The sequence below is a fragment of the Sphingomonas sp. PWP1-2 genome (genome assembly GCF_049898305.1).
Classification (GTDB): domain Bacteria; phylum Pseudomonadota; class Alphaproteobacteria; order Sphingomonadales; family Sphingomonadaceae; genus Sphingomonas; species Sphingomonas glacialis.
In genome coordinates, this window is the sequence record NZ_JAFCXM010000004.1 from 110,773 (window position 1) to 168,071 (window position 57,299).

Sequence of the window (57,299 nt, forward strand, 5' to 3'; positions counted from 1 at the left end):
TTGCCGCGGCACCGCTCGACAGTCGCGCGCATTTCTTCCGTCGGGGCGCGGTCGAGGGGTATAGCCTGCCGACGCGCGGCGGCTGGATCGTCGTGTCGCAGGACGACACCGACCCCGAGGTCATCACCGACGATATCGTGCGCACCTTCCTCAAGCGCTTCGCCTTGCTGACGCTGCCGATCGCCGCGCTGGTGCCGTTGATCGGCGTGCTGCTCGCGCGGCGGCTGACGCTGCGGATGCGCGCGGTGTCGGCGATCGCGGCGACGATCGGCCCGCAATCGTTCGACACGCGCTTGCCGCGCGGGGTGCTTCCCACCGAGGCCGAGCCGCTCGCCGAGGCGACCAATGCCGCGCTCGACCGGCTGGTCGCAGCGCTCCACATCCAGAGCGCGTTCGCCGCCGATGTGTCGCATGAACTGCGCACCCCGCTCGCCGCGATCCGGCTGCGCGCCGACGCGGTCGCCGATGCGGGGGTGCGTGCCGACCTGATGGCGTCGGTCGATCGCGCGGCGCGCGTCATCGGGCAATTGCTCGCGCTCGCCGAGCTCGAGCAGCCGCACGTCGTCGAGGCCGAGGCGTTCGATCTGGTCGCGCTCGCCACGCAGGTGGTCGCCGATCGGGCACCGGGCATCGTTACCGGCGGCCGGTCGATCGCGTTCGAGACCACGACCGATGTCGCTCCGGTCCACGGCTATCCCGATGCGATCATCCTCGCGCTCGAGAACCTGGTCGACAATGCCGCGAAATACACGCCCGTCGGCACGGCGATCATCGCCCGGGCGGGCCCCGGCGCACGGTTGAGCGTGACCGATGACGGCATCGGCGTACCAGCGGCGCAGCTTGCACGGCTAAAGGACCGCCTCTGGCGCGGCGCCGATCGCGGCATCGAAGGATCGGGCATCGGCCTGTCGCTGGTCGAGCGGATCGCACGCGCGCACGGCGGCACGCTGACGATCACGCCCGGCCCCGCGGGGCGCGGCCTGGTGTTCGAGATCGTGCTGCGCGACCCAGCCACGCCGCACTGACCAGCCTCAGAGCAACGGCGCCGTTACCGCGTCCAGCGTGCGAAGATCGCGGTCGGCAGCAACAGCCCGCGCGCTTCCTCGCGCACCGCCATCTCGCCGACTTCGACCGTCCCGCCGAGATCGGACAGCGCCTGGCGCACTACCTCGCCGATCGCCAATGCCGACATCCGCACGGCATAAACGGTGAGGACGAGGAACTTGCTGTCCTTGTCGAGCAAGCGGCGGCAATCGGCGATCAGGCCGGGCAGGCCTTCCTCGAGCTTCCACACTTCGCCATCGGGGCCACGTCCGAACTTGGGCGGATCGAGGAAGATCCCGTCATAGCGTTTCTCGCGCCGCACTTCGCGCGCGGCGAACTTGGCGGCGTCGTCGACCATCCAGCGGATCGGCCGATCCGACATGTCCGACAGGAAAGCGTTGGCCTTGCCGGCATCGACCGATTTCTTCGAGGCATCGACATGCGTCATCGCTGCGCCCTTGGCGGCAAGCGCGAGCGTCCCGACCCCGGTATAGCCGAACAGGTTGAGCACTTGATCGCCCTCGGCGACCTTGCCGCGCATCCATTCCCATTGCGGCGCCATGTCGGGGAAGAACGCCAAGTGGCGAAACGGCGTGTTCTGCGCGGTGAACAGCACTTCGTTCCAGCGGACATGCCAGCCGCCGCGCGGCACGTCGCGCGAGAGATGCCAGCGGCCGCCGCCATCCTCGTCCGACGCGCCGATGAAGTCGCCATCGGCTTCCCAGCTGTCCGACGCGGGCGCCCACATCGCCTGCGGTTCGGGGCGGATGAAGCGGAAGCGGCCGTAGCGCTCGAGCTTGCGGCCGTGGCCGGAGTCGACGAGGCCGTAATCCTGCCAGGGTTCGGCGATGAGCGTGAGCAAAGGGCCCATTACCGTGCGCTCGCCCGCTCGGCGATATACGCCGTCACCGCCTCGAACGTGCCCGGCAGCGAGGCGTAGCGTTCCTCGCGCTCGAACAGGTCACCCATTCGCGCCGGCAGGACCGGGCGTTGCCCGGTCGCGCGCTCGACCGCGTCGCGGAACTTGGCGGGGTGCGCGGTCGCCAGCGTCACGATCGGCACATCGGCGGGCAGATCGGCACGGCGCGCGGCAGCAAGGCCGATCGCGGTGTGCGGGTCGATCACTTGGCCGCTCGCCTCGCACGCCCAGCGCATCGCCAGCGCCATGTCGTCGAGATCGATCCGGTCGCTTGCAAACAGTGCGGCCGCGCCTTCGCGCTGCGCGTTCGTCAGGCGCATCGCCTTCGACGTCTCGAACCCGCGCATCTGATCGGCGAGTGCATGACCGTCGCGCCCGCCGAGATCGAACAACAACCGCTCGAAATTGCTCGAAACCTGGATGTCCATCGACGGGCTCGGCGTCGGCACGACGGTGCCTTGCGAATAGTCGCCCGCGCTCAGCGCACGGTGGAGAATGTCGTTGACGTTGGTCGCGACGATCAGCTTGGCGACCGGCAGCCCCATCTTGGCGGCGACATAGCCTGCGAACACATCACCGAAATTGCCCGTCGGCACCGAGAAAGCGACCGCGCGCTCGGGCGCGCCGAGCCGGACGGCGGCGTAGAAATAATAGACGATCTGCGCCATCAACCGCGCCCAGTTGATCGAATTGACCGCCGACAGCGCGAACTTGCCCGAGAAGGCAGGATCGTTGAACATCGCCTTCACCAGCGCCTGTGCGTCGTCGAAGCTCGCATCCTCGAGCGCGATGTTGTGGATGTTGGGCGCGATCACTGTCGTCATCTGACGGCGCTGAACGTCCGACACGCGGCCCTTGGGGTGGAGCATGAAGACATCGACCCCGGCGCGCCCCGCAAGCGCGTCGATCGCCGCCGATCCCGTATCGCCCGAGGTCGCGCCGACCACGGTGACCTGCTGCGTCGATCCGGTGAGGAAGCGTTCGAACAGCAGGCCCAGGAGCTGCAGCGCGACGTCCTTGAAGGCGAGCGTCGGGCCGTGGAAGAGCTCGAGCAGCCAGTTGCGTTCGTCGAGTTGCGCGAGCGGCACCACCGCGGCGTGCGCGAAGCGGCCATAGGCCTGGGTGCACAGCGTACGCAGATCGTCTTCGCTCAGCGTGCCCTCGACGAAGGGCAGCATGACCGCGACCGCGGTTTCGACATAGGACAGCCCCTGCATCGCGGCGATCTGCGCGGCCGAGAAGCTCGGCCAGCTTTCGGGCAGATAGAGTCCGCCATCCTTGGCAAGGCCCGCGAGCGTTACGTCGCGAAAGTCGAGGGTCGGCGCGGAGCCGCGCGTGCTGATATAGCGCATGGCGGTAGCGGTTAGCGGGGTGGAGCCGACTCGGCAACCGTTCGCCGCCGCAAGGCCACGGCATAGATAATTGCGGCAAGGCTCGCGAACACGAACCATTGTACCGCATAGGCAAGGTGATTGTTGGGCACCGCGTCGAGATCGGGGCCGGGATTGGGGTCGAGCCCAGCCGCCGGCGGATCGGCGACAAGCATCAGAACTTTGGGCGCGCCTTCCCCGACCATCCCGGCGATCAGCGCCGCATGGTCGGGCGCGTAGGTCAGATATCCGGTGACGGGCCCGCCCTTCCAGACGGGCTTGGCGTGCGGATCGGTGCCGAATCCGAGCTGGACCGTGAAGCCCGGTCCTTCGGCACCCGTACGACACCTTGCGATCTGGCGCCAGCCGGTGCCGCCGCGCGCATTGCGGCCACCTTCGATCGCAAAGCTGATCGGCTGCAGGCACAGCGCGCTCGCCCGGCGGAAAAGGAGCTTTGCGTCGGTCGGGTCGCGCGGGAATGCCATCGGCGGCAACGTCACGTTGCGCGCATAGCGTGCGAGCAGCGCGGCCTTCTCGCTGCGGCGCTCGAGCTGCCAGATGCCGAGTCCGATCATCGCGACGATCGCGATGCCGACGATCAGTGTCGGGATCAGCGGGACACGTTTCACGGCAGCGTCTCGGGCGGCGCGATCCGCCCCTCGTGCGCGGCGGTGCGATATTCGGAACCGAGCAACGCGGCTTTCGCGATCCGCAGCGATCCGACCACACTGACGACGGTGATCGGCAGCCAGATCAGCATCTGCAGCCAGATCGGCGGGCCGTATGCCAGCTGGATCGTGATCGCGAGCCCGACGACGATCGCGCCGAGCACCAGCGTCAGGATCGCCGCTGGCCCGTCACCGACATTGAACGTGGTGAAATCGAGCCCGCAGACTTTGCAGCGATCGCTGAAGTCGAGCACACCCTTGAACAGCCCGGGCGCGCCGCAGCGCGGGCACAGGCCCTTCAGCGCTGCGGCAACGGGCGTCGGCGCCACGGCCTTCGCCCGCTGCTCGGTCACAGGCTCACCCTGCGTGGACCGGTGCGCCCCAGCCACCCCAGACATAGATCGAGACGAACAGGAACAGCCACACGACGTCGACGAAGTGCCAGTACCAGGCCGCCGCTTCGAAGCCGAAATGCTGCTTGGGGGTGAAATCGCCGCGGTAGACGCGGATCTGGCAGACGATCAGGAAGACCGTGCCGATCATCACGTGGAAGCCGTGGAAGCCAGTCGCCATGAAGAACGACGCACCATAATTGAGCCCCTTGAAGGGGAACGGCGCGTCGGCATATTCGTACGCCTGGATGCAGCTGAAGATCAGCCCGAGCACGATCGTGCACCACAGCCCCTTCTTGAGGCCGTCGCGGTCGCCGTGGATCAGCGCATGGTGTGCCCAGGTGATCGTCGTGCCGCTGGTCAGCAGGATCAGCGTGTTGAGCAGCGGGAAGCGGAAGGCATTGATGACCTCGAGCCCCTTCGGAGGCCAGGTGCCCGCCGTGTCGGTGACGACACTGACGGTCTTGGCGACCGAATCGTACGCGATGTGCGCGGGGAAGAGCGAGAAGTCGAAGAACGCCCAGAACCAGCCGACGAAGAACATCACTTCGGAGGCGATGAACAGGATCATGCCATAGCGTAGGTGGAGCTGGACGACCGGGGTATGGTCGCCGGCATGCGCCTCGACGATGACCTGGCGCCACCAGCCGTACATAACCGCGAGCACGCCGGCCAACCCGGCGTAGAACACCAGACCACCGCCAGCGGACGAATGCATCCACATGATCCCGCCAGCTGCCATCACGAGCGCAGCCATCGATCCGGCGAACGGCCAAATGCTCGGTGGTAGAATATGGTAATCGTGGTTCTTCGCACCGGCCATGGGTTTTCCCTCTGCTCTGGTCTCTATCTCGTCCCGTGACCCTGCTCTAGCCTTTGGCCTTCGCGGAATCCACCGGGTAAAACGTGTAGCTCAACGTGATCGTCTGGACGTCGCTTGCGTCGGGATCCTGCAGGATCTTGGGGTCGACGAAGAAGATCACCGGCATCCTTGCGGTCTCGCCGGGCTTCAAGGTCTGCTGTGTGAAGCAGAAGCACTGGATCTTGGTGAAATATTTGCCCGCCTGCGACGGCGTCACGTTGAACGTCGCGGTGCCCGTGATCGGCTTGTCCGACGTGTTGGTCGCGGTGAAGAACGCCATGTCGCGCGCGCCGATATCGACCGTCTCGGACGGGTTCTCGGGCGCGAACTTCCACGGCATGTGCGGCGCGACATTGGTGTCGAAATCGATGCGGATCTGCTGGTTGACCGCACCGGGCGCGCGCAACGCGCGCTGCGTCGTGCCGTTGAGCCCCGTCGCCTGGCAGAACATCCGGTAGAGCGGGATGCTCGCCCAGCCGAGCCCGGTCATGAAGCAAATGCCCAGAACGGCAAAGAGCGCGGTACGAAGCTTGCCGTCGAGCACCATCAGTGCGGCATCCCCGCCTTGATCTTGGCGATGGTGATTGCGAACACCAGGACGACGAACGCACCGAGAATCACGCCCAGCACCGCTGCGCGCGTGCGCTGGCGCTTGCGGACGAGGTCGGCGTGCGGGATCGACAGGTCGGGGCGCGGGTCGGGGTTCATGTGGTCAGCCGATCGATTGCGAGGGTCGCGAAGATCGCGAGGATATAGCCGATCGAATAGACGAACAGAAAGCGTTCGGCCTTCATCTCGGCCGGCGTCGCCGCGCGCTGGACGACGACCCAGGCGGTGAGCCCGACAAAGATCGCCGACGTCACCGCCGCGATGATCCCGTAGGTCGCGCCAGCCAGGCCGAGCGCCCAGGGCGACACGGCCGCGGCGGCCATCAGCACGGCGTAGAACAGCATCTGCCAGCGCGTCGTGCGCGCGCTCGCCACGACGGGGAGCATCGGCACGCCGCCCTTGGCGTAATCATCACGGATCAGCAGCGCGAGCGCCCAGCTGTGCGGCGGAGTCCACAGGAAGATGATCGCGAACATCAGCAGCGGGAGCGTCGAAATGCTGCCGGTCGCCGCGACCCAGCCGATCAGCGGCGGGAATGCCCCCGCGGCACCGCCGATGACGATGTTCTGCGGCGTGCGGCGCTTGAGGCCGACGGTGTAAACGAGCACGTAGAACAGGATCGATGCGGCGAGCAGCGTCGCGGCGAGCAGCCCGATCGCCATCCCCATCAACAGCACCGAGAAGACCCCGAGCCCGACGCCGAACTGCAGCGCGGTCTCGCGCTCCATCTTGCCCGCCGGGAGCGGACGCTTGGCGGTGCGCTTCATCAGCGCGTCGATGTCGGACTCGTACCATTGGTTGAGCGCCCCCGCCGAGCCTGCGGCCAGCGCGATGCACAGGATCGCGGTGAAGCCGAGCACGAACGGAAGCTGCACCGGCGCCGCGAGCATCCCGCAAAGCGCGGTAAACACCACCGACCGCATGACGCGCGGCTTGGTCAGCGCGAAGAAATCGCGCCAGTCGGCGGGGAGCGTCGCGGTGGGGGTAAGCGTGGTTACGGTCATTTCATTTCTACCCCCCTCCCGCGTGCGGGAGGGGCTGGGGGTGGGCTCACGCTCCAAAACGGGCGCTGAGTCGCGGGGTGAGCGCGCGCCCACCTCTACCCCTCTCGCAAGCAAGAGGGGAGAAAAAGATCGACCCTCGCCGCACGGGCGGCGAGGGTCGCAAGCTCAGTCGATCCGCGGCAGCGTCTCGAACTGGTGATATGGCGGCGGGCTCGACAGCGTCCATTCGAGCGTCGTGGCACCCTCGCCCCAGGGGCTGTCGCCAGCGGGCTTACCCTTGGCGAGCGACCAGATGACGTTGACGAAGAACACCAGCATCGATGCCGCCATGATCTTGTAGCCGAGCGTCGCGACCCAGTTCCAATGCGCCAGCGCATCGGTGTAGTCGGGCACGCGGCGCTGCATGTTCTGCAGGCCGAGGAAGTGCATCGGGAAGAACAGCACGTTCACGCCGGCAAAGAACACATAATAGTGAATCTGGCCGAGCGTCTCGTTGTACATCTTCCCCGACATTTTCGGGAACCAGTAATAGAAGCCGCAGAACAGCGAGAACACCGCACCAAGCGACAGCACGTAGTGGAAATGCGCCACGACGTAGTAGCTGTCCTGCATGTAATCGTCGATGCCGCCATTGGCGAGCACGACGCCGGTGACGCCGCCGACGGTGAACATGAAGATGAAACCGATCGCCCACAGCATCGGCGTCTTGAAGCTGAGCGAACCGCCCCACATCGTCGCGATCCACGAGAAGATCTTGATGCCGGTCGGCACCGCGATCACCATCGTCGCTGCGGTGAAGTACATCTTGGTGTTCACGCTGAGGCCCGTCGTGAACATGTGGTGCGCCCACACGACGAAGCCGACCACGCCGATCGCGACCATCGCGTAGGCCATGCCGAGATAGCCGAACACAGGCTTCTTCGAGAAGGTAGAGATCACCTGGCTGACGATGCCGAAGCCCGGCAGGATCATGATGTAGACTTCGGGGTGGCCGAAGAACCAGAACAGATGCTGGTACAGGATCGGATCACCGCCGCCGGCCGGATCGAAGAAGGTCGTGCCGAAGTTGCGGTCGGTCAGCAGCATCGTGATCGCGGCCGCGAGCACCGGCAGCGCCAGCAGCAGCAGGAAGGCGGTGACGAGCACCGACCACACGAACAGCGGCATCTTGTGCAGCGTCATGCCCGGCGCGCGCATGTTGAAGATGGTGGTGATGAAGTTGATCGCGCCGAGGATCGACGAGGCGCCCGCGAGATGAAGCGACAGGATCGCCATGTCGGTCGACGGTCCCGGCTCGCCATAGGTCGAGAGCGGCGCGTACAGCGTCCAGCCGTTGCCGGCACCACCGAAGAAGGGCGAAGCGAGCAGCAGCGTGAACGAGGGGATCAGCAGCCAGAACGAGATGTTGTTCATCCGCGGGAAGGCCATGTCGGGCGCGCCGATCATGATCGGGACGAACCAGTTGCCGAAACCGCCGATCATCGCGGGCATCACCATGAAGAACACCATGATCAGACCGTGCGCGGTGATCAGCACGTTCCACAGATGGAGCGAGTGATCGAGCCCCTGCTCGCCACCGGGCAGGAAGCTTGCCCAATAGCCGAGATACTGGATGCCCGGCTCGGCGAGTTCGGCGCGCATCAGCCCCGAGATGGCGCCGCCGATGATTCCCGCGGTGATCGCGAAGATCAGGTACAGCGTCCCGATGTCCTTGTGGTTGGTCGACATGAACCAGCGCGCGAAGAACGACATCTGGTGATCGTCATGCGCGTGCGCATCCGAATGCGGGTGCGCGTCGAACGCGTGTCCGGTGAGAGCGGAGTCGGTCATGGCTTATTGTCCAACTGTGCCGGCGCCGGCGGCATTGGCCGTCGCGCTCGTGTTTCTGACAGGTCCGGTAGCTGCGCCGTCGGCGACCGGCCCGGTGACGTTCGCGGTCACGTCGACCGCGGGCGTGGCGGTGGCGGGCTCGGCGGTGGCGGGCGCTGCTGCCGCACCCGGCATCGTGCCGCCCTTGGCCTTGACCCACTGCGCATAGACCGCGGGGGTCACCGCCTCGACCGTGATCGGCATATAGCCGTGGCGCGCGCCGCAGAGCTCGGAGCAGACGCCGAAATAGACGCCGGGCTTGTCGATCGTGAAGCTCGTCTCGTTGAGGCGGCCCGGAACGGCGTCGAGCTTGATCCAGAACGCCGGGATTTCCCAGCTGTGGATCACGTCGTTCGAGGTCGTGATCAGACGGATCGGAACGCCGACCGGGAGCACGACGCGATTGTCGGTTGCGAGCAGTCGCGGACCGTCGATCGCGGTCCGTGCGCGCTCGCCCTTGCCGGTCTCGCCCGCTTCCTTGAGCATGTTCGCGGTAATCTCGAACCCGCCATTGTCGGGGTATTGATACGACCAATACCATTGGTTGCCGATTGCCTTGAGCGTCACCGCGGTCTTCGGCGCGGGCTTGTACTGCGCCTGCAGCAGCCCGATTGAGGGGAGCGCGAGGCCGAGCAGGATCAGCACCGGGACACCGGTCCACAGCACTTCGAGGATCGTGTTGTGCGACGTCTTCGACGCGACCGGGTTGTTGGCGCGGCGATAGCGGATGACGACCCAGACGAGCAGCAGCAGCACGAAGATCGTGATGATCGTGATCGTCGGCACGAGCAGCCAATTGTGGAACCACAGCGCCTGCTTGCCGTTCGGCGTGACCTGCGGCTGGATCGTGATCAGCCCGTCGACCGGCTGGCCGAGATTGGGGTCGATCGCCATCGCGGGTGCGCCGTCGACCGCGAGCATCGGATCGTTCGAGACTGCGGGGGCAGCGACTGCGGCGGGGGCGGCTTGCACCGTGGCGGGCGAAGCGGCGACCGGCGCGGCTTCGACGGGTTTGGCGACAGGCGCGATCGGGGCGGGTTGCGGCGCGGCGTCGGCCGCTCCGATGCTCGAGATCGCGAGGCTCGCCGCCAGCACGATCGATTTGATCCCGATCCTACGCATCGTCTGCTTCTACCCTCTGCAGCGCCGCTTTTACGGCATTATCAAGGCGGGGATACGCCTTTATCGCTTGGCGTATAGCAGGCTATGCCCTCGCCTCAACCCGCGCCGACGCCTTTTTTGGCACAATCGTTGCGCGACGCGGCGCGCGACCCTAATCAAGCGGCTCTTCCTGCAGGACGGACCACTAATGACCGACGCCGATGTTATTGCCGAATTCCGCGCCGCCGAGGCCTTGTTGGAGGGGCACTTCATCCTGTCGTCGGGGCTGCGCTCGCCACGCTATCTGCAATGCGCGCGCGTGCTGATGGACCCGGCGCGCGGCGCGCGGCTGGCCGAAGCGCTCGTCGCGCGCTTGCCAGCCGAGCTGCGCGCGAGCATCGCCGCGGTGATCTCGCCTGCCATGGGCGGCGTGATCGCCGGGCATGAAATGGGCCGTGCGCTCGGCGTGCCGGCGATGTTCCTCGAACGGCCCGAAGGCGTGTTCGAACTGCGCCGCGGCTTCCGGATCGAACCAGGCACCAAGGTTTTGATGATGGAGGACGTCGTCACCACCGGCCTGTCGTCGCGCGAGGCGATCGCGGCGATCGCGCGCGTCGGCGGCGAGACGGTCGCGGCGGCGGCGCTGGTCGATCGCTCGAGCGGGACCGCCGATTTGGGCGTGCCGTTCTTCCCGCTGATCCGGCTCGACGTGCCGACCTATGCGGCGGACGCCTTGCCGCCCGAACTCGCGGCGATCCCCGCGATCAAGCCCGGGAGTCGCGCAGCATGAACCGCGAACTGCGCCTCGGCGTCAACATCGACCATGTCGCAACGGTGCGCAATGCACGCGGCGCGGGCTATCCCGATCCGGTGCGCGCCGCGCTGCTCGCCGCCGAAGCGGGTGCTGACGGCATCACCGCGCATCTGCGCGAGGATCGCCGCCACATCACCGACGACGATATCGCCCGCCTATCCGAGCAATTGACGATCCCGCTCAACCTCGAAATGGCGGCGACCGAGGAAATGCTCGCGATCGCGCTGCGCCACACGCCGCATGCCGCCTGCATCGTCCCCGAAAAGCGCGAGGAAGTGACGACCGAAGGCGGGCTCGATGCTGCCGGGCGCTACGATCGCCTCGCGCCGCTGGTCGGCGCGTTGCGCGATGCCGGGATCCGCGTGTCGCTGTTCATCGAACCCGATGCGCGCCAGATCGATGCCGTGATCCGGCTCGGCGCGCCGGTGATTGAACTGCATACCGGCCGCTACTGCGATCTCACGGGCGAAGCGCAGACCGCCGAGTTGCGCCGCCTGGCCGATGCAGCGGCGCTGGCGGCGAAGAACGGCATCGAGGTCCATGCCGGGCACGGGCTGACCTATGCCAATGTCGCGCCGATCGCGGCGATCCCGCAGGTGCGCGAGCTGAACATCGGGCATTTCCTGGTCGGCGAGGCGCTGTTCGTCGGGCTCGACCACGCCGTCCGCCAGATGCGCGCGGCGATGGACGCGGCGCGGTGACAGGCGCGCGACCTGCTCCCCTCCCGCTTGCGGGAGGGGCTGGGCGAGGGCCGGTTCCTACGAGCGCGGCGCTGGAGGCACGCCCCTCCCCTAACCCTTCCCGCAAGCGGGAGGGGAATCTGCGATGATCATCGGCATCGGTTCGGACCTCTGTAACATAGAGCGGATCCAGGCGTCGCTCGACCGCTTCGGCGCGCGCTTCGAAAACCGCGTGTTCACCCCGCTCGAACAGGCCAAGGCCGCGCGCCGCCCCTTCACCAAGGCGGGCACGCTCGCCAAGCGCTTTGCGGCCAAGGAAGCTTTTTCAAAAGCGGTCGGTACCGGATTCAAGGCTGGCGTGTTCATGCGGGATATCGGCGTCGTCAATGCGCCCTCGGGTGCGCCGACATTGGCGCTCACCGGCGGCGCAAAGGCGAGGCTTGACGCCATCACCCCCGACGGCCACGTCGCGAAACTACATTTGACGATGACCGACGATCACCCCTGGGCGCAGGCCTTCGTGATCATCGAAGCGGTCATGAAGGATAGCGTATGAGTGAGGATGTGGCCCTGCGCACGCAAGAGACGACCGAGCCCGTCCCCCACGAGCCCGCAACGCAGCCCAAAAAGGGGCGGACCGACTGGGCGGGCGAAGTGCGCGGCATCTTCTGGCTGATCCTCGCGGTGGTCGGCTTCCACACCTTCATCGCCAAGCCGTTCTATATCCCTTCGGAATCGATGCTGCCGGGGCTGCTCGTCGGCGATCAGCTGGTCGTCAGCAAGTTCCCTTACGGCTGGTCGTTCGTCTCGCCGACCTTCCATCTGCTGCCCTTCATCAAGGGCCGCCTGCTCGGCCATCTGCCCGAGCGCGGCGACGTCGTCATCGTCACGCCGCCGGGCACCGAGACCGATTATATCAAGCGGCTGATCGGCCTGCCCGGCGATCGCCTCGAAGTGCGCGACGGCACCGTGATCCTCAACGGCGTGCCCGTGAAGCGCGGCCCGCTGCATTATGTCGACATCCCCAATTACGGCGGCGTCCAGCTTCCCGCGCCCGAACGCGCGACGTGCGATCTCGGCGACGACGCGCTGCGCACCGCCCCCGATGGCAAGACCGTCTGCCACGTCCCCGTCATCACCGAGACGCTCCCCAACGGGCGGCATTACGACACGGTCGAGCTCGGGCCGTCGATCGGCGATAACTATAAGGAAGTCACGATCCCGGCGGGTCACGTCTTCCTGATGGGCGACAATCGCGATCGCAGCGCCGACAGTCGCTTCTCACTGGCAGAACAGGGCCTGGGCGGTCCGGTCCCGTGGGAATATCTCGGCGGTCGCGCCGAGTTCATCACCTTTTCCAAGACAGGCTTGGGAAGCTGGAACCCGCTGACCTGGGGACAATCGTTCCGCGGTGGCCGCGCCGGCACCTCGCTGCATGCGGAGCGTTCCCAGTGAGCGAAGACACGGCCCAAGCCAAGATCGTGACCGAACCGGCCCCCAACGAACTGCGCGATCCCTTCGTCCGACAGGAGTTGAAGCGCGCGACCGTGTGGCTCGGGCTGGCGGGCGCGATCGCGCTCGTCGTGTTGCTGATCCAGCCATTGCTGATCATCTTCGGCGGCCTCGTTTTCGCCTCGATGCTTGATGGCGGGGTGCGCCTACTCGGCCGCGTGCTGCCGATCGGCCGCGCCTATCGGCTCGCGATCGTCGTGGTGCTGACCGTGCTGTTCATCGCGATCGTCTTTTATCTGACCGGCGCCGGCATCACCCAGCAGTTCGAGCAATTGCGCGCGACGTTGATGACCCAGGCGACCAAGCTGATCACCTGGGCCTCGCAAAAGGGGATCATGCCAGGCAAGGCCGATCTCAACGGCATCATGCAGCAGGCGCTCGGGTCGTTCGGCAAGCTTACCTCGTATCTCGGCATTGCGTTCGGCGCGCTGGCAAGTCTCGTCATGGTGCTGGTGATCGGCCTGTTCATCGCGATGGAGCCACGGCTCTACGAGGGCGGGCTGCAGTGGATGGTGCCGAGCGACCAGCGCAAGCGCTTCTCGGGCACGATCGAGGAGATGGCCAAGACGATGCGCCGGCTGCTCGCCGGGCGCTTGTTCGGCATGGCGATCGAAGGCGTTATGACGGGGATCGCGCTCGCGATCGCGGGCGTGCCTATGGCCTTGGTGCTCGGCATCATCACCGGCATCCTCGCCTTCATTCCCAATATCGGCGCAATCACCAGCGGGATCATCATGATCTCGGTCGGCTTCAGTGCGGGGATGAATACGGGGCTCGCCGCGATCGGCATCTATATCTTCATCCAGGGGCTCGACGGCTATGTCATCATCCCGATGGTCGCCAAACGAACGGTCGATCTGCCGCCGGCGCTGACGCTGTCGATGCAGATACTTGCCGGCACGTTGTTCGGCATCATCGGGCTGACGCTCGCCGACCCGATGACCGCGATGATCAAGGTCGCGCTCGAGCGGAGCTCGGAGGCGGAGGGGGACGCCGAGGCATGATCCTCTACGATTATTGGCGCTCCTCGGCGGCGTCTCGTGTTCGGATCGCGCTCAACCTCAAGCAGGTGGCGTATGAGAGCATCGCCGTCGATCTGACGCAGGGTGCGCAGCGCGCGCCCGAGTTTCTGGCGCGCAACCCGCAAGGCCTCGTCCCCGCACTCGCCATCGACGGCGCGATCCTGACGCAGAGCCTCGCGATCATCGACTATCTCGACACGGCCTATCCGGCGCCGGCGCTGCTGCCCGCCGATCCGGTCGCGCGCGCGCATGTGCAGGCGCAAGCGCTGGTGATCGCCGCCGACATCCACCCGATCGACAATCTGCGCGTGCTCAACCAGCTCACCGCGCAGTTCGGCGCCGATCAGGCCGCGCGCGAGACGTGGTACCGGCACTGGATCATCGAGGGGCTTACCGCGCTCGAAGCGATGACCGCCGATCTGCCCGGCCCCTTCCTCGGTGGCGCGGCGCCCAACCTCGCCGACATCTGCCTGGTGCCGCAACTCTACAACGCGCGCCGATTCGCTGTCCCGCTCGATGCCTGGCCACGCCTGGTCGCGGCGGATGCGGCGGCCAGCGCGGTGCCGGCGATCGCCGCCGCGCATCCTGACCGGGTCAAGCCGACCGCGGCCTGATCCCGACGGCACGACAGCGCGTCAGGCCGCCATCGCAAAGCGGCGTTCGAGCACCACTTCGTCGAACAGATCGAGATAGGCCTCGGCGGCATGCTCGCCCGGCTGCGGCACCGGCCGCGGGCGTGCGCGACCGGGGGCAAGCCAGTCGTCAAGCGCCGCGACCAGCGCGCCCGCGTCCCCCGGCGTGACGATCGTGCCGAGCGACGGACGCGTGATGATCTCGCGCACCGCGACGCTCGAATCGGTGCTGATGACGGGCGTTCCGACCGCGAGCGACTCGCGCAGCACACCGGGCACGCCCTCGAAATCCGAAACGAGCGCAAGCGCCGCGGCGCGCGCGATCACGGGGGTTGGGTCGGCGACATGCCCCGGCAAGGAGACCCGCCCGCCAAGTCCGAGTGCGGCGATCTGCGCCTCTAGCGCGGGACGCTCGGCCCCCTCACCGACGATCATCAGCGCGACATCGCGATCGGCGATGCGATCGAATGCATCGATCAGCCGGTCCCAGCGCTTCTGCGGCGCGAGTCGTCCAACGCCGAGAAGGAACCGCCCGGCGGGCATGGCGGGCAGCACCGCATCGCGAGTGCCAAGGACCGGTGGATTGGGGATGACGCTCAACATCGCGCGATCCGCGCCCATCTCGGCACACGCTTCTTCCGCCATCGCGGGGCTCATCGCGACCAGCCGGTCGACAAAGCTCGGATGCCAGCGCAGCCAGCGGCGATAGGCCATCGCAAAGGCAGGACCGTGGTCGCGCCGAACCAGCGCGTTCGAAATCTTCGCAACAATCGGCGGACACGCGCTGCCGAGCCGCAATTTGGTCCAGGCCGCAAGCGCCGAATAGTGGTTGCCGGGGCAGAACAACACGTCGGGGCCAATCTCGTGCGTCACTGCGGCGAGGCCGCCCATCCCGATCATCGAGGACCGTCCGAGCAGCCGAGTCTCGACATTATCGGGCAGATCGCGCGACAGCGGGCCCGTGGCGTCGCCGATCACCAGCGTCACGCGCCGGCCGAGATCGCTCCATCCCTTGACGAGCCGCAGCAGCGCCTTTTCGACACCACCGCCCTCAAGCGTTTGGGCAAAAGCGAGAATATGCGCGGCGGGGGGTCTGGGACTCAACATGATGAGCGACGCTAACGTCACTTTGTAGCAAAAGTTTCCCCGGAAACGAGGAAACACGGTGTTCGTGCGATGACGCACGCCGTCGCGTTGCTCGACATACGGACGCGCCCGCGCCACACTTCTGCCGCTAAGCCGGGCCAATGCAGCGCTTCGACCGGCTTGAACCAGCGGACAAACGCGCCACGTGACACAGATGAAGACCGGCCCCGGACCTGGCGCTACGACCCCCGGGTCGGGACCCTACGCCCCTTTGCCCCCCTTGCCGGGATTGACCGGCAGCGCTGACCTTGCCGGATTGGAGCCGATGGCCCCGCTCAAGCGCCGTTGGCCGTCGTATCTCGGCGCCGCGGTCACGGTGGTGATGATCGTCTGGCTCGGGCTCAAGCTGCGCGCGCTCGGGGTCGACAGCCTCCTGGCGGCGATGCCGACCAACCCGCTATTCTATATCTTCTTCGCGCTCCTCTATATCGCGCCGGTGACGGGCGACTTCATCATCTTCCGGCGGCTGTGGGGGATCCCCGCGGCCGGTTTCGTCGCGCTGACCAAGAAGCGAATCGCCAACGACATCCTCAATTATTCGGGCGAGGCGTATTTCTACGCCTGGGCACGCCAACGCTCGTCGATGGTCGCCGCCCCGTTCGGCGCGGTGAAGGACGTCAGCATCCTCTCGGCGATCGCCGGCAACATGGTGACGCTCGCGATGATCGCCGTCGCCATGCCGCTCGGCATCGGGCTGCTCACCCCGCACGGGCTGCACAACGCGATCTGGTCGGTGGTCGCGGTGTTCGCGATGTCGCTGCCGTTCCTGATCTTTTCGAAGCGCGTCTTCTCGCTGCCGCGCGCGACCTTGTGGTGGATCTTCGGGGTCCATTGCCTGCGGTTGATCGCCGGCTGCATCCTGATCGCCTTCACCTGGCATTTTGGCCTGCCGACGGTCACGCTCGGTATGTGGCTGTTGCTGTCGGCGGCGCGGATGATCGTCGGACGCTTGCCGCTGGTGCCGAACAAGGACCTCCTTTTCGCCACCTTCGCCACCTTATTGATCGGGCAAGATGCCGAGCTGTCGGTGCTGATCGCAGTGACGGCGGCGCTGCCGCTACTCGTCCATGTCGTGCTGGTCGCGATCTTCGGGCTGGTCGGCCTGGTGAGGAAGAATTGAAGATGCGCAAGATTCTGGCTGGGGTGACGGCGCTGCTCGCAGTGACAGGACTCCCCGCTGCGGCGCAGGCTGCGCAAGTGCTCGGCAGCGATGCCTCGGCGTGCAGCACCGGGGGCCCCGCGATTCGCGTCAACGTCGAAGGGTTGAAGGACCGCACCGGCGAATTGAAGCTCGAACTCTATCCCGCGACCGAGGCCGATTTCCTCAAGGACGATCGCGACCTGATCAAGGAAGGCAAGTTCTTCCGCCGCGTCCGCCTGCCGACACCGCAGACCGGCCCGGTGAGCCTGTGCATCCGCGTGCCGACGCCTGGCCCCTATGCGCTGCTCTTCACGCACAATCGCGACGGCAAGAACAAATTCAATTTCTGGAGCGACGGCGCGGGTTTTGCGAGCAACGTGAAGCTCGGTCGTACCCGCCCCAAGCTCGACATGGCGCGGATCGTCGTACCCGAGGGGGTTGTTACGACGACCATTCGTTCCCAATATCTGCGTGGGCTCGGTGGTTTCGGCCCGCTCGGGAGCTGATCCTGCGATGCGTATCGTCGACGTCAACGAATTCTACTCGCCGACCGGTGGCGGGGTGCGGACCTATATCGATCGCAAGATGGGGATCATGTCCGACCTCGGGCATGAGCTGATCGTGCTCGCGCCCGGTCGCGAAAACGCGATCGAGGAACGCCCGGGCGGCGGCAAGGTGATCTGGATCCAGACCGGCCATTTGCCACTCGACCAGAATTACGGGCTGTTCTGGGACGCCGCGCCGATCCTGCGCTGGCTCGACGAACTGCAACCCGACGTCGTCGAGACGTCGTCGCCGTGGCGCTTGCCCTGGGTGATCGGCAAGTGGCAGCCCAAATACCCCGAGGGCGTCGTCAAGGCGTTCTTCATGCACAACGACAACATGGCGGCCTATGCGCTGCGCTGGTTCGAGGGGATGGCGCCGCAGGAGCGCCTCGAACAGGCGTTCGATTGGTACAGCCGCTACATGTCGCGCTTCCTCAAGCATTTCGATGCGGTCGTCACCAACGGCCCGGCGCTCGAAAAACGGCTCAAAGGGCGCGGCGTGCATATCGACGCATCGATGCCGCTCGGCATCGAACGTGGCCATTTCTCGCCCGATCTGCGCGACGACCGGCTGCGCGCGGCGCTGCTCGCGCAGTGCGACTTGCCTCCGAGCGGGCATTTGCTGCTCGGACTTGGACGCCATCATCCCGAGAAACGCTGGCGCCTGGTGATCGATGCGGTCGAACGTGCCGGTTCCGAATTGCCGGTCGGGCTGATCCTGCTCGGCACCGGCGTCGAGAGCCGCCAGATCGAAGCGCGCATCGCGGGATCGCCGCACATCCGCATGTTCCGCCCGGTCTATGACCGCGAGCGGCTCGCGCGGATCGTCGCGAGCTGCGACGCGCTGATCCATGGCTCGGAGGCCGAGCCGTTCGGGCTCGTCGCGTCCGAGGCGATGGCGGGCGGGCTGCCGCTGATCGTCCCCGATACCGGCGGCTGCGCCGAAGTCGCCGACCGGCACGCGTCCGAATTCTACACCGCGCGCGATGCGCAAAGCGCGGCGATGGCGATCCATCGGCTGTTCGCGCGCGACCAGCGCGTGCTGCGCCGCGCGGTGCTGGTGGCCGCGACCAAGGTCCGCAGCGACCGCGACCATGCGATCGACCTGATGGCCTATTATCAGGGCCTGGTCGACGACAAGCGGGCGCTACCGCTTCAGCGCAGCGCGTAGACCGCAACCCTGCCGCGACCGAGCGGCAGATCGGAACGCTGGCGATAGCGCGCGGCGACATAGCGCTCGAACAGCGCGCGCAAATCGGCGCGTTCGCCGCTATAGACGGGCCCGAGCACGACGATTGCGGGCCGCTGCGCCATGATCCGTTCGAGCTCGCCCTGCTGATCGACGCCGATCGCGCCGCGTTCCTTCGCCTGGCCGATATGGCGCGGGAATCGGTAGCGCGTCACGGTGCACCGATCCGCCAGCGGGTAGAGCATCGGCGACCCCGAGAAGATATAGAGACAGCCCGGCCCGTGGCCGATCGCGCGCGTGACTGCGGCAAGTTCGGCGGCGGTCCCGCGCTCATGGCGCTTGACCAGCAGGACGATCTGCGACGCCAGCAGGACGACGATCAGCAGCGGCACTCGGACCTGCGTCGCGCGATAATGCTCCGCGAAAAAGCCTGCCGCGCAGACGCAGAACGGCACCAGCAACGGCAAGCCGTAATGGTCGAAATAGCCGCGAAACACCAATACGCCGAGCGCCGCGACGATCGCCCAGCCGACGAGCCAGCGGCGCAATGCTTGGGTGTCGTCGTGCGCCGGCAACCGCGCCGCGAGGATCGCCATCGCGCCTAGCGGCGACACGATCAGCAGCATCAGCGCAAGGTTGCCGAGCTCGCGCGGTATCGGATCGCTCCCGCGCGCGCCGATCGATTCGAAATTGGCGTAGAGAAAGGCGTCGCCCAACCCTTGCACCCAGAACCACGCCCACACCGCCAGCGTCGGTACAGCGGCAAGCACCGCAAGCGGCGTGGCGAGCAGCACGACGCCCCACCATGATCGTCCGAGCCGCCACTCGCGCGCCATCCACCACAGCCCGAAGAACGCGCCTTCGAACACGACGGTATATTTGATCTGCAGCGCCAGCCCGACGAGCGTCAGCGCGGCGCAGCCGTGGGCGAGGCGGCGCGCCGGATAAGCAGCATCGTCGGGCCTCGGTGCGAGCAGGCTCGCCGCGCCGACGATCAGCAGATTGTAGAACACCGGGGTCTGCCCGCCTTCACCCTCGAGCAGGTTGAGCCACAGCAGATAGGCTATCGCCGCAGGAAGCGCGCCCTTCGCCCAGCCCGCGCGATCCGCCAGTCGCGCGATCAGCGTCGCGGTCGCGGTGACGCTCGCCAGCGCCATCGCCTGGTACGCCCAGATCCCGAGCGGCAGCCCCAGCGCGGCGGCGGGCACGTAGAGCAGGAACAGCCCGACCGGCTTGCGGTCCCACACATCGACATAGGGAATCGCGCCGTGCACGATCGCGTGCGCGGTGGCGTAATAGAATTCCTCGTCGACATGCAGGATCGGGTTGCCGAAGGTCAGCAAGCGGACGAGCAGCGCGACCCCGAACAGCAGCACCCAACGCGGAACGCGCGCGACGAACGATCGGAACGAGGAAGCGGCGATATCCGTCACGGCTGCGTCGCTAGGTCGACATTCGGGCGAAACGAGGGCGCAGGGCTCAGCGGACGTACAGCCGGAAGCGCGCGCTCGCGATCGGCACCGCGCGATAGTGCTGCATCAGCGCCCACCGCTCGAGCTGCGCATCGAGCATCGCGTCGCCGCTGCTCCAGCCGCCCTCGCCCCCGACCAGGATCGCTGCGGGCGGCGCCTGGTCGAGCCCGACTAGCCGATCGGCCGACACGAGATGCATCGCGGCCTCGCGGGGCGCGGGAAGCAAGGCATGGCTGCGGAAATAGAACGGCCCGGTCGCGAAGCGACGATCGGGCAGCGCGTGCGTCGCGCCCAGAAATTGCGGCGAGAGCGTCGCGATCGGACCGCGGACGCCCGCTTGGTCGAGCGCAAGCGCGATCGCACGCCCCTCACCCACGGCAGAGAGTAGCGAAGTTGCGCCGCGCGACTGTGCCGCTTCGATCAGCGTCGGGGCGAGCCCCGCGCCAACGCTCACCGCGACCATGACGCGCATCCAGCGCGCAGGTCGTGCGCGCTGCCATTCGAGCGCGAGCATTACAAAGAGCGGCGGCAGCGCCGGCAACAGATATTGCCGCCAGGTCGGCAGCGGCAGCAATGCCGCCACCAGCCCCGCGCCCAGCAGAACCGCGAGCACACCAGGCCGCCACAGCCGCTTGCGAATGGCGACCAGCGCCAGCAGCGCCGGCCCCAGCGCGAGGAATTTGAGGCTGTCGATCGCCTTGCCCAGCAGCGAGAGCTTCCACGGCCGATCGGCGTAGAATTCGGCAGGCGCCACCGCGGGAAAGGTGATCGTCTCGAACACGAACGCCGCCGGCGCGAGCGCCCAAAACCACGCCACCAGCCCCGCCACGGGCATCGCCCCGAGCAGTACGGATGCCGGGCGGTGCCGCCGGTCGAACAGCGCATAGCCACCATAAGCCAGCGCCGGGAGCGCATAGGACAGCTTCGCCGCCGCCGCGGCCGCAAGCAGCACCCCGACCAGCATCGCAGACCCCTGCGTCGCGCCGTCGCGCTCCGCCCGCCCGATCGGGATCAACGCGGCGGCGAGCAAGGCCGCCGGAAGCGCGTCGTTGCGCGCGGTCGAAAGGCTGAACAGCAGGATGTCGCAGGCGCCGAGCAGCCCGGCAGTCGCCAGCGCAGCACCTGCCCCCGCCCCCGCCTCGCGCGCCGCGCGCCAGACGCAGCCGAGCATGCACACGCCGAGCAACGCATTGGCAAGCCGCAACGCGAGCCACGCATGCCACCCCGCCGCCCACGCGATCGGCGCAAACACCAGCGGCTGCAACGGTGTCTGGAGATAGGCATAGTCGCGATACGGCAGCTCGCCGTGCGCGCTCAGCAACGCGGCCGCGACATATTGGCTTTCGTCATGGTCGATCGGGTGGACCAGTGCGAGCGTCCCGAACACCACCAGCGCGGCCGCCGGCCAGCGCCACGGCAAACCCACCGATCGTGTCATCGCGCCCTCATCCACGCGGCTTACGCTGCACGATTGCCGCTGTCACGAACGCGCCATATCCCGGTGGCAGGGAATCGCAATCTTCTGGAGATCCGCGCATGACCATCCGTATCGACCGCCGCTCGTTCCTGCTGACCGGCTCGCTCGGGATCGGCGCGTTTGCCGTGCCGGGCTTCGCGCAGACGCCCTCGGTGACGAGCGCGCGCGGCTTCACGCATTCGGTCGCCAGCGGCGAGCCTGCCAGCGATTCGATGCTGCTGTGGACGCGCTACGTTCCCGCCGCCGGCGACACCGCCGAAGTCCGCGTCGAACTGTCCGAAACCCCCGATTTCGCGCGCGTCGCGGCTGGCGGCTCGCAGATCACCGGCGTGTGGCGCGATTTCACCGCCAAGATCACCGTCGACGGATTGAAGCCCGCGACGCGCTATCACTTCCGCTTCGTCGCCCCCGACGGCAGCTTTTCGCCCGTCGGCACGACGCGCACACTGCCGGTCGGCCCGGTCGATCGCTTCCGCACCGCGACCTTCTCGTGCTCGAACATGCCCTATGGCTATTTCAACGCCTATGCCCACGCCGCGGCGCGCGACGACATCGACCTCGCGATCCATCTCGGCGACTATTTCTACGAATATCGCACGGGTGACTATCCCGCGCTCAAGGATCAGGTCGCCGGCCGCGTGCCGCTGCCCGCGACCGAACTGCTCCACCTCGCCGACTATCGCATCCGCTATGCCAGCTATCGCAGCGACCCGGCGTTGCAGGCGCTTCACCAGAAGCTGCCGATGATCGTGCAATGGGACGATCACGAATCGGCGAACGACAGCTGGGAGGGCGGCGCCGAGAATCATCAGGCCGACGAAGGCGACTGGAATGCGCGCCGCGCCGCTTCGATCCAGGCGTATCGCGAGTGGATGCCGGTCTCGGACGAGCCGTGGAAGGCGTATGAGATCGGCACGCTCGCCACGCTGTTCCGCACCGAGACGCGCCTCCTCGCGCGCACCAAGCAGCCCGATGTCGCGCCGCTGTTCAAGGAAGCCGATCCGACCGCGGCGCTGAAGGCGTTCCGCAACGGCGCGTGGATGGACCCGGCGGTGACGATGATGGGCAGCCAGCAGGAAAGCTGGCTCAGCCACGCGATGGCGCAATCGGTCCGCGCCGGGCAACGCTGGCAAGTCGTCGGCTTCGGCACGATCATGGGCGAGACGATGATGCCGCAGGACGCGCTGAGCTGGGTCGCCCCCGATGCCCCGGCGCGCGCGAAAAACTATATCCTCGCCGGTGTCGCCGCCGCCAAGGCGGGCCTGCCGTTCAACTACGACAATTGGGGCGGCTATCCCGCCGCGCGCGCGCGCTTCCTCAAGGGCGCGCAGGCGCTCGGCGCGAACCTCATCGTGCTGTCGGGCGACAGCCACAATGCCTGGGCGTACGATCTCGGCCAGGACGGCAAGCCTGCGGGCGTCGAATTCGCCGGCCACGCGGTCAGCTCGCCCGGCTACGAGGCCGCTTCGCGCACCGATCCCAAAGTGATCGCAGCGACGCTCGTCCGCGCCAATCCCGAGCTCAAATGGTGCGACACCTCGCGTCGCGGCTATATGGCGATGACGCTGACGCCGACCAAGGCGAGCAACGACTGGATCATGCTCGAAACGATCAGGGCCGCGAACACCAGCGCGAGCATCGGCCACACCGCGACGATCGAGCGCGGCCGCAACACGATGGCATAACACGCGCCCGGGGTGGATGCGTATTGCCGACCCGGCCCTGCTGCGGCACACCCCGCGGCAGGGCAATGGGGAGCCGGCATTTTGCGCGTGACGATCAAGGACGTGTCGCGAGTTTCGGGCGTATCGATCAAGACCGTCTCGCGCGTCCTCAACAAGGAGCGTTATGTCGGCGTCGAGACGCGCGCCAAGGTCGAGGCCGCGGTCGCCGAACTCAATTTCCGCCCGAGCATTGCGGCACGCTCGCTCGCTGGCAAGCGCAGTTTCCAGATCGCTTTGATCTGCGACAATCCCAGCCCCTATTATGTCTATGAGATGCAGTCGGGGATCCGCGATCGCTGCGCGCAGGACGGCGTGCGGATGATCGCGCAACCGTATGACCGCAACGCTGCGACGCTGCTCGACGATATCGAGAATCTGGTCGATGCGACGCACGTCGACGGCCTGATCCTGACCCCGCCGGTGTCGGATCACCCGCAAGTGCTCGACCTGCTCGAGCGGCGCGGCGTGCGCTTCGTTCGCGTCTCGCCGGGGAGTGCGGTCGATCTGGCGAGCTCGACCTTCATCGACAATGAGCGCGCGGCGCGCGTGATGACGGCGCATCTCCTCGAGCTCGGCCATCGCCGGATCGGCTTCATCGCGGGGCATCCAAGCTATGCGACGAGCGGGCAACGGATGCGCGGCTATGCGCGTGCGCTCGGGCAGGAGGGGCTTTCGCTCGATCCGATCCTGGTGCGCGAGGGGAGCTACGACTTCGCCTCGGGCGCACGCGCAGCGGAGGCGTTGCTCGCGCTCGACGTGCCGCCCACCGCGATCTTCGCATCGAGCGACGACATGGCGGCAGGCGTGCTGACGGTCGCGCATCGCCGCGGGCTGGCGGTGCCGGGGCAGCTTTCGGTCGCCGGGTTCGACGATGCCGCGCTTGCTGGCTTCGTCTGGCCGCCGCTCACCACGATCCGTCAGCCGACGCGCGAAATGGCGTATCAGGCCGCCGACCTGCTCCTCGCCCCCGCCGACGCGCCGATCGAGCGGCGCGAAGTGGCGTTCGAACTGATCGTGCGCGAATCGACCGGGCCGGTCGCGCAGGGCTGAGGGATCGCGCCGTATCTGCTCAAGGCGTGTGCTCTCATGCGTTCGGGCTGAGCTTGTCGAAGCCCCGCGCTCCACGCACGCCGCTCGCGAGCGGCGAAGGCCCTTCGACAGGCTCAGGGCGAACGGACGCGGGATGCACGCACCCGCGCGCTTGAAGCCCTCTAACCGATCAGCAGCAGCGCCGCCGCGAGCGCCAGGCCGAACGCCACCAGCGTCGCGATCAGGATCACCAGCAGCGGCTTGGGCCCCGCCTCGAGCAGCTGCGCGAGCGGCGAGCGGATTGCGGTCGCGGTGACCGCCGTCGCGAGCATCGCCGCGGCGATCTTTTCAGCGCTGCCCGCGACGATCGGCGGGATCACGCCGAACGAATTGATTCCGGCGAGCACGAAGAAGCCGATTACGAACCACGGCACCCCCGGCCCCTTGGCGGCACCTTCGCCGCCGCCGCCCCAGCGCGCGAGCCCCATCGCCACCACCGCGAGCACCGGCGCGAGCAACGCCACGCGCGTCAGCTTGACGATCGCGGCGATCCCGCCTGCGCCGTCCGAATAGGAATAGCCCGCGCCGAGCGCCTGCGCGACGTCGTGGATCGCCGCGCCGAGCAGGAAGCCGGCCTTGAGATCGCTCATGTGGAAAGCGTGCGCGACGAGCGGGTAAAGCATCATCGCCGAGGCACTCATCGCCGAAATGCCAACGAGCACCAGCGTCAGTTGCGCCTGCGTCGTGCGCTTCTCGCCGAGCGTCGTCGCCAGCGCCATCGCCGCACTCGCGCCGCAGATCGCGACCGACCCGCCCGCGAGGATGCCGAACGCGGTGTCGAAGCCGAAGCGTCGGGCGGCGAGGATGCCCGCGCCCATCGTCAGCGCGACGATCAGCACGACGCACAGCAAGGCGACCGGTCCGAGCGCGACGATCTGCCCGAAGGTGATCCGCACCCCGACGAGCACGATCCCCCACCGCAGCAGCGAGCGCGAGGCGAAGGCGAGGCCCGGCGTCAACCGCGCGTCGGCGCTAAGAAAATTGAGCGCGAGGCCGATCAGCAACGCCATCAGCGTCAGCGGCACGCCGTAATGATCCGACAGGAAGCCCGCGGCGAGCGTCCCCATCGCCACCACCACGAGCCCGGGGACATAGCCGCGCCAGTGATGCTTGGGCGCGGTTTCGATGTCGCCGTACAGATCGCCATAGAGATCGGCAGCCATCGGGAGCGGACGTTTCGGTTGCTTGGTCGCCATCTTGCTCCACCCTTGCGCCGCCGCGGGCTTGTCCCGCAGTCTCCCGTACACCACAGCGCTGTCTTAGGTCTTGCGATGCGGCGATCCCCGGGACAAGCCCGAGCGCAGAAGGTCTAGCCCGAAGCGCGATTATCTGACAACGCTGTCTCAAGAAAAAGATGGGAGTGGATCGGAATGGCAATCAGGGGCGGCGCAGCGCGCTGGATCATCGTCGCGATGGTGTTCGTCGCGGTGATGCTCAATTATGTCGATCGACAGATCCTCGCGTTGCTGAAGCCAACGCTCGAGGCGCAGTTCAAATGGTCCGATCAGGACTATGCGAATATGGGCACCGCCTTCCAGATCGCGACGGCGTTCGCCTTTCTCGGCACCGGCTGGTTCCTCGACCGCGTCGGCCTGCGGCTCGGCTTCGCGCTCGGCGTGCTGATCTGGAGCCTCGCGGGCATGGCGCATGCCTTTGCCACCTCGGTCCCCGCCTTCTTCGCCGCGCGCATCGTGCTCGGCATCGCCGAATCGGTCGGCACGCCGGCTGCGGTCAAATCGGCAGCGACCTATTTCAACCACAAGGACCGCCAGATCGCGCTCGGCATCGGCAACACCGCACCCAATATCGGCGCGATCATAACGCCGCTGTTCATCCCCGCGCTCGCGGTGGCGTTCGGCTGGCAGGCGGCGTTTCTGCTCGCGGGCGGGCTCGGCGTCGTGTGGGTGGTCGTGTGGTTCGGGGTCCGCATCAAGCCCGTCGCGCTCGACGCAGTCGCGCCGGCGCCAGTGCCGTGGCTGAGCGTTCTGCGCAGCCGCGAGACCGCCGCGATCGCGATCGCCAAGGTGCTGTCGGACCAAGTGTGGTTCTTCATGCTGCTGTGGCTGCCCGATCTGTTCCACCGGCTGTTCGGGCTGCCGCAGGGTACGCTCGGGCTGCCGGTGGCCTTGGTCTATGTGCTCGCGGCGTGCGGTGCGTTGACCGGCGGCTTCGTTCCGTCGCGGCTGATGGCGATGGGCTGGAGCGTCAACCGTGCGCGGAAAACCGCGATGCTGGGCTATGCCTTGCTCGTGTTGCCGGTGGTGTTCGTCCAGTCGGTGTCGAGCCCGTGGAGTGCAGCGCTGCTGCTTGGCCTCGTGCTGTTCGCGCATCAGGGCTTCTCGACCAACGTGTTCGGCGTGACGACCGACATCACCCCGGCGCGCTCGGTCGGCTCGCGGATCGGGATCGCGGCGTTCTGCGGCAATCTCTGCTCGATCGGGATGATCCAGTTCCAGGCCTATGCGCTGGCGCATGGCTGGGGCTACGCGCCGGCACTAGCGATCTGCGCCGGGTCGTATCTGGCGGCGCTGTTGGCGATCCACCTGCTGATCCCGGTGATCGTGCCGGTGGACGAGAGCGAGCGCGGCGACGGCTTGGTGGCCGCACACTAAATCCTCCCGCGCGAAGCGGGGGAGGAGGAGGATGCGCATTTAGCGAATGGTGGAGGGAGCGCCACCGCATGCGTATCGCTTGCGGAAAGCCCCCCTCCGTCAGCCTTCGGCTGCCCCCTCCCCCGCCGCGCGAGGGAGGATTTGACAGATCAGAACGTCACGCGCCCGGTCACCCCGTAATAGCGATCGGCGTCGCGCGGGATCTGGTAGCGATACGCACCGCCCGGCCCGCCATTGATGATCGACGCGGCAAAGCTCTGGTCGAACAGGTTCCGCACCTGGAAGGTCAGCTTGTAATGCTCGTCCTTGCTGACGAGCCCGGCCGACAGATTGACCAGGCCGTACGCCCCGATCGTGCCGAGCCGCCGCTGGACCGCATCGGCCGAGAACAGCCCAAGCTCGCTGCTCTGATACGAGCCCTGCGCGCCCAGCAGAATATCGGCGAACCCGCTGGTGCGCACGCGATAGTCGGCGCTGAGATTGCCCTTCCACTTCGGTGCGAAGCCAAGCGGCGTGCCGTTGGGTACCGCGGCGGCGCCCGGTGCCGGCACGCGGAAATTGTCGACATGCGCGTCGGTATAGGCAAGCCCGCCGGTCAGGCTGAGATCGCGCACCGGACGGAAGGTCGTGTCGAGCTCGACGCCGCGCGTCGAGACGTCACCCGCATTGGTGAAGCGCGTGACGACCACACCCGCGACGAGATCGGGATTGTTCGCCTGGAAATTATGATATTTGGCGTAATAGGCGGCCAGGTTGAGCGTCAGCTTGCCCCCGAAGAAGGTGTTCTTGAGCCCGATCTCGTACGAATCCGACGTCTCGGACGCGATCACGTTGGTGCCGGTTGCCGTCAGGTTGAAGAAAACGTTGAACGCCGGCCCCTTATAGCCGCGGGCGTAGGTCGCATACGCGGTCGAACCGCGCGAAATATCGAACTGGACGCCGGCCTTGCCCGACAGATTCTCGTTGGTCGCCTTGCCGCGGAACGGCACGCCGTTCGAGACACCGCCGCCAAGACCGTTATTGTATACGCCCGCGTCGAAATTGGTGTTGATGCCGGGGCCGTTGAGCGCCGTGCGGCGGATGTGGAACACGTCGAGCTGGTCGACCGTATAGCGCAACCCACCGATCACGCGGAAGCGCGACGCGATGTTGATCGTCCCCTGCCCGAACAGCGCGAAATTCTTGAACACCGATCCGAAATCGGCGGTGCCGGTCGGGAAGGTCGAGGGTGCGGCGAGCGGGCTCGAGCACGGCGTCAGCACGGTCGGCGCGGGCGTGGCCAGCGAATTGCAGACCTGATCGTTGCGCGTGAAGATCCGCTCGCTCTCGGCGCGCGAATAATAGGCCCCCAGCACATAGGTCAGGAACTGGTGCCCGGGCGAGGTCAGCCGCAATTCCTGGCTGAAGGTGTTGCCCGTCTGCGGACCGAAATCGTGCAGCTGGTTGAAGCCGATATAGGCGGCGGGCAGGAAATCGCCGTCGCGGATCTCGGTATTCTTGTAGTTGCGATAGGCGGTGATCGAGGTGACGGTCTGCGTCCCCGCCTCGATATCGGCCTGAAGCGAGAAGCCGTAGCCGGTTTCGGTCGTGCGCGTGACGAGGTTCTGGGCGAGCTCGCGCGTGTCGGCGCCGCGCGGGGTCGGCAGCACCGCGGTCGAGGCGTTGGTGGTGACGAGGCCAGTCGCGCCGTTGATCGGCCCGGTGGCGATCACCTCGCCGCAGCAATCGTCATTGTTGTGGTGATAATCGGCAATGAAGGCGAGCTTCACGTTCGGCCCGGCATCGGCATCGAGCTGCAGCCGGCCGCCATAATGTTCGAAGCCGTTGACCAGCTTGCCGTTGGCGGTGTTGCGGATGTTGCCATCGTAATTGGTGTAGAAGCCCGTCAACCGCGAGCGCACGCTGTCACCGAGCGGCACGTTGAGCACCGCGCGGCCGCGATATTCGCTGTCGGTGAAGAAGCCCGCCTCGGCATAGCCGCCGAGCGTGCTCGTCGGCTTTTTCGAGATGATGTTGATCACGCCCGCCGACGCGTTCTTGCCGAACAGCGTGCCCTGCGGCCCGCGCAGCACTTCGAGCTGATCGATGTCGACCAGATCGCCGAACGCTTCGCCCGCGCGCGCGAACACGACGCCGTCGACGACGGTCGAGATCGACGGCTCGCCCGCGATCGAGAAGGTCGAGGTGCCGACGCCGCGCAGGAACAGCGACTGGTTGAGCGTCGTCCCCGATTTGAGGAAGTTGAGCGACGGCACGAGATATTGAGCGCCCTCGAGGCTGGTCTTGCCCTGCGTGGCGAGCGCGTCGCCCGACACGACCGTCACCGCGACCGGCACGTCCTGCAGACGCTCGGAGCGCTTCTGCGCGGTGACGATGATGTCACCGGGGGCGGCGTCTTCGGGGGCAGCCGGTTCGGCTTGCGCGGCGGCTTCGGGCGCAGTCTGCGCATAGGTCGGCGTGGCGGCGAGCAACGCGAGCGTGGCGGCGCCAGTCAGGTAAAGAGCTTTCATCATCATCCCCTTCGGTAAAATCCCATCTTGGCGATGGGTATTATCGTCTTGATCGTTCTGACAGCGTGATCAGGCTTGCCAGCAGTAAAGTTGCGCTTTGCGCTCAGACTCCGAGCTCGGCCATTTCGACGACGCGATGTTCGCGCGCGCTGATCTCGGCGGCGGTGCCGATCGCGACCGCCATCATACCATCATGCGCGGTGACGTCGACTGGGCCCGCCCCGCGCACCGCAGCGTTGAAGCGCTGATGCTCGTAGAAGGTCGATCCGTGATGGCTGCCCGCGTTGAGCGCGGTCTCGTCGGTATGGACGACGCGGCGCGTCGCCTGCTTGGGATTGCGGAAGCCGACGCGCGGGGAGTGGACCAGCGCGCCCTCGGGGATCAGCACGTCGAGCCGCGCATCGCTGCCGACCGCGGTGATCTCTTCCTGATTCTCCGCGCCATCGGCGAACATCGACAGGTCGAGCATCGCGCGAACGCCGTTCGCGAAATCGACCGTCGTATAGCTGTTGTCGATGATGTCGGGCCGCTCGCCGCCATAGGTTTCGTCGAGATGGTTCACGTCCATCGCGCCCGAGCAATAGACGCGCACGGCCTCGCTCTGCGTGATCAGCCGCATCAAGTCGAAGAAGTGGCAGCATTTCTCGACCATCGTCCCGCCGGTGTTGCGGTTGAAGCGGTTCCAGTCGGCGACCTTCACCAGGAACGGAAAGCGATGCTCGCGGATCGACAGCATCTGCAATTTGCCGATCTTGCCGCCATGGATGTCGGCGATGAACTCGGCCGCGGGCGGCATGTAGCGATATTCCATCGCGGTCCAGAAGACCTTGTCGGTCTGCGCGGCGCGATCGACGATCCAGCGGCAATCGTCGAGCGTCGTCGCGAGCGGCTTCTCGCACAGGATGTGAAGCCCCGCATCGAACAGCGGCTCGAGCACCGAACGGTGCGTGAAATTGGGGCTGGCGACGATCACTGCATCGCACAGTCCGCTGCTGGCGAGCGCCTCGACCGAATCGAACGCGGTCGCCTGCGCGGCCTTGTCGCCGAGCGCGTCCTTGGCCCAGCCGAGCGACCCTGCGGCAGGATCGGCAAGCGCGGTCACTACCGCACCCGGCGTGATGGCAAGGCTGGTGATGTGCTCGACGCCCATCATTCCAGTGCCGACCAGGCCATATCGCACTTGCTCTACCACGGGATTCGCCTCATATGACAACGATGTCTGAAATCACACTTACACCCGAAATGCGTCCGCTCGGCAAGAGCGGAATCATGATCTCGCCGATTGCCTGGGGGATGTGGCGTTTCGCCGGCGTCACTCCGGCCGAGGGCAGCGCGCTGATCGAGGCGGCGTTTGCCGCTGGCGTCACGCTGTTCGACACCGCCGACATCTACGGCTTCAACGGCAGCGGCGGGTTCGGCGATGCCGAGTCGCTGCTCGGGCAGATCTTCAGCGCGACGCCGGGAATGCGCGACCGGATGGTGCTCGCTACCAAGGGCGGGATTACCCCGCCCGTGCCCTATGATTCGAGCCGCACCTATCTGATGCGAGCGCTCGAGACCTCGCTCAAGCGGCTGCAGGTCGAGCAGGTCGATCTGTACCAGATCCACCGCCCCGACATTCTCGCGCATCCGCAGGAAGTGGCGCGCACGCTCGAGGAAATGGTTTCCAGCGGCAAGGTCCGCGCGGTCGGCGTTTCGAACTACACGATCGCACAGACGCAGGCGCTCGCCGCGCTGCTGACGATTCCGCTCGCGACCGTCCAGCCCGAATTCTCGCCGCTCGAGCTCGAGCCGATCACCAACGGCCTGCTCGATCTCGCGATGGAGCGCGACATGGCCGTGCTCGCCTGGTCGCCGCTCGGCGGCGGGCGGCTTGGCGCACCCGAGGACGATCGGTCCAGGAATGTCGCAGCGGCGCTCGATGTCGTCGCCAACGCGGCGGGCGTGTCGCGCGCGGCAGCGACCTATGCGTGGATCATGGCGCACCCGGCGCGCGTGATCCCGATCGTCGGCACGCAGAATGTCGGGCGGATCGGCGAGATTGCCGACGTCTACAAGGTCAAGTTCACCCGCCAGACGTGGTACGACGTGCTCGTCGCCGCACGCGGGGAGAAGCTGCCATGAGCGCGCTCCCGCCCTGCGAGATCAGCTGGTTCTCGGCGCTGTGCGATGACGATTACGAATTTCTCGGCGTCCCCGACGCCAAGCTCAAGTCGAGCTGGGAACATTGCCGCGACATCGTGCTCCAGGCCGAAAGCGGCGGGTTCGACAATATCCTGCTCCCCTCGGGCTATCAGCTCGGCATCGACACGACCGCCTTCGCCGCGGCGATCGCACCGATGCTCAAGCGCATGGCGCTGCTGATGGCGGTGCGGATCGGCGAGACCTGGCCGCCACAGCTCGCGCGCCAGATCGCGACGATCGACCGGCTGCTTGGCGGGCGGCTCACCGTCAACATCATCTCGTCGGACATGCCCGGCGAAACGCTCGGCTCGGCGCCGCGTTATGCGCGCACGGTCGAGGCGATGCAGATCCTCAAGACGCTACTCAACGGCGAGCCGCTCGACCATGACGGCGAGTTCTGGAAATTGAAGATCGATCCGCCACGCATCGGCACCGTTTCGGGCAAGGCACCGCTGCTATACTTCGGCGGACTCTCGCCCGACGCGCGCGAAGCAGCGGCCAAGGGCTGCGACGTGTTCCTGATGTGGCCCGACAAGCAGGAAGTCGTTGCCGGCATCATCGCCGACATGACCGCGCGCGCCGCCGCGCACGGCCGCACGCTGAAGTTCGGTTACCGCGCGCATGTCATCGTCCGCGACAGCGAAGCCGAGTCGCGCACCGCCGCCGACCGCTTGCTGTCGAAGCTCGACGCTGCCGAAGGCGCGGCGATCCGGGCGAAGTCGCTCGATTCGACCTCGGCTGGCGTCGCGGCGCAGGCCGCTTTGCGCGAAGGCGCGTCGGACGACGGCTATGCCGAGGCCAATCTGTGGACCGGCGTCGGGCGTGCGCGCTCGGGCTGTGGGGCTGCGATCGTCGGCGATCCCGACCAAGTGCTCGCCAAGCTCAACGCCTATCGCAAGATGGGGATCGAGGCGTTCATCCTCTCGGGCTACCCGCATGCGGCCGAGGCGGATCTGTTCGCGCGGCATGTGCTGCCGCATATCGAACATGGGGCTTTGGCGCGCTGACAGGGGCGTCGCGCGTTCGATCGAACGGGCTGGGTTCGCGCAGAGGACGCAGAGGGGTAGGGCGCGAAGCGAGGAAGCGACTGCCAGCACGTGCGGTACGAAAGTGGGGCGGGCTGCCGCCGGCAACCCTCTCGCTCTGCGTCCGCTGCGCCTCTGCGCGAACTCAATCCACCGCCGACACGCGCAACAAGCAGGCTTAAATAGCAAGCCTCCGTCCGCCCGCGGCACTTTCGCGCGCAAGCGCGATCAAGCGCATGACCGTCAGCGCTTCCTCCGCCGGGACCGGCGCCGCCGCGCCCGTGGTGATCGCCGCCACGACCCCTTCGTAATAGCCCCGCCAGTCGCCCCGTTCGCTCGGCACCGCGCGCGCGACGCCGTCGGCATCGGTCAGCGTGCCATAAGCCTCGGGCGCATCTTCGCCGAATCCCGCCGTAGTCGGCGGCAGCCCCGCGCGCAGCACGGCTTCTTGCGGGTCGATGCCATGTTTGACGAAGCTCCCGCCCGTCCCGTGCAGCGCGAAGCGCGGCCGCGGTGCCGCGAGCAAGGTTGCCGCCGAGACGATCACCCGACGCGCGCCATAGTGCAGCGTGAGTTCGAAATAATCCTCGGTCGTCGCCGCAGCACGCTGGGCGACGAGGTCCGCAGTCAGCGCCTCGGGCATGCCGAACAGCTGCAGCGCCTGGTCGAGCAGATGCGGGCCGAGATCGTTGAGCAGCCCCGCCCCCGCGGTTTCGCGCCAGCCGGGCTTGATCGCCGGGCGAAAGCGGTCCCAGCGCAATTCGGCGAGCGCGATGTCACCGAGCGTCCCGGCATCGACCAGCGCTCGCGCGGTCAGGAAGTCGGCATCCCAGCGGCGATTGTGGAACGCCGACAGCATCAGCCCCTTCGCCTCGGCGAGCGCGATGAGCGCCGCGCCATCGGCGGGATCGGTGACGAACGGCTTGTCGATCACGACCGGCTTGCCCGCTTCGAGCGCCGCCTTGGCGAGCGGGGCATGGAGATGGTCGGGCGTGGCGATCACCACCAGGCCGATATCGGGATCGGCGAACAGCACATCGGCATCGCCCACCGCCTTCGCCTGCGGCCAGTCGCGCGCCACCGCCGCGGCACGCGAGGTCACCACCCCCGCCAGCCGCAGCCCCGGCACCGCGCTGATCAACGGCGCATGGAAGGAGGCTCCGGCGAGCCCGTACCCGATCAGTCCGACATCAATCATCATACTCTCCTAGCCGAGCCGCCGCGCCCGTGCCCAGACCGGAAGCGGTCGACAAACCCGCGACCGTCGAGCCGCGGCGCGCGCCCGAAACAAAAACGGACGATGCCGAACCCAGCACCGTCCGCGAGGGGAGGAAACGCGCTCTAGGTCAGAGCTTCATGCGCGCGCCGAAAATGATCGTGCGGCCGAAATGGTTGTTCTCGTAATTCCGGTTCGCATCGAGATCGGTATAGCGATCGCGATAGGTATCGGTGAGGTTGGTGCCCTCGATCGACAGCTCGAGCCATTTGGTGAAGCGATAGCGCACCGACGCATCGATATTGGTCGTGGCGTTATAGCCTTCGAACACGTTGCCGGTGCCGCTATTCTGGTCGACATACGGCCCGCGATAGCTGATCGAGCCGCGCGCGCTGAACTTGCTGTCCTCATAATAGAGCGTGCCGTTAAACGCCTTTTTCGACAGCCCGAACAGCGTCGAGGTCCGCTGCACCGCGGCCGGCGCGACGAGCCGGCAGGTGAACTGCGTCGCGCACACCAGCGTCGATGGCCCGACCACGCCGTAGCTCGCCGTGCTGTCGATGAAGGTCGCGTTGGCGATCCCACCGAAATTCTTGAGGAAGCCCGGCAGGAATTTGAACGGCGCCTGCACCGACAGCTCGATCCCCTTGAGCGATGCCCCGGTCCCGTTGATCGTGTTCGAGACGGTGTAGAGCTGGGTCGGATCGTTCCGGATGTAGCCAGCCGAGCTCGGCAGCAGCACGTCGCGCGTCAGCCCCGCCTCGGCGAGCGTCTGCGTGACGCTGTTCGACACCGGGAAACTGTCGATCGATTTCTTGAACACCGCGACCGATGCGATCGACTGCGGCGCGAAATACCATTCGATCGCAAGATCATAGGCAGTCGCGCGGAACGGATCGAGGAACGGGTTGCCGTTGGTGATCCGGAAGTTGTTGCCATCGGCCGAGCCGCCTGGCGTTAGATTGCCGAGCGTGGGACGAGTCATCACCTTGGCGACCGCGCCGCGCACGATGATGTTCTCGGTCGGATACAGCGCCACGTTAAGCGATGGCAGCCAGTCGTCATAATCGCGCTTCACCGTCAGCGTCGCGCTGTTGATGATTCCGGTCGAGACCTGATTGGTCTTTGCATAGCGCACGCCTGCGTTGAAGGCGTAGCGCAGGCCGAAAAGCTCGCCCTTGGTGTCGAACTCGAGATAGGCGCCCTTGACCTCTTCCGAGACGCTGCGCGTGTTGCCCGGATCGACGACCGGGGTCCGGCTGTAGAGGTTGGTGTAGGCCGCCGCCGCAGGAATGTTGGCGATGGCAAATTGCGTGGTCGTACCCGCCGGCTGCCCGGCCGAACCGAGGCTTACGATATCGGCCAATGCCGAGGTCACCGGGAAGCCGTACACCGACCCCGGCGCGATCGCGCTCGTCGGCGAGCAGTTCAGCGTGCCGAGTACGAGATCCTTGCCGCCATTGCCGCACACCACGGTGTCGCGGGTGAAGCCGGCGGTATCGAAGCTGAATTTGCGATAGACGCCGCCCGCCTTGATCTGGAAACCCTCGGCGACGTCCCATTCGCCGCGCAGCTGCGCGGTGCGGAACTTGTTGACCGTATCGGACGGGCGATCGCGGATTTCGGAGAGCTGGTAGCTGGTCGGATCGGCGACATTGCCGCCGAAGGTCAGCTTCGGGCTCCTCATGTTGGTATAGTCGTACTGATACCCCTGCGCCGCCTTGTTATCGAACAGGATAGTGGTCTCGACCGGAATGCTTGCATCCGACTTCGACACGCCGCCGAGCAGCGTGAAGCGGAGTTTATCGGTGACATCCTGATCCCACGTGCCGCCGATCTGGTAGAATTCGGTGCTCGACTTGCGCAGATAATGTTCGTTGCGGTTGTAGGCGTCATTGAGCGTCGAGGAGATCAGATTGTTGTTCGCGTCATAGACCGGATTGACCAAGTCGATCGACCGCTCGTTGCTCCGCAAAAGCACCTCGACCCATTGCTCCTCGCGCGTTTCCTTGAACTTCGAATAGAGCCCGTCGATCGAGATTTTGGTCTTCTCGGTCGGCGCGAACTGGACGCTCCCAGTAAGCCCGAGCCGCTCGCGGTTGTGCTTGATCACCCCGTAGCGCGGGATGCGCGGGTGGAACGCCAGCGATGCCTTGTCGCACACCGCGCTCGAGCGGTAGACGCCGCCGCTGTTCGCCGCGGGCGTGGTGAAGACCTGCGCCGCCCCCGTACCGCTCGTATTGTAATAGCACGGCGTGCCGTTGACCGAATCGAACTGCGCCTGCGCCCAGCGCGTCGTGTTGTTGCCGAGCTCAAGCGTATCGAGCTTCGAATAGGCGCCCGAAACCGATGCGCCGAAGGTGCCGGCATCGTTGCGCCACGACAGCAGGCCAGCGACCCGGGGGCCGGTCGTCTTCGACAGTGTATTGTACGATCCCTGCACCGACAGCGCGCCGGTGAATCCGGCCTTCTTGCCGCCGAGCGGGTTGCCGGTGTTGAGATCGACGACAGCGCCGAGCGAGCCTTCGTCGAGCGAAGCTTCGGCGGTCTTGTGGACGACGAGCGAGCTGAACAGCTCCGAGGCGAAGACGTTGAAATCAAACGCGCGGTCGCGGTTGGCGCTCGCGCCGTCGGTCGAGGTCGCGACTGTCTCCATCCCGTTGACGCGGACGCGGGTGAATTGCGCGCCGAGGCCGCGCACGGTGATCGCGCGGCCTTCGCCCGCGTCGCGCTGGATCGAGATGCCGGGGATGCGCTGGAGCGACTCGGCGAGGTTCTGATCGGGGAATTTGGCGATGTCTTCGGCGACGATCGAATCGACCGCGGCAACCGAATTCTTCTTCACGTTGAGCGCCGCCTGGAGCGACTGGCGGAAGCCGGTGACGACGATGTCCTGCCCGGTCGCATCGGCGGCCGTGTCGGCAGCCTGGCTTTCGACCGGGGGCGCGCCAACCGGCTGCGCGGGCGAACCCGGCGCGGCTTGCGCCAGCGCGGCGGCGGGGAGCAGCAAGGCGGTGACGATCGCGCCGACCGAGACACCGTGCTGCAGCTTCAGGCCCTTGGAAAGCGTGCTCATTTCTCATCCCCCCTAACCGCCATGCGTCGTCGCGCGGCGGTGATTGACACCGGTTGCTGGGCCGGCTCCGCGGTGGAGCGTCGGATCAGCGAACAGGAGAGGAAAATGCGCGCCTGTGCGGCGCATGGCACCTCTCCTGCCCGACGGTCGCTCTGCGGCGATCTCGTCCTGACGCTTAAATGTCGCCTTTGGTAACCGGTGTCAACGCCGTTTTTGAGTCAGCTCCCCGGCTGGATATAGGGCACGCGCGCAAACAGTTCGCGCTGCCAGCGGCGGGGATCGTCGGCGCGCTGCGACACCGCATCGATCATCATCGTCGCGCGCTGCGTCAGGTCGTAGCGCGGCCAGGCGGGCAAGCCGGCATGGTTGGGATCGCCGCTCTTGGCGAGTGCGACGAAACTGTCCTGCAGCGCCTGCGATGCAGCGCGCGCGTCAGCGCCCGTGCCCGTCTGCGACCCGCGTGCACCGAGCGTCCCGAACACCAGCGGGATGTCCATCGTATGGAAGGCGCCGCGCCGCGGATCGGTGCGCGACCCGAAATTGACTTGATAGACCCAGGCCGGCGCCCCGGCACGCGCACGCGCCTCGGCCTCGATCACTTGCCCGCGCCAGCTCCGCCCCGCCGTGGTCGCGCCGTAGAACACGTCGACCGGCGACCAATCGGGGAAATGCGCGCGATATTCGGACACGACCCATTCGGGAAGCACATCGATCCGCAATTCGGGCGCCATCCGCGCGGCGATATTGTCCCAGCTGAGGCCCTTTAATTTGGGACCGTCGATCGCGATGAAACCCCGCGTCTCGTCGCGGACATTGCCGAGGATCAGCGGAATGCCGAGCCCCTGCGGATTGGCGTCGGGCCAGAACGGGTGCCGCACCAGCCATTTCATGTCGAGCACCGGCCCGAAATAGACCCCGCCGCCGAGGATCGGATCGGTCGCGTCGAGCGCGGCGACGAGCCGTTCGGGCGGCATGGCGAGCAATGGCGCGAGGTTGCGCTCGTCGACCCCGAGCTTGGCGAGATAGGCGCGTGTACGCGCCGTCGCGTTGAGCGGGCCCGAGGCGGTGACTTGCTGCCCGCTCATCGTCGCGGCACGCTGGAACAGGCCGCGTGCGGCGGGCATCCCCAGCATTGTGGCGATCTTCGCGCCGCCACCCGATTGGCCGAACACCATCACGCGGTTCGGGTCGCCGCCGAATGCCGCGATATTGTCGCGTACCCATTTGAGCGCGAGGATCAGATCGAGCTGCCCGGCATTGCCGCTGTCGGCAAAGCGCGGATCGAGCCGCGCGAGATAGAGATAGCCGAGCGCATTGAGCCGGTGGTTGACCGTGACGACGACGACATCGGCGCGCGCCGCAAGCGTCGCACCGTCGTTGAGCGGATCGGTGACGCTGCCGTTCGAATAGGCCCCGCCATGGATGTAGAGCAGCACCGGCTTCGCGCGCGCCGCGCCCGGGCCGGTCCAGATGTTGAGGAACAGGCAGTCCTCGGATTGCGCGCCGTAGCCGGTTCCGCTCTGCGGCGCGACCGGGCCGAACTGATCGGCGCGGTGGACGTCGCTGCCGTAGCGGAACGGCGTCGGCGCGCGAAAGCGCTCGGCGCGGCCGTAGCGGATGCCGCGATACGCAACCGTAGTGCCGTCCCGGACGCCCTCGAAGCGGCCGGCCTGACACGCAATGCGCGTCGCGGCTGGTCCCGCCGCGCGCAACCCGCTCGCCCCGAGCGCCAGCGTCGCCGCGCCGCTGCCGAGCAGCGTGCGGCGCGTCAGCTCAGCGGCGGACATCGAGCCCGCCCGCCAGATACGCATCGATATCGGACTGGCGGAACAAGGAAGCATCGCCCGGCAGCGAATGCTTCAGCGCGGCGAGCGCGAGGCCAGTCCTGGCCGCCTCGCCAATGTCGCCACCGCGCCGCAAGGCGTGGAGCACGCCGGCGGCAAACGCATCGCCGCCACCGATCCGGTCGACGATCCCGGCGAGCACGACTTCCTCGGTCTGCGCATGCCCCTCGCGCGTATCGATCCGCGCCGACAGGCGGTGGAGGTCGACATGTTCGACATGCCGCGCGGTCGAGGCGATCGTCTGGAGCTTGGGAAAGGCCGCGAACGCCGCGTCGACGGCTTCGCGTCGGCGATCCTCGCCATCGCTGCCGAAGTCGCGATCGAGCAGCAGCGCGATGTCGCGGTGGTTGCCGAACATGAGGTCGGCATGCGCGACCAATTGCGTGAGGATACCGCGCGGGTCGCTGTCCCAGCGCTCCCACAATTTGCCGCGCCAATTGCCGTCGAACGAGATCGCGATGCCCTTGGCCGCCGCCGCTTCCGCCGCGGCGATCGCGCTGGCGGCGGGGACAGGTCCGAGCGCGGGGGTGATGCCCGACAGATGCAGCCGATCGACACCGTCGAGCAGCGCATCCCAGTCCCACGCTTCGGTCGGGGTTTCGGCAAAGGAGGAATAGGCGCGGTCGTAGATCACTTCGGTCGCGCGCAGGCCCGCGCCCGAGGTGACGAAATACAATCCCATCCGCTCGCCGCGCAGCAGGATGCCCTTGGTGTCGACCCCCGACCCGCGCAGGCTGGTCAGCGCGGCGCGGCCGAGATCGTTGTCGGGCACCGCACTCGCGACCGCAACGTCGTGGCCGAGCCGGGCGAGTGCGCTCGCGACATTGGCCTCGGCGCCCGCGATCCACACGTCGAGCTTGGGGGTCTGCATCAACAGCTCGCGCCCCGGCGGCGACAGACGCAGCATGAGTTCGCCGAAAGCCAGAAACGTCATGTCACCCAATCCCCAACCGTCACCCCGGCCTCGTGCCGGGGTCCACTCCTAAACTCGACCCCACGCGTGCGGCACGGTGGACCCCGGGACAAGCCCGGGGTGACAGTCGCGGCTCTTTACCGTGCGAGCCAGCCGCCATCGACCGCAAGGATATGCCCTTGCACATAGGCCGCCGCCGCACTGCACAGAAACACCGCCGCGCCGCCGAGATCGCTCGCATCGCCCCATTTGCCCGCCGGAATGCGCTCGAGGATCGAGCGGTTGCGGCTTTCGTCGGCTTGCAGCGCCGCGGTGTTGTTGGTGGCGATGTAGCCAGGGGCGATCGCGTTGACGTTGATCCCCTTGCCCGCCCATTCGTTGGCGAGCAGCTTGGTGAGGCCGCCGATCCCGCTCTTCGACGCAGTGTAGCTCGGCACGCGAATGCCGCCCTGGAAGGTCAGCATCGAGGCGATGTTGACGATCTTGCCGCCGCCGTTGGCGATCATGTGGCGCCCGGCCGCCTGGCACAGGAAGAACACCGACTTTAGGTTGGTGTCGATCACCGCGTCCCAATCCGCCTCGGTGAAATCGACCGCGTCGGCGCGGCGAATGATACCGGCATTGTTGATGAGAATGTCGAGCCCGCCGAGCTTTTCCACGGTTTCGTCCACGACTCTTTGCACAGGCGCGATCGTCGAGAGATCGGCCGAGACGATTTCGGCGCGGCGCCCGAGCGCGCGGATCTGCGCCACGGTCTCCTCGGCGGGGGTGCGGCCGACACAGGCGACGTCGGCGCCCGCCGCGGCAAGCGCGACGGCGATCGCCTGGCCGATGCCGGTATTGGCGCCGGTGACGATGGCGACCTTGTCGGTGAGATCGAAGGGATTGGTCATTGTTCTTCTCCTCCCCTCCCGCGTGCGGGAGGGGCTAGGGGAGGGAATGGAGAGGGCGCGCTCCTTTGCGACTGCCCTCCCCCCGCCCCTCCCGCAAGCGGGAGGGGAGCAGGCTGCGCTACGCCAGCTGGCAGATATCCAGCACGTTCATGTCGGTATAATCCTGGTTCTCGCCCGCCATCGCCCAGATGAAAGCGTACGCCTTGGTGCCCGACCCCATATGGATCGACCACGGCGGCGAGATCACCGCCTCCTCGTTCGCCATCACGATGTGACGGGTCGCTTCACCCTCGCCCATGTAATGGAACACGCGATCCTTCTCGAGATCGTCGAGCTCGAAGTAGAAATAGATTTCGCTGCGGCGCTCGTGGATGTGCGGCGGCATCGTGTTCCACACCGAGCCCGGCTTGAGCACGGTCAGGCCCATCACCAGCTGCGCGCTGTCGCAGATGCCGGGAATGACCATCTGGAAGATCGTCCGCTCGTTCGACTCGGCGAGGCTACCACGCTCGAGCGCGGTCGCATCCTTGGTCGAGATCAGCTTGGTCGTGAACGCCTTGTGCGCCGGGCACGACGCCAGATAGAAGCGCGCGCCGTCGCCCGAAAACTGCACGTCCTTCGCGCCCATCGTCACATACAGGCAATCCTTGTTGCCGAGCGTGAACGCCTCGCCATCGACGGTGACGGTGCCCCCGGCCTTGCCGACATTGACGATCGCCAGTTCGCGGCGCTCGAGGAAGGGATGCCCCGCCGCCGAGGCCGGTTCCGTCTGGTCGGGCAGCTTGACCGCGCCGCCCGCCACCGCGACGCCGCCGATCACGAAGCGCTCGGCATGCGTGTAATTGAGCACGCATTCGCCCGCGCGGAACAGGTCCTGGATCAAATAGCGATCGCGCAATTCGTCATTCGAGACGCATTCCATCATGTCGGGATGCGTGGCGTAATAGGTACGGTCGAACATGGGGAGGCTCTCCGGGGTCAGGCCGCTTTGGCGGCGGCTTCGGGTTGGTCGATACGGTAGGCGCGGCGGACGAGGCCGCTGGTCAGCTCGTGCGCGAGCTCGACGGCTTCCCAATCCTCGAGCCGGTGCTCGGCGACGAGCTGCGCGAGGAAGCCGCAATCGATCCGCCGCGCGACATCGTGCCGCGCTGGGATCGACAGGAAGGCGCGCGTGTCGTCGTTGAAGCCGACGGTGTTGTAGAAACCTGCGGTCTCGGTGGTCATCTCGCGGAAGCGCCGCATCCCCTCGGGGCTGTCATGGAACCACCACGACGGCCCGAGCTTGAGGCACGGATAATGCCCGGCGAGCGGCGCCAATTCTCGCGCGTAGACGCTTTCGTCGAGCGTGAAGAGGATGATCGACAGCGCGGTCGAGGTGCCGAAGCGATCGAGCAGCGGTTTCAGCGCATTGACGTAATCGGTGCGCATCGGAATGTCGGCGCCCTTGTCGCGGCCGTGGCTCGCGAACAGGCCGGCATTGTGGTTGCGGAAACTCCCCGGGTGGAGCTGCATCACCATCCCGTCCTCGACCGACATCGCCGCCATCTCGGTCAGCATCTGCGCGCGGAACAGCTCGGCATCGGCCGGGGTCCAGCTGCCGCCGACGATCTTTGCAAACAGCGCCTCGGCCTCATGCGGCGTCAGGTTGGCGGTGGCGGCGGTCGGATGGCCGTGGTCGGTCGCGGTCGCACCCGCCGCGCGGAAATCGGCGCGGCGCTTGCGGTGCGCGGCGAGATAGCCGGTCCAGCTATGGACGTCCTCGCCGGTCAGTTCGGCGAAGCGCGTCATCGCGCGACCGAATTGCTCATGCTCGACGTCGATCACGCCATCGGGGCGATACGTCGTGACGACACGGCCCTGCCAGCCCGACGCGCGGATCCGGTGATGCGCGCCGAGATCATCCTGCGGACCTTCGGTCGTCGCGAGGAAATCGATCTTGAAGCGATCGAACAGCGCGCGCGGCCGGAACGCCGCGCTGGCAAGCTTCTCGGCGATCGTGTCGTAATACAGATCTGCGGTGGTCGCATCGAGCGCGACGTCGAAGCCGAACACCTCGGCAAAGACATGGTCGAGCCAGAGGCGCGACGGCGTGCCGCGGAAGAGATGCACGTTCTGCGCGAACAGCCGCCACGCTTCGCGCGGATCGGTCGCGGGGACGCCCGCGCGGCTCGGGATCGCCAGCGCGTCGAGGTCGACGCCCTGGCTGTAGAGCATGCGGAAGATGTAATGATCGGGCGCGAGCAGCAGCGCGGTGGCGTCGCTCCAGGCTGCGTCGTCGGCGAACCAGCCGGCATCGGTGTGGCCGTGCGGGCTGACGATCGGCAGGTCGGCGATTTCGGCATACAGCGTGCGCGCGATCGCGCGCGTCGCGGGGTCGCTCGGGAAGAGGCGATCGGGGTTCAGGTCGAGTGGTCGTGGCATCATCATCTCCCTCCCCGCTTGTCTTTGCGGGCTTGGTAACCGGTGTCAGGGTGCGTCGCAAGATCGCGCCGCAAATTCGCTAATGGCTTGGCGCCGCCACCGACGCGCGGCGGATCAGCGTCGACAGGAAGAGCGAGGGCTCCTCGACGATATCCTCGCCGTCGAGCCCTGCGGTCAATTTGAGTGCGGCGGAGCGCGCCATCGAAGCGATCGGCCAGCGCACCGTCGTCAGCGGCGGCCAGACATGCGCGGCAACGGGCGTATCGTCGAACCCGACGATCGACAGATCCTTCGGGATATCGAGCCCGCGTTGCCGCGCGGCGTGCATCACGCCCGCCGCCATCTCGTCGTTGCACGCGAAGATCGCGGTCGGACGCGGCATCAGGTCGAGCAGCCGCTCGGCCGCGGTCAGCCCCGATTCGAAGGTGTACGTACCGTCGGCAATCATGCTGCGCGGCAAGGCGATTCCGGCATCGGCGAGCGCTTGCTCGAAGCCCAATCGCCGCTCGCGCGCCGAGCGGAAGCCGTGCGGCCCGGCGATCAGCCCGATCCGGCGATGCCCCTGCGCGATGAGATATTCGGTCGCGCCGCGCACCGCCTCGCAATCGTTCGACGCGACCATGTGATCGTCATCGTCGAGCCGCGCCGAGCCCATGCGGACATAGCGACAGCCGATCTCGGCGCACAGCTTGGCGATCGTGTCGTTCTCGCTGATCGGCGGGAGCAGGACGAGCCCGAACAGCCGTTGACGCTCGAGGAAATGGCGCAGATCGACCAGCATCGTCGCCGATCCGCGATCGACCGGGCGCACCACCAGCTCGAATTCGGTGCCGTGCAGCGCTTCGAGAATGCCCTGCTGGACGTTCATCACCATCTGCGCGTTGGGATTGTCGTGGACGAGCCCGATCAGGAAATTGCGCCGCAGCGCCAATGCGCGCGCCTGCGGATTGGGGATGTAGGCGAGCTCGGCGATGACATCCTCGACACGGCGGCGCGTATCGTCGTTGAGCAGCGGCGAGCGGTTGATCACCCGGCTGACGGTCTTCTTCGAAACGCCCGCGATCCGCGCGACATCGTTGATCGTCGTTTGTCCGCTGCTCTTCATCGGCCATGACATAATCGCCCCGGGGCGGGCTTGGCTAGTGGCCTGACCAAAACACGGGCAAGCCTTGCCAAGCGCGCGCGCGCTGGGGCACAGCGCTGATACCGGTTACCGAAAGACCTTTGCCGTGCCAAAAGCGCTTCTGATCCATCCCGACGACACCGTGGCGACGCTGGTCGAGCCCGCGTTTGCCGGCGATACGCTCACCTTCGGAACGCAGCAGGTGACGGCGCTGGCCGACACACCGAGCGGCCACAAGATCGCCATTCTGCCGATCGCCAAGGGCGCTCCCGTGATCAAGTTCGGCTTCCCGATCGGCACCGCCACCGCCGACATCGCGGTCGGCGCGCACGTCCATGCGCACAATCTTGCGACCGCGCTCGACGGGACGCTCGACTATCGCTTCACGCCCGGCGCAGTCGCCTCGCCGCCGGCCGAGCCAGACGACGCGACCTTCCAGGGCTATGTCCGCGCCGACGGCCGAGTCGCGACACGCAACGAAATCTGGGTGCTGCCGACCGTCGGCTGCGTCGCGCGCACCGCAACGCGAATCGCCGCGCTCGCCGATGCGGCGCTGGCAGACGCGAGCGGCGACGGCGCGATCGACGGCGTCCACGCCTTCACGCACCCGTTCGGCTGTTCGCAGCTTGGCGACGATCTCGACGGGACGCGCAGCATCCTCGCCGCGCTTGCCTGCCATCCCAATGCCGGTGGCGTGCTGATCGTCGGGCTCGGCTGCGAATCGAACCAGATCGCCGCGTTGCTCGAGGAAATCCCGGCGGCGCGGCGCCCGATGGTGCGCACGCTGGTGACGCAGCTTGCTGGCGACGAAATCGACGAAGGCGTCGCCAAGGTCGCCGAGCTCGTCGCGCTCGCGCGCGCCGAGCGCAGCACGGTCGGGCTCGACCGCCTCGTGCTGGGCGTGAAGTGCGGCGGGTCGGACGGGCTGTCGGGGCTGACCGCCAACCCGCTCGTCGGGCGGATCAGCGAGCGCGTCGTCGCGGCGGGCGGCAGCGTGGTGCTGACCGAAATCCCCGAAATGTTCGGCGCCGAGCGCCTGCTGATGGACCGCGCGGTCGATGAGCGCGTGTTCGACGGGATCGTCACGATGGTCAACGATTTCAAACGCTACTTCCTCGACCATAATGAGCCCGTTTCGGAGAACCCCTCCCCAGGCAACATCGCGGGCGGGATCACTACGCTCGAGGAGAAATCGCTTGGCGCGGTGCAGAAGGCGGGCCGCGCGGCGGTGTCGCAGGTGCTCGGCTATGGCGGGCGGGTTTCGGCGACGGGGCTGACGCTGCTCGAAGCGCCGGGCAACGACGCCGTATCATGCACCGCGCTCGCCGCAGCAGGGGCGACGGCGATCCTGTTCACGACCGGCCGGGGCACGCCGCTCGGCTTCCCCGTGCCGACGCTCAAGATTGCGTCGAACAGCGATCTCGCGACGCGGAAACCCGGCTGGATCGACTTCGACGCCGGCGCGGTGCTCGAGCACGGTTTCGCGCCGGTTGCCGAAGCGCTTGCCACGACGCTATGCGCGATCGCCTCAGGGGCTGCGACCGCGGCCGAACGCAATGGCGAGCGCGAGATCGCAATCTGGAAACGGGGTGTCACGCTGTGAACCGACTTGAGTATGCCGCGCTCGACGCGCTCCCCGCCGCGATCGCCCGCCCCGCGCGCACCGCCCCGCCTGCCACCGGGATTGTCCATTTCGGCCCGGGCGCGTTCCACCGCGCGCACCAGGCGAGCTATATCGACACGCTGCTCGATGGCGACCCGAGCTGGGGAATCGCCGCGGTCTCGCTGCGCAGCGCTGGCACGGTCGAGGCGCTGTCGGCGCAGCAGGGGCTCTACACGCTCGCGATTCGCGATGCCGCGCCAGGCTTCCGCGTGATCGGCGCGCATAGCCGCTTCCTCGGCCCCGACGATGCTGCAGAAACGCAGGCGCTGCTCGCCGATGCCGAGGTGAAGCTCGTCACGACGACGGTGACCGAGAAGGGCTATTGCCTCGCAGCCGATGGCAGCCTCGATCTTGCGCATCCCGACGTGGTGCACGATCTCGCCGCGCCGGCAGTACCACGCAGCGTGATCGGCTGGATCGTCGGCGGCCTCGCCGCACGGCGCGCGGCGGGCACCCCGCCCTTCGTGATGATGCCGTGCGACAATCTCGCCAATAACGGCGCCAAGGTGAAGGCCGCGCTGGTGGCGTTCGCCGCCACGACCGACGCCGATCTTGCCGCCTGGATCGAGGCGCAGGTGCTCGTCCCCGGGACGATGGTCGATTCGATCACGCCCGCCACCGACGCGGCCTTGTACGAAACCGTCGCCGCCGCGCTTGGCGTAGAGGACCGCGCCGCGGTCCAGCGCGAAGCCTTCACGCAATGGGTGATCGAGGATGTCGGCTCCCCCGTCTGCGCCGCGCTCGCGCGCGCCGGGGCGACGCTGACCGATAACGTCGCGGGCTATGAACAGGCCAAGTTGCGCGTGCTCAACGGGTCGCATTCGACGCTCGCTTATGCCGGGTTGCTGCGCGGCCATGCCAGCGTGTCCGAGGCGATGGGCGACGCCGCGCTCGCGAGCTTCGTCGATGCGATGATCCGCGAAGACATCATCCCGACGCTGCAGCCGGTCGCCGGGCTCGACCATAATGCGTACCGCGAAGCCGTGCTCGCGCGGTTCCGCAACCCCGCGATCGTCCACCGGCTCGACCAGATCGCCGCCGATGGCAGCCAGAAGATCCCGTATCGGCTCGGCGACACGCTCGCGGCGCATCGTGCGCGCGGCGAAATGCCACAGCATGTCGTCATCGCGCTTGGCTGCTGGGTCGCCTTCCTGATGCAGCGCGCACGTGCCGGCGTGCCGATCCTCGACCCGGCGGCCGCCGCACTCGCCACCGCCGCTGCCGAGGGTGGCGCCGCGACCGTGCTCGATCGGCTGATCGCCGCAAATCTTGGTTTTTCGGGCGAATTGGCCGGCGATCCCGCCGCCGTCGCAGCGATTGCCGTCGCCGCACAGGCGGCATTCGATGGCGATTGGGCGATGCTTTCGTCCGATTGAGCGCCGGGCGCGACGCGATCCGTCGCACCCCCTCTTGTCAATGACACCGGTTTCCCATACCCAGTCGCGACAAGCCGATCGAACGGCACGAGGGGGGATTGCGGCACGTGACGTCCGAAACCGGTCAAACGAATATCACGCGGATCGCCAGCGAATTCGTCACGGCGCGGCGTAACGCCACCGCCCTGGTCGAATATCCCGGCACGATGCCCGCGGCGCTCGCCGAAGCCTATGCGATGCAGGACGCCGCGATCGCGCTGACCGACAAGCCGATCGCCGGCTGGAAGGTCGGGCGGATCAACCCGCCGTTCGAAGGCGCCGACCGCCTCGCCGGCCCGATCTTCGCCGACCAGACCTTCGACGAAGGCGACACGCCGCGCGCGATGCCCGTCTTCGCCGGTGGCTTCGCCGCCGCCGAGGCCGAGTTCCTGCTGCGCATCGGCACTGCGCCCGACCCCGCCAAGCGCAACTATACGCTCGCCGAGGCGACAGCGCTGATCGACCGCGTCTGCGTCGGCATCGAGATCGCGAGCTCGCCTTTCGGCGGTATCAACGATCACGGCGCAGGCGTCACCATTTCCGACTTCGGCAACAATAACGGGCTCGTCATCGGCGCCGACGTGTCCGACTGGCGCGACATCGACGTCAACGCCTGGCCGGTCGAACTGACGATCGACGGCGTCACGACCGGCGTCGCGACCGCCGCGACGATGCTCGACGGCCCGTTCGGCGCGGCGCGCTTCCTGTTCGAGCTGATGGCGGCGCGCGGGATCGCCTTGTCTGCGGGACAATGGATCTCGACCGGCGCCGTCAGCGGCGTGCATCCGGTCGCGATCGGTGCGAAGGTCGTCGCGATCTTCGATAACCGCCTGCAGGTGGCGTGCAGCATTTCCGCGCAATAGCGAGACCCCGACGATTTTCGGAATAAAGGCCCAGCATAGGGCCGCCGACAGGAGAGCGATGATGGCGACGGCCGAATTTCCGATCGACAGCACGGGCAGCGCCGCAGTGGCGGGCGCGAGCGGGCGGTATCGCTGGCTGATCTGCGGGCTGCTGTTTGCGGCGACCGCGATCAACTATGTCGACCGGCAGATGATCGGGCTGCTCAAGCCCAACATCTCGGGCGAATTCGGCTGGGACGAGAACGCCTATGCCGACATCGTCTTCTGGTTCCAGGCGGCCTATGCGATCGGCTATATCAGCTTCGGGTCGATCGTCGACCGGCTCGGCGCGCGCGTCGGCTATTCGCTCGCCTTCATCATCTGGACCGCGGGCCACACGCTGTGCGGTTTTGCCGGATCGACCTTGCAGTTCGCCGCCGCGCGCGCGGTGCTGGGGCTCGGCGAATCGGGCAATTTTCCGTCGGGGATCAAGGCGGTGTCGGAATGGTTTCCGGCACGCGAACGCGCCTTCGCCACCGGCCTGTTCAACGCCGGCGCCAATATCGGCGCGGTGATCACGCCGCTGATCGTTCCCGCGATCACGCTCGCCTTCGGCTGGCGGATGGCGTTCATCGTCACCGGCGTGGCGAGTCTGGTCTGGCTCGTCGCGTGGATCGCGATCTATCGCCGCCCGCGCGAACAGCCGCGCGTGTCGGCGGCCGAGCTTGCGTATATCGAGAGCGACCCCGCCGATGCGAGCGGAAAGATGCCGTGGATCCAGCTGCTCGGCTATCGCGAGACCTGGGCCTATGCGCTCGGCAAGTTCCTGATCGACCCGATCTGGTGGCTCTTCCTGTTCTGGACGCCCGATTTCCTGTCGAAGGCATACCACCTCGATCTCAAGAGCTTCGGCCCGCCGCTCGTCGTGATCTATCTCATCTCCGATTTCGGCAGCATCGCGGGCGGTTGGTCGTCGTCGAAACTGATGAAGCGCGGCTGGAGCGCCAATCGCGCGCGCAAGACGGTGATGCTGGCGTGCGCCTTCCTCGTCATGCCGATCTTCTTTGCGCAATATGTCGCCAATCTGTGGGCGGCGGTGGCGATCGTCGGGCTGGCGACCGCCGCGCACCAGGCCTTCTCGGCCAATCTCTACACGATCCCGTCGGACATGTTTCCGCGCAAGGCGGTCGGCTCGGTCGTCGGGATCGGCGGGATGGTCGGCGCGATCGGCGGGATGGGGATGGCCAAGTTCACCGGCTACATCCTCCAGACGACGGGCAGCTACACGCTGATCTTCGCGGTCGCGGGCAGCGTCTATCTGATCGCGGTCGGCGTGATCCATCTCCTCTCCCCGCGCCTGGCTCGCGTCGATGCGCTGTAAGGTCGGACTGGCGAGCCTGATCGCGATCGCGGTCGCGTCGCCGGCAATCGCGCAGGACGCGCCAAGCCACGGGGACGGCCTGCTGTTCCGCGCCTCGGCCGATGCCAGCCTGACTGCGGATGTGGCGGTCGGCGATCCCGTCCCGAATTTCCGCAGCAACGTGACCGTCGTCCCCGATGGCGCGATCGGCGGCGCGGCGCGCTGGGCGGATGACGGCTATGTCGCGTGGAAGGCGCCAGGCAATTTTCGCGCGCAGCGCGGCACGCTGAGCTTCTTCTGGCGGCCGCGCGACCCGCTCGGCCAGGCGCCGTTCGTGATCTTCCGCACAGGCTTTGCCGATCACAGCAGCTGGGACATGGCGTTCCTGCGGATCGACTGGAACGGCCACGGCTTCGACGCCTTCGTCACCGACGCCAATTTGTCGCGAATCCGCGTCTCGTGGACGATCCCGCAGACGCCTGCGGCCGATGCCTGGAAGCACATCGCCTTCGCGTGGGACGAGACCAAAGGCGTCCAGCTGTTCGTCGACGGCGCGCTCGTCGCACGCAAGGATCAAGTCGCCGATCTCGATTCGGGACTCGACCAGTTCGGGCTCGCCGGCCGCGTGATGTCGCCGCACCAGGTGCAGAGCCGCTATCATTTCATGCGCGGCAGCGATCTCGACGAGATTCGCGTCTACGATCACATGCTGCGCCCCGAGGATGTCGCGGCACTCGCCGACAAGCGCGAGCCTGCCGCCGCGGCGGCGCCCGACACTACCGGCCGGCGCACCGCCTGGCTCCACCGCTACGGCTGGGACAAGACGCTGCCGCCGCTGCTCGACGCGCCCGTCACCACCGTGCGCAAGGTCGAATTCGCCGACGCGAAGGATCTCAAGCAATGGATGTGGAAGGGCGTCGACGGCATCGCCGAGACGACCTGGCCCGGCGTCTACAATCGCTCGAAACTCCCCGGCCGCGACGATTATTTCGAGCTGCCCGATTGGAACGTCTATGTCGAGGGCGGCAAGCGCTACGATCTGACCGTCCCGGCGGGCGAGCGCTTCAACCGCGTCGAGATCCGCGGCGCGGCGTACGGATCGCTGTCATGGTCGGGACGCGGCACCTCCACAACGCTCGCGACGCGGGCGAAGGGCGTCGTGCGCAGCGTCACCACCACGCCCGAGCGGCAGGGCGGCACGCTGAGCTTCGTCAACACGATGCAGGAGCAACCGATCCAGGAGCTGTGGGCGTATGACGTCCAGGCCGGGGCCGAGCCGGCGGGACGTTTCAAACTTTCCTACACGCTCGATGCCAACGCCTCGACTCGGATCGCGTCGCTCGCCCCGCTCGAGAGCTTCATCGCCGGGCGATACGCGCCCGATGAGCGCAGCACCGTCGTCGCGCTGCCGAGCGCGGGGATCAAGGCCGCGGTCGGTGCGGGCGCGGCGGGTGCCGGTGCGCCCGTCCAGCCGCGCAGTGCGGGCCTGCCGATCGTCCACATTCTCATCCCGGCGAGTCTGGGCGACGCCTATCCCGACAAGCCGCTCGCGCGCGCGTTCGATTATGGCTGGCAGAACCTCCATGACGGACTCGACGGCATCGCGCTCGACTTGCCCGCGCTGAAAGGCAGCGGCCCGATCGCGCTCGACATCCGCGTCAAGGACCCGATCTGGCCCGCGCGCGACATGATCGACCTGTCGGTCGCGGTCCGCCCCGGCGAGGCGCGCACGCTGTGGCTCGACCTGCGCGACCGCATCCTGTCGAACGACAGCCTCTATCTCAGCATCGCGTCGAGCGACGCGGGCTTCGACGCGGCATCGCTCAACGGCGCCAAGATCCGCCTGGTGTTCAAGGACCGCGCCGCCGCGCTTCCCGAACATATCGCCGACCGGCTCAACCAGGTGAAGGACAATTGGGGCTTCCTCGTCGAGGAGCACACCGCCTCGAAGCGCGAGGCGCTCTATGCGCGCGTGTTCGGCGACATCAGCGATCTGCTGCGCGTCGATCCCGACAATGTCCTCGCGCGGCAATATTGGGCCGACATCGATTATCGCCCCGAGAACATGCCCGCCTTCGTGCAACCCACCGCCCCCGCGGGGGTGCCGCTGTGGGCGTTCCGCCAGCTAGACGATCTCAAGCTCACACGGCAGTTCGTCGACTGGTGGATCGACCATCGCCAGGTCCCGTACGGCGATTTCGGCGGCGGCATTTCCGACGATACCGATCTGACGCAGCAATGGCCGGGCCTCGCGCTGATGGGCGTCGAGCCCGACAAGATCAACGCCTCGCTGCGCGCGCTCGCCGACGCGTCGTACAAGAACGGCATGCGCGTGAACGGCCTCGGCTACATCACCACCGACGAGCTCCACGCCTATGAAGAAGGGCTCAACTCCGACGCCGAGCGGCTCTATCTGAACTGGGGCGAGCCGATCGCGGTCGAGCGGCTGATGGCGACCGCCAAGGCGCTGCAGGGCGTGATCCTCAAGAACCCCGCCGGGCATCTCCACTTCGCCAGCAACTGGTATGGCGGGCGCACGATGTACCGCGAAGGCGCGTGGGAGTGGCAGAAGCCGTATAGCTGGACGGTGATGCACGCGCCGATCCTGCTCGGGCTCTACAACGGGAACGCCGCGGCGCGCGGTCTCGTTGTCGGCACGGTCGATGGCTGGATGGCGCATGGCAAACAGGGCGACGACGGGCTGTGGTCCTACCCCAACGAGATCAACTGGCGCAGTGACGCCACGCGCGTCGGCGATGGCGGTGGGGTGACGACGCCGCTGCAATCGGCGTGGGCGGCATGGCGCTTCACGGGCGACGCGAAATATCTCCGCCCGATCGAGGCGCGCGCGACCAAGGGCGGCGGCGCGGCGCTCGCCGAGTTCAACGAAAACGCCTTCACCGCGCTCCCGCAAGGCTCGGCGTTGCTCGCCCGCGCGGCGAAGGGCGACGAGGCGTTCGCACGCTACGCCGCCTGGTCGGCAAGCGGCGATCTCGGCGCGCTCGCCGCGCTCCACGGCGACGCGATCGCCGACAAATCGCAGCATATGGCGATGTACACCGAGGGGCATTGGTGGTCCGACCGTGTCGAGCAGCCCAACGAAATCCTCCAGCGCGAACGGCTCGGCGGGATCGCGCTCAAGCGCAACCAGACCTGGCCGGGCAACACGGTGAGCTGGCGCTTTGCCCAAGCCGGGGCTGCGGAACAGGTCGCGATCCTGCTGCCGAACGCGACGCCGACGCACTTCCGCGTGCTTGGCTACAATATCGGCGCGACGCCACAGGCCGCGACGATGACGACCTGGAATGTCACCGCCGGCCGCTGGTCGATGACGCGCGGCACGACGACCGACGACGGCAAGACGATGATCGCGGCCGCCCCCGCGGAGGCGATCACGCTCGAACGCAGCGCAAGTGCGCCCGTAGCGTTCGCACCCGGCCGGATGACGGTCTACGATTTCGCGCTCGTCACGCCATCGGCGCCCGTCGAGACGCGGCCCGATCTCGGCATCGGCCGCGACGACATCCGGGTCGAGGGGCGCACCGTGCACGTCACCGTCCACAGCCTCGGCGCGGTCGCGACGCCGCGAGCGCGCGTCTCGCTGTGGGGTGACGCGATGTTCGCCAGCGTCCCATTCGCCCCGCTTGCCGCGCCGAGCGATCTGCTGCCCCGCACCGCCACGGTCACGCTGACGATCCCCCCCGGCCGCGACCCGCAACAGCTCGCGGTCCAGGTCGATCCGCTCGACGGCGCAGCCGAGGTGACGCGCCAGAACAATCGCGTGGCGCTCGCCGACCGCGCGCGATGACGACGCGGCGTGCGGTCCTCGCCGGCGGCGCGGCGCTCGCCTTGCTGCCGTGGCGCGCGCGTGCGGCCAGCGACGCCTTGCGCGCGGCACTCGACGCCGCACGCGCCGAGCGCGATCCGATCACGGCATTGCGCTTCCTCGCGTCCTTCGATGCAGCCGCACTCTCGCCGGCCGTGCGGCTCGATCTCGTGACGGCGCGCGCAGGGCTCGCGGTCGATGCCGCGATCGTCGCGCGCGGGGTCGATCCGCGCGCCAAGCCGAGCGGCACCCGCGACGCAGGCCTGCTTACGCTCCTGCTGCGCCGCAAGCTCGGCGACGGCGTCACGCTCGACGCCGCGACGCACCGGCTCGAGCGCGAGCGCGCGCGCTGCGAGGTGCAGGCGGCGCAACTGTTCGCTGCGATCGGCATCAGCGGCACGACGACCGGCGCGGGCTTCACGCGGCTATGGCAGGACGAGCGCGACCTGTACCCCGATTCGGACGCCGGTCGCGATGCTGCAGTGGCCGACATGAACCGCTGGCTCGCGATGTTCAGCGCGCAAGTGCCGGCGCTGATCGGTCCCGTGCCGCGCTACGCGCTCGACGTGGCCGCGATCCGACCAAGCGCCGCCGACATCGCCGCCGGCCGGATCGGTGCGCGCACGCTGCCGACGCCCGGTCATCCCGGCGGTTACCGCGTCGATCTCACGCATGTCCACGATCGACCGCGCTGGACGCTCCCCAGCGTCGTCGCGCACGAACTCGTCCCCGGGCATATGATCCAGCTCCCGATCGAGGCGATCGCCGATCCGCATCCGCTGCGGCTCGATTATGCACCGTACTTCCCCGAAGGCTGGAGCATCGCGATCGAGCAGCGGATCGCGCAGGACGGGGGCTATGCACACGATCCCCGCGCCGCGCTCGGCCAGCTCCACTGGCGGCTGTTCCGGATCGGGCGCGCGCTCGCCGATCTCGCGATCCACCGCGACGGCCAGTCGATCGACGAGGCGCGCGCGCGGTTGGTCGCGTGGCAAGGCGAGCCCGTCGCCTTCGCGCCGTTCGACGCCGATCTCGCGCGAATCGCGCAGGATCCGATGACGCGCACCGCCGAAATGCTCGCCGCGCTGGCGATCGAGGACGGCGCGCAGCGGCGGAGAGGCGCTGCGCTGCGCCGCTACCATCAGGCGCTTCTCAACGACGGGCGGATGCGCCGCGAGGAGATCGCCCGCCGCGCGCGGCACTGAAGACCGCTCCCCCGTGCCGCTGCGGATCGCAAACAAGTGTCAATTCCGCTGGACAGGCATGCGCCGATAGTGTCGAATATGCCGGGCGGGAGAGACTTCAGACCAACAGGAGCAGGATCATGCGCACACCATCAACGATGCGGATTGGCCATATTATCTTCGGCGTGTCATGCGCCGCGCTTGCGCTGACGGCGTGCGCAAAGAAAGCCGAAACCGAACAGACCAGCACTACCACGACGACCGAGACTGCGGCTGCCACCGCGCCGGCTGCCGCGCCTGCGACGGCACCGGGTGCCGCTGCGCCCGCCGCCGCGGCTGCGGTCGCTGCAGACAATGTCGACACGATCGCCGGGGTCAAGCTCGCCGCCTATACCGGCGACGCCAAGAAGGGCGAGGCTGACTTCATCACCTGCAAGACCTGCCACGCGATCGAAGCGGGCGTGAACAAGATCGGGCCGTCGCTGCACGCCGTCGTCGGGCGCAAGGCCGGGATCATTCCGGGCTTCGTCTATTCGACCGCCAACAAGAATAGCGGCATCACCTGGACCGAGGAAAAGCTGTTCCAGTACCTCGAAAATCCGCAGCGCATCGTCCCCGGCACCAAGATGTCGTTTGCCGGTTGGCCAACCGACCCGCAGAAGCGCGCCGACGTCATCGCCTATCTCAAGGCAAATTCGTAAACACCGCTTGAGCGATCGTCACCCCGGGCGCTGGCCTGGGGTGGCGGTCCCCCGCCCCGATTACCGCGCTTGCCGCGCGCGCCCACCGCGATCACGCAGCATCAGGTCGGCAAGGTGCGCCGGAAATGACAGCACCAGCGCGAGCGCGATCCACGGCCACGCCATCCCGACCAATGCCGCGCGCAATGCCAGCAGCAGGATGACACCGGGCAACAGACACGCCACCGCCGCGCGCAGCGTCCAGCCCTGCCACCGCATCAACCATAGCGCCTCGAGCAGAACGATGCCGAGGATCAAGTCGATCGCGTGCCCCCGCGCATAGAGCCAGTCGGCAATCGCGCTCACCCAAACGGCCCGTTGAGCCGCGCAATCGTCATCGTGAGATAGCCGGCGAAGGTGACCACACCGAGATACGGCAGCAGCAGCAAGGCCGCCGCGAGCGAACGCGGCCACAGCGTGTAGATCCACACCACGATCGCGACCCACCACGCCACCGCCTCCACCGCCGCCCAATCGGGGCGATGCAGCCGGAAGAGCAACACGCTCCACACGATGTTGAGGAAACCGGTGAGCGCGAAGAGCCCGATCATCCACTCGGCGCCATGCCGGTCGGGGATCGCGCGCCAGCCGGTGACCGCAGCGCAAGTGGTGATCAGGTAGATCGTCGTCCACACGACGCCATACGCCGCCTCGGGCGGGGCCCAGCGCGGCTGCACCAAGCCGTGATACCACGGCCCGATCTCGGTGATCGTCCCCCCCATCACCGCGACGAGCAGCGCGGCACACGCCGCAACCGCGATCGGCAAGCCCCAGGCGGGGTGCACGACGGATGGTGTGCGCCTCATGCCGGTGCCAGCCCGAGCAAATGGCGCATGTCCTTGAGGAAGATGCGGACATGCGCGACCGGCTTCGCGCGAACGAGTCGCTTGTGCATATAGGCGTCCCAGGTCAGCCGCTGGACGTCGGGATCCTCGCAGATCTTGACGAAGCGCTCGCGCCGCTTGTCGTTTGCGTACCAGAAATATTGCATGATCCCGAGGATCCAGAAAACCCGGCCGTGCGCGCGCAGGAAGCGCTTGCGCGCTTGCCGCAGCACCGCCGCCTTGCCCGTCACGAGATACGCCTCGATCGCCTCGGCGGCGTAGCGCCCCCCCGCCATCGCATAATAGATGCCCTCGCCCGACGCCGGCGCGACGACGCCGGCAGCGTCGCCTGCAACCAGCACGTCGCGGCCATTGTCCCAGCGTTTGAGCGGCTTGAGCGGGATCGGCGCGCCTTCGCAGCGCAGCGTCTCGCAGGCGTCGAGCCCGGTCTGCTTGCGCAGTGCCGCGACCGACGCGCGGAGCGCAAAGCCCTTGCGCGCGCTGCCCACGCCCACGCTCGCGGTATCGCCGTGCGGGAACACCCAGGCGTAGAAATCGGGCGAATGCTTGTCCTGATAGAAAACGTCGCAGCGCGACGGGTCGAAATCGGCGCTGCCATCGGCGGGCGCAGCGATGATCTCGTGATAGGCAAAGACGCACGGTACCGGCGGAACCCCCGTCAGTTCGGTCCGCGCGACCTCGGAGCGTGCCCCGTCGGCGCCGATCACGCAGCGCGTCGAAATGCGCTGCTCGGCCTCGCCGCGCGCACCGCGCAGCACGACCACCGGATGCCCGGCGTCGCGTTCGATCCGCGCGAAGCTTCCGGTGCGCCGCTCGGCCCCCGCCAACGCGGCGCGTGCGCGCAACCATTCGTCGAAATCGGCGCGATCGACCAGCCCGACGAAACCGTCGCCGACAGGCATGTCGACCGACTTGGCCGATGGCGCGACCATCCGTGCGGCGGTAGCACGCGCGACGAGCAAATGCTCGGGTATCTCGAAATCGAGGATTGCGCGCGGTGGGATCGCCCCGCCGCACGGCTTGATCCGCCCGCCGCGGTCGAGCAGCAGCACGCGGCGTCCGCTGCGCGCGAGGTCGGTCGCGGCGGTTGCGCCCGCGGGCCCGCCGCCAATCACAACACAGTCGAAATCGGGTGTCATATCGTCACCTCGCGGCCAATCGCGCCGGCGCGGCGCGGTGCATCGATCGAAACAGCGGCGGCGATGAGGAACAACAGCGCCTCCGCGCCGAACACGAGCATGAAGGTCTCGGGCAGCGAGCCGAGCGTCGCACGCCCGACGTCGACCGCGACTGCACCGGTCAGCCCGCCAAGCCCGAACGCGATCG

At 67.3% G+C, this 57,299-nt stretch carries 50 protein-coding genes (2 of these 50 only partly in view); 22 read left to right on the forward strand and 28 right to left on the reverse strand.

Translation table 11 applies throughout. The annotated features are described in order from the left end of the window. A protein-coding gene (locus tag ACP7C5_RS11510; RefSeq protein WP_426264358.1) for a sensor histidine kinase crosses the window boundary here: on the forward strand, positions 1–1,025 show its 3' portion. The gene continues 289 nt to the left of window position 1, outside the view; only the last 1,025 of its 1,314 coding nucleotides appear in the window; its start codon lies off the left edge, out of view; its stop codon occupies positions 1,023–1,025. A 23-nt stretch (positions 1,026–1,048) separates the two neighbouring features. On the opposite strand, the gene ACP7C5_RS11515 is transcribed toward ACP7C5_RS11510, so the two are convergent. From ACP7C5_RS11515 to coxB, 10 genes are all read right to left on the reverse strand, one after another. Beyond that, positions 1,049–1,915 carry a class I SAM-dependent methyltransferase gene (locus ACP7C5_RS11515; protein WP_189676347.1) on the reverse strand — a complete coding sequence of 289 codons (867 nt, stop codon included), beginning with the start codon at positions 1,913–1,915 and terminating at the stop codon, positions 1,049–1,051. Continuing rightward, positions 1,915–3,315, reverse strand: coding sequence for a threonine synthase (gene thrC / locus ACP7C5_RS11520; protein WP_426264359.1), 1,401 nt, complete (start codon positions 3,313–3,315; stop codon positions 1,915–1,917). The genes ACP7C5_RS11515 and thrC overlap by 1 nt, the downstream gene beginning before the upstream one ends. Positions 3,316–3,326: 11 nt before the next feature. Next, positions 3,327–3,962 (reverse strand): SURF1 family protein, encoded by a 636-nt coding sequence (locus ACP7C5_RS11525; protein ID WP_426264360.1) that lies wholly within the window; start codon positions 3,960–3,962, stop codon positions 3,327–3,329. Next, entirely contained in the window at positions 3,959–4,354 is a 396-nt protein-coding gene (locus ACP7C5_RS11530; RefSeq protein ID WP_426264361.1) for a DUF983 domain-containing protein, read from the reverse strand. Before ACP7C5_RS11530 ends, ACP7C5_RS11525 begins: the two co-directional genes overlap by 4 nt. A gap of 4 nt (positions 4,355–4,358) precedes the next feature. After that, complete coding sequence (locus ACP7C5_RS11535) at positions 4,359–5,216, reverse strand: cytochrome c oxidase subunit 3 (RefSeq protein ID WP_133191492.1); 858 nt, start codon at positions 5,214–5,216, stop codon at positions 4,359–4,361. A gap of 46 nt (positions 5,217–5,262) precedes the next feature. Further along, positions 5,263–5,802: a cytochrome c oxidase assembly protein gene (locus ACP7C5_RS11540; RefSeq protein WP_189676351.1), complete on the reverse strand. Its 540-nt coding sequence runs from the start codon at positions 5,800–5,802 to the stop codon at positions 5,263–5,265. Further along, the gene (locus tag ACP7C5_RS11545; RefSeq protein ID WP_165954550.1) at positions 5,802–5,963 is read right to left on the reverse strand and encodes a hypothetical protein; all 162 of its coding nucleotides are present in this window, start codon (positions 5,961–5,963) and stop codon (positions 5,802–5,804) included. Before ACP7C5_RS11545 ends, ACP7C5_RS11540 begins: the two co-directional genes overlap by 1 nt. Further along, complete coding sequence (locus ACP7C5_RS11550; RefSeq protein WP_322161936.1) at positions 5,960–6,868, reverse strand: heme o synthase; 909 nt, start codon at positions 6,866–6,868, stop codon at positions 5,960–5,962. The genes ACP7C5_RS11545 and ACP7C5_RS11550 overlap by 4 nt, the downstream gene beginning before the upstream one ends. A gap of 165 nt (positions 6,869–7,033) precedes the next feature. Continuing rightward, complete coding sequence (gene ctaD, locus ACP7C5_RS11555) at positions 7,034–8,698, reverse strand: cytochrome c oxidase subunit I (protein ID WP_426264362.1); 1,665 nt, start codon at positions 8,696–8,698, stop codon at positions 7,034–7,036. A 3-nt stretch (positions 8,699–8,701) separates the two neighbouring features. Next, positions 8,702–9,859, reverse strand: coding sequence for a cytochrome c oxidase subunit II (gene coxB / locus ACP7C5_RS11560; protein WP_426264363.1), 1,158 nt, complete (start codon positions 9,857–9,859; stop codon positions 8,702–8,704). A gap of 187 nt (positions 9,860–10,046) precedes the next feature. Here coxB and pyrE point away from each other — a divergent pair, with 187 nt between their 5' ends. The 6 genes from pyrE (at position 10,047) to maiA (ending at position 14,480) form a co-directional block, all read left to right on the forward strand. Next, entirely contained in the window at positions 10,047–10,628 is a 582-nt protein-coding gene (gene pyrE / locus ACP7C5_RS11565; RefSeq protein WP_426264364.1) for an orotate phosphoribosyltransferase, read from the forward strand. Further along, a complete protein-coding gene (locus tag ACP7C5_RS11570; RefSeq protein WP_189676354.1) occupies positions 10,625–11,353 on the forward strand; it encodes a pyridoxine 5'-phosphate synthase in 729 nt (242 codons plus the stop codon). Before pyrE ends, ACP7C5_RS11570 begins: the two co-directional genes overlap by 4 nt. 124 nt (positions 11,354–11,477) lie before the next feature. After that, positions 11,478–11,888, forward strand: a complete 411-nt coding sequence (acpS, locus tag ACP7C5_RS11575) for a holo-ACP synthase (RefSeq protein WP_426264365.1) — start codon at positions 11,478–11,480, stop codon at positions 11,886–11,888. After that, on the forward strand, positions 11,885–12,787 hold the full coding sequence (gene lepB / locus ACP7C5_RS11580; protein WP_426264366.1) for a signal peptidase I: 903 nt from the start codon (positions 11,885–11,887) through the stop codon (positions 12,785–12,787). The genes acpS and lepB overlap by 4 nt, the downstream gene beginning before the upstream one ends. Then, entirely contained in the window at positions 12,784–13,848 is a 1,065-nt protein-coding gene (locus tag ACP7C5_RS11585; RefSeq protein WP_133191483.1) for an AI-2E family transporter, read from the forward strand. The genes lepB and ACP7C5_RS11585 overlap by 4 nt, the downstream gene beginning before the upstream one ends. Then, a complete protein-coding gene (gene maiA, locus ACP7C5_RS11590; RefSeq protein WP_426264367.1) occupies positions 13,845–14,480 on the forward strand; it encodes a maleylacetoacetate isomerase in 636 nt (211 codons plus the stop codon). Before ACP7C5_RS11585 ends, maiA begins: the two co-directional genes overlap by 4 nt. Before the next feature lie 21 nt (positions 14,481–14,501). On the opposite strand, the gene ACP7C5_RS11595 is transcribed toward maiA, so the two are convergent. After that, a complete protein-coding gene (locus ACP7C5_RS11595) occupies positions 14,502–15,605 on the reverse strand; it encodes a glycosyltransferase (RefSeq protein ID WP_133191481.1) in 1,104 nt (367 codons plus the stop codon). Between the two features lie 304 nt (positions 15,606–15,909). On the opposite strand from ACP7C5_RS11595, the gene ACP7C5_RS11600 reads away from it, so the two are divergent. From ACP7C5_RS11600 to ACP7C5_RS11610, 3 genes are read left to right on the forward strand one after another with little or no spacing between them, the layout of a single operon-like run. Further along, positions 15,910–16,764, forward strand: coding sequence for a hypothetical protein (locus ACP7C5_RS11600; RefSeq protein ID WP_426264368.1), 855 nt, complete (start codon positions 15,910–15,912; stop codon positions 16,762–16,764). 2 nt (positions 16,765–16,766) lie between these two features. Beyond that, entirely contained in the window at positions 16,767–17,291 is a 525-nt protein-coding gene (locus tag ACP7C5_RS11605; protein ID WP_426264369.1) for a DUF2141 domain-containing protein, read from the forward strand. 7 nt (positions 17,292–17,298) lie between these two features. Further along, positions 17,299–18,501 (forward strand): glycosyltransferase, encoded by a 1,203-nt coding sequence (locus ACP7C5_RS11610; RefSeq protein WP_133191479.1) that lies wholly within the window; start codon positions 17,299–17,301, stop codon positions 18,499–18,501. On the opposite strand, the gene ACP7C5_RS11615 is transcribed toward ACP7C5_RS11610, so the two are convergent. Both ACP7C5_RS11615 and ACP7C5_RS11620 read right to left on the reverse strand, forming a co-directional pair. After that, the gene (locus tag ACP7C5_RS11615; protein WP_426264370.1) at positions 18,486–19,952 is read right to left on the reverse strand and encodes a hypothetical protein; all 1,467 of its coding nucleotides are present in this window, start codon (positions 19,950–19,952) and stop codon (positions 18,486–18,488) included. The two genes, ACP7C5_RS11610 and ACP7C5_RS11615, sit on opposite strands and share 16 nt — an antisense overlap. Before the next feature lie 46 nt (positions 19,953–19,998). Further along, positions 19,999–21,429 carry a DUF2029 domain-containing protein gene (locus ACP7C5_RS11620; RefSeq protein WP_426264371.1) on the reverse strand — a complete coding sequence of 477 codons (1,431 nt, stop codon included), beginning with the start codon at positions 21,427–21,429 and terminating at the stop codon, positions 19,999–20,001. A gap of 98 nt (positions 21,430–21,527) precedes the next feature. On the opposite strand from ACP7C5_RS11620, the gene ACP7C5_RS11625 reads away from it, so the two are divergent. Then, positions 21,528–23,153, forward strand: a complete 1,626-nt coding sequence (locus ACP7C5_RS11625) for an alkaline phosphatase D family protein (RefSeq protein ID WP_426264372.1) — start codon at positions 21,528–21,530, stop codon at positions 23,151–23,153. Between the two features lie 81 nt (positions 23,154–23,234). Beyond that, entirely contained in the window at positions 23,235–24,242 is a 1,008-nt protein-coding gene (locus ACP7C5_RS11630) for a LacI family DNA-binding transcriptional regulator (RefSeq protein WP_426264373.1), read from the forward strand. Between the two features lie 161 nt (positions 24,243–24,403). Here ACP7C5_RS11630 and ACP7C5_RS11635 read toward each other — a convergent pair whose 3' ends face one another. Further along, entirely contained in the window at positions 24,404–25,477 is a 1,074-nt protein-coding gene (locus ACP7C5_RS11635; protein ID WP_426264374.1) for a YeiH family protein, read from the reverse strand. 174 nt (positions 25,478–25,651) lie between these two features. Here ACP7C5_RS11635 and ACP7C5_RS11640 point away from each other — a divergent pair, with 174 nt between their 5' ends. Beyond that, on the forward strand, positions 25,652–26,893 hold the full coding sequence (locus tag ACP7C5_RS11640; protein ID WP_189676363.1) for an MFS transporter: 1,242 nt from the start codon (positions 25,652–25,654) through the stop codon (positions 26,891–26,893). A 149-nt stretch (positions 26,894–27,042) separates the two neighbouring features. Here the strand turns inward: ACP7C5_RS11640 and ACP7C5_RS11645 are convergent, their stop codons facing one another. Continuing rightward, positions 27,043–29,403 carry a TonB-dependent receptor gene (locus ACP7C5_RS11645; protein ID WP_426264375.1) on the reverse strand — a complete coding sequence of 787 codons (2,361 nt, stop codon included), beginning with the start codon at positions 29,401–29,403 and terminating at the stop codon, positions 27,043–27,045. A 103-nt stretch (positions 29,404–29,506) separates the two neighbouring features. Further along, the gene (locus ACP7C5_RS11650) at positions 29,507–30,583 is read right to left on the reverse strand and encodes a Gfo/Idh/MocA family protein (protein WP_426264613.1); all 1,077 of its coding nucleotides are present in this window, start codon (positions 30,581–30,583) and stop codon (positions 29,507–29,509) included. A 35-nt stretch (positions 30,584–30,618) separates the two neighbouring features. Between ACP7C5_RS11650 and ACP7C5_RS11655 the strand changes: the two genes are divergently transcribed. Continuing rightward, positions 30,619–31,527, forward strand: a complete 909-nt coding sequence (locus tag ACP7C5_RS11655) for an aldo/keto reductase (RefSeq protein ID WP_426264614.1) — start codon at positions 30,619–30,621, stop codon at positions 31,525–31,527. Further along, complete coding sequence (locus ACP7C5_RS11660; protein ID WP_426264376.1) at positions 31,524–32,594, forward strand: LLM class flavin-dependent oxidoreductase; 1,071 nt, start codon at positions 31,524–31,526, stop codon at positions 32,592–32,594. Before ACP7C5_RS11655 ends, ACP7C5_RS11660 begins: the two co-directional genes overlap by 4 nt. Positions 32,595–32,790: 196 nt before the next feature. On the opposite strand, the gene ACP7C5_RS11665 is transcribed toward ACP7C5_RS11660, so the two are convergent. From ACP7C5_RS11665 to ACP7C5_RS11700, 8 genes are all read right to left on the reverse strand, one after another. After that, complete coding sequence (locus ACP7C5_RS11665; RefSeq protein ID WP_426264377.1) at positions 32,791–33,810, reverse strand: oxidoreductase; 1,020 nt, start codon at positions 33,808–33,810, stop codon at positions 32,791–32,793. Positions 33,811–33,958: 148 nt separating this feature from the next. Beyond that, a complete protein-coding gene (locus tag ACP7C5_RS11670) occupies positions 33,959–36,904 on the reverse strand; it encodes a TonB-dependent receptor (protein ID WP_426264378.1) in 2,946 nt (981 codons plus the stop codon). A 218-nt stretch (positions 36,905–37,122) separates the two neighbouring features. Beyond that, positions 37,123–38,691, reverse strand: coding sequence for a carboxylesterase/lipase family protein (locus ACP7C5_RS11675; RefSeq protein ID WP_426264379.1), 1,569 nt, complete (start codon positions 38,689–38,691; stop codon positions 37,123–37,125). Beyond that, positions 38,678–39,682 (reverse strand): sugar kinase, encoded by a 1,005-nt coding sequence (locus ACP7C5_RS11680; protein ID WP_426264380.1) that lies wholly within the window; start codon positions 39,680–39,682, stop codon positions 38,678–38,680. The genes ACP7C5_RS11675 and ACP7C5_RS11680 overlap by 14 nt, the downstream gene beginning before the upstream one ends. 116 nt (positions 39,683–39,798) lie before the next feature. After that, a complete protein-coding gene (gene kduD / locus ACP7C5_RS11685; RefSeq protein WP_426264381.1) occupies positions 39,799–40,554 on the reverse strand; it encodes a 2-dehydro-3-deoxy-D-gluconate 5-dehydrogenase KduD in 756 nt (251 codons plus the stop codon). Between the two features lie 118 nt (positions 40,555–40,672). Beyond that, a complete protein-coding gene (gene kduI, locus ACP7C5_RS11690) occupies positions 40,673–41,515 on the reverse strand; it encodes a 5-dehydro-4-deoxy-D-glucuronate isomerase (RefSeq protein WP_426264382.1) in 843 nt (280 codons plus the stop codon). Positions 41,516–41,532: 17 nt separating this feature from the next. Beyond that, entirely contained in the window at positions 41,533–42,975 is a 1,443-nt protein-coding gene (gene uxaC, locus ACP7C5_RS11695) for a glucuronate isomerase (protein WP_426264383.1), read from the reverse strand. Between the two features lie 79 nt (positions 42,976–43,054). Continuing rightward, on the reverse strand, positions 43,055–44,080 hold the full coding sequence (locus ACP7C5_RS11700) for a LacI family DNA-binding transcriptional regulator (protein WP_140850830.1): 1,026 nt from the start codon (positions 44,078–44,080) through the stop codon (positions 43,055–43,057). A 124-nt stretch (positions 44,081–44,204) separates the two neighbouring features. On the opposite strand from ACP7C5_RS11700, the gene ACP7C5_RS11705 reads away from it, so the two are divergent. From ACP7C5_RS11705 to ACP7C5_RS11735, 7 genes are all read left to right on the forward strand, one after another. Beyond that, positions 44,205–45,701 carry a UxaA family hydrolase gene (locus ACP7C5_RS11705; RefSeq protein WP_426264384.1) on the forward strand — a complete coding sequence of 499 codons (1,497 nt, stop codon included), beginning with the start codon at positions 44,205–44,207 and terminating at the stop codon, positions 45,699–45,701. Further along, a complete protein-coding gene (locus ACP7C5_RS11710; protein WP_426264385.1) occupies positions 45,698–47,137 on the forward strand; it encodes a mannitol dehydrogenase family protein in 1,440 nt (479 codons plus the stop codon). The genes ACP7C5_RS11705 and ACP7C5_RS11710 overlap by 4 nt, the downstream gene beginning before the upstream one ends. Positions 47,138–47,244: 107 nt before the next feature. Beyond that, positions 47,245–48,039, forward strand: coding sequence for a 2-keto-4-pentenoate hydratase (locus tag ACP7C5_RS11715; RefSeq protein WP_426264386.1), 795 nt, complete (start codon positions 47,245–47,247; stop codon positions 48,037–48,039). A 61-nt stretch (positions 48,040–48,100) separates the two neighbouring features. Further along, positions 48,101–49,399 carry an MFS transporter gene (locus tag ACP7C5_RS11720; protein WP_133191460.1) on the forward strand — a complete coding sequence of 433 codons (1,299 nt, stop codon included), beginning with the start codon at positions 48,101–48,103 and terminating at the stop codon, positions 49,397–49,399. After that, positions 49,389–53,186 carry a LamG-like jellyroll fold domain-containing protein gene (locus ACP7C5_RS11725; RefSeq protein ID WP_426264387.1) on the forward strand — a complete coding sequence of 1,266 codons (3,798 nt, stop codon included), beginning with the start codon at positions 49,389–49,391 and terminating at the stop codon, positions 53,184–53,186. The genes ACP7C5_RS11720 and ACP7C5_RS11725 overlap by 11 nt, the downstream gene beginning before the upstream one ends. After that, on the forward strand, positions 53,183–54,409 hold the full coding sequence (locus ACP7C5_RS11730; RefSeq protein ID WP_426264388.1) for a DUF885 family protein: 1,227 nt from the start codon (positions 53,183–53,185) through the stop codon (positions 54,407–54,409). The genes ACP7C5_RS11725 and ACP7C5_RS11730 overlap by 4 nt, the downstream gene beginning before the upstream one ends. A gap of 119 nt (positions 54,410–54,528) precedes the next feature. Further along, positions 54,529–55,089, forward strand: a complete 561-nt coding sequence (locus ACP7C5_RS11735) for a c-type cytochrome (protein WP_229839376.1) — start codon at positions 54,529–54,531, stop codon at positions 55,087–55,089. A gap of 60 nt (positions 55,090–55,149) precedes the next feature. Here the strand turns inward: ACP7C5_RS11735 and ACP7C5_RS11740 are convergent, their stop codons facing one another. The 4 genes in view from ACP7C5_RS11740 to ACP7C5_RS11755 are tightly spaced (each overlapping or abutting the next) and all read right to left on the reverse strand, a layout consistent with a single transcriptional unit that may run on beyond the window. Next, on the reverse strand, positions 55,150–55,434 hold the full coding sequence (locus ACP7C5_RS11740) for a hypothetical protein (RefSeq protein ID WP_426264389.1): 285 nt from the start codon (positions 55,432–55,434) through the stop codon (positions 55,150–55,152). Next, positions 55,431–55,934 (reverse strand): TspO/MBR family protein, encoded by a 504-nt coding sequence (locus tag ACP7C5_RS11745; RefSeq protein WP_133191457.1) that lies wholly within the window; start codon positions 55,932–55,934, stop codon positions 55,431–55,433. Before ACP7C5_RS11745 ends, ACP7C5_RS11740 begins: the two co-directional genes overlap by 4 nt. Next, positions 55,931–57,112: a geranylgeranyl diphosphate reductase gene (locus tag ACP7C5_RS11750; RefSeq protein WP_426264390.1), complete on the reverse strand. Its 1,182-nt coding sequence runs from the start codon at positions 57,110–57,112 to the stop codon at positions 55,931–55,933. The genes ACP7C5_RS11745 and ACP7C5_RS11750 overlap by 4 nt, the downstream gene beginning before the upstream one ends. Beyond that, a protein-coding gene (locus ACP7C5_RS11755) for a BCD family MFS transporter (RefSeq protein WP_426264391.1) crosses the window boundary here: on the reverse strand, positions 57,109–57,299 show its 3' end. The gene runs 1,129 nt beyond the window's last position; only the last 191 of its 1,320 coding nucleotides appear in the window; its start codon lies beyond the right edge, outside the window; its stop codon occupies positions 57,109–57,111. The genes ACP7C5_RS11750 and ACP7C5_RS11755 overlap by 4 nt, the downstream gene beginning before the upstream one ends.

Bases quoted from the DNA above. Each gene is read 5' to 3' on its own strand.
- ACP7C5_RS11515 (WP_189676347.1), bottom strand. From the start codon at position 1,915: ATGGGCCCTTTGCTCACGCTCATCGCCGAACCCTGGCAGGATTACGGC.
- thrC (WP_426264359.1), bottom strand. From the start codon at position 3,315: ATGCGCTATATCAGCACGCGCGGCTCCGCGCCGACCCTCGACTTTCGC.
- ACP7C5_RS11535 (WP_133191492.1), bottom strand. From the start codon at position 5,216: ATGGCCGGTGCGAAGAACCACGATTACCATATTCTACCACCGAGCATT.
- ACP7C5_RS11540 (WP_189676351.1), bottom strand. From the start codon at position 5,802: ATGGTGCTCGACGGCAAGCTTCGTACCGCGCTCTTTGCCGTTCTGGGC.
- ACP7C5_RS11545 (WP_165954550.1), bottom strand. From the start codon at position 5,963: ATGAACCCCGACCCGCGCCCCGACCTGTCGATCCCGCACGCCGACCTC.
- ACP7C5_RS11550 (WP_322161936.1), bottom strand. From the start codon at position 6,868: ATGACCGTAACCACGCTTACCCCCACCGCGACGCTCCCCGCCGACTGG.
- ctaD (WP_426264362.1), bottom strand. From the start codon at position 8,698: ATGACCGACTCCGCTCTCACCGGACACGCGTTCGACGCGCACCCGCAT.
- coxB (WP_426264363.1), bottom strand. From the start codon at position 9,859: ATGCGTAGGATCGGGATCAAATCGATCGTGCTGGCGGCGAGCCTCGCG.
- pyrE (WP_426264364.1), top strand. From the start codon at position 10,047: ATGACCGACGCCGATGTTATTGCCGAATTCCGCGCCGCCGAGGCCTTG.
- ACP7C5_RS11570 (WP_189676354.1), top strand. From the start codon at position 10,625: ATGAACCGCGAACTGCGCCTCGGCGTCAACATCGACCATGTCGCAACG.
- acpS (WP_426264365.1), top strand. From the start codon at position 11,478: ATGATCATCGGCATCGGTTCGGACCTCTGTAACATAGAGCGGATCCAG.
- lepB (WP_426264366.1), top strand. From the start codon at position 11,885: ATGAGTGAGGATGTGGCCCTGCGCACGCAAGAGACGACCGAGCCCGTC.
- maiA (WP_426264367.1), top strand. From the start codon at position 13,845: ATGATCCTCTACGATTATTGGCGCTCCTCGGCGGCGTCTCGTGTTCGG.
- ACP7C5_RS11595 (WP_133191481.1), bottom strand. From the start codon at position 15,605: ATGTTGAGTCCCAGACCCCCCGCCGCGCATATTCTCGCTTTTGCCCAA.
- ACP7C5_RS11600 (WP_426264368.1), top strand. From the start codon at position 15,910: ATGGCCCCGCTCAAGCGCCGTTGGCCGTCGTATCTCGGCGCCGCGGTC.
- ACP7C5_RS11605 (WP_426264369.1), top strand. From the start codon at position 16,767: ATGCGCAAGATTCTGGCTGGGGTGACGGCGCTGCTCGCAGTGACAGGA.
- ACP7C5_RS11610 (WP_133191479.1), top strand. From the start codon at position 17,299: ATGCGTATCGTCGACGTCAACGAATTCTACTCGCCGACCGGTGGCGGG.
- ACP7C5_RS11620 (WP_426264371.1), bottom strand. From the start codon at position 21,429: ATGACACGATCGGTGGGTTTGCCGTGGCGCTGGCCGGCGGCCGCGCTG.
- ACP7C5_RS11625 (WP_426264372.1), top strand. From the start codon at position 21,528: ATGACCATCCGTATCGACCGCCGCTCGTTCCTGCTGACCGGCTCGCTC.
- ACP7C5_RS11635 (WP_426264374.1), bottom strand. From the start codon at position 25,477: ATGGCGACCAAGCAACCGAAACGTCCGCTCCCGATGGCTGCCGATCTC.
- ACP7C5_RS11640 (WP_189676363.1), top strand. From the start codon at position 25,652: ATGGCAATCAGGGGCGGCGCAGCGCGCTGGATCATCGTCGCGATGGTG.
- ACP7C5_RS11645 (WP_426264375.1), bottom strand. From the start codon at position 29,403: ATGAAAGCTCTTTACCTGACTGGCGCCGCCACGCTCGCGTTGCTCGCC.
- ACP7C5_RS11655 (WP_426264614.1), top strand. From the start codon at position 30,619: ATGTCTGAAATCACACTTACACCCGAAATGCGTCCGCTCGGCAAGAGC.
- ACP7C5_RS11660 (WP_426264376.1), top strand. From the start codon at position 31,524: ATGAGCGCGCTCCCGCCCTGCGAGATCAGCTGGTTCTCGGCGCTGTGC.
- ACP7C5_RS11665 (WP_426264377.1), bottom strand. From the start codon at position 33,810: ATGATTGATGTCGGACTGATCGGGTACGGGCTCGCCGGAGCCTCCTTC.
- ACP7C5_RS11670 (WP_426264378.1), bottom strand. From the start codon at position 36,904: ATGAGCACGCTTTCCAAGGGCCTGAAGCTGCAGCACGGTGTCTCGGTC.
- ACP7C5_RS11675 (WP_426264379.1), bottom strand. From the start codon at position 38,691: ATGTCCGCCGCTGAGCTGACGCGCCGCACGCTGCTCGGCAGCGGCGCG.
- ACP7C5_RS11680 (WP_426264380.1), bottom strand. From the start codon at position 39,682: ATGACGTTTCTGGCTTTCGGCGAACTCATGCTGCGTCTGTCGCCGCCG.
- kduD (WP_426264381.1), bottom strand. From the start codon at position 40,554: ATGACCAATCCCTTCGATCTCACCGACAAGGTCGCCATCGTCACCGGC.
- kduI (WP_426264382.1), bottom strand. From the start codon at position 41,515: ATGTTCGACCGTACCTATTACGCCACGCATCCCGACATGATGGAATGC.
- uxaC (WP_426264383.1), bottom strand. From the start codon at position 42,975: ATGCCACGACCACTCGACCTGAACCCCGATCGCCTCTTCCCGAGCGAC.
- ACP7C5_RS11700 (WP_140850830.1), bottom strand. From the start codon at position 44,080: ATGAAGAGCAGCGGACAAACGACGATCAACGATGTCGCGCGGATCGCG.
- ACP7C5_RS11720 (WP_133191460.1), top strand. From the start codon at position 48,101: ATGGCGACGGCCGAATTTCCGATCGACAGCACGGGCAGCGCCGCAGTG.
- ACP7C5_RS11725 (WP_426264387.1), top strand. From the start codon at position 49,389: ATGCGCTGTAAGGTCGGACTGGCGAGCCTGATCGCGATCGCGGTCGCG.
- ACP7C5_RS11730 (WP_426264388.1), top strand. From the start codon at position 53,183: ATGACGACGCGGCGTGCGGTCCTCGCCGGCGGCGCGGCGCTCGCCTTG.
- ACP7C5_RS11735 (WP_229839376.1), top strand. From the start codon at position 54,529: ATGCGCACACCATCAACGATGCGGATTGGCCATATTATCTTCGGCGTG.
- ACP7C5_RS11745 (WP_133191457.1), bottom strand. From the start codon at position 55,934: ATGAGGCGCACACCATCCGTCGTGCACCCCGCCTGGGGCTTGCCGATC.
- ACP7C5_RS11750 (WP_426264390.1), bottom strand. From the start codon at position 57,112: ATGACACCCGATTTCGACTGTGTTGTGATTGGCGGCGGGCCCGCGGGC.